Raw genomic sequence first — 57,459 nt, 5'->3', positions numbered from 1 at the left:
CCGGCTATATCCGTCTGGCGGGTGTTTCTGACAGTACCGGCGCGACCCACATTACCTACAACGGTAAAACCCTATATCGTTTCGAAGGTGATACTTCCTCTGCGACCACCAACGGTATTAATAATGGGTGGGTGCTCGCCAATATCTTTACTATCGTCGGCAGCTGTACTCTCGACACCCGTCAAAAAGCCCTGCTGGAACTTCACAATTTCGCACGCGCTGAATCCCGTTCCTGTGGCGGAGAGATGCTCCCGGCCGTTGGCGATCTGCGCTGGGACTGCCAGTTAGCCGATGCCGCCAGAACCCACTCCGCCGACATGGCCACCAACGACTTTTTCTCCCACGAGGGCTCCGATGGCAGCAACTTAGTCACCAGAGCGACCGCCGCGGGCTACATCAACTACCGTAATCTCGGTGAAAATATCTACGCTGGCACAAACAGCACCGCCGACGATGCCGTCAACGGATGGCTTGACAGCCCAGGGCACTGCGTCAACATGATGAACGCAGACTTCGAAGACATGGGCGGAGATGTCGTTGAAAACGCGGATCTTCTTCTCCATCGTTTCTGGACCGTCGACTTCGGTCGCCTGTTCTAACTGTCGGCCTGCACCCTAAGACGGATCATTGAGGGACTGGAGATACTGTCCAAGTATTGCCCTTTCCTCGTCGGTCATCTGAGTCTTGTTCATAAACGGCATATCGGTCGCAGTCACAGACCGAGCCAAAATACGCGGCGCCCACTGATTCATTTGTTCGATCGAATCAAACACCACACCACTAGGAGCAATCGTAAAAACATCGTCGGTCGGCTTAGAGCTATGACATGATGAACAGCGTTCAGTCACGATGTTGAACGCTTGCTCTTGGGTAACCTGAGACTCCCCGGTCGCCGTGGATCTCATACTTGGAGGAGCGATACACCAGGCCAAAACCGCCAGCGCTATCGCCGACGTCACCAAAATGTGCGGCTTAACGATTCCCTTATGACGCAAGTTGAAAAAATGGCGAGCCCAGGCTGCAATCAGCAATATGGCCATTAACACCAACCACGCATGTTCGTGACCATAGGTCATCGGATAGTGGTTGCTTATCATCAAAAAGAGAATGGGCAGCGTCAGGTAATTATTGTGAACAGACCGCAATTTACTGGCTTGAGCATACTTGGCATCGGGAATCTCTCCACGCTCAACAGACGCCACCATAGCTCTCTGGCCGGGCATAATAACCCGAAACACATTCGCCGCCATGCAGGTCCCAATCAACGCACCGACGTGTAAATAAGCCGCACGATCGCTGAACACCTGCCCCAGCCCCCAAGCCACCGCAGCCACAAAGCAAAGTAACAGTATTGCCAGAATCCAGGGATAAGATGCCAAAGGACTTTTACACAATAGGTCGTAAACGATCCAGCCACCGATCAATGTTCCCAGACTGATTCCAATGGCGACGGGAACAGACAGGGCAATTTTATTCGGATCAATCAGATAGGACTGAGCGCCGACATAAAACATCAGCGTAAGTAGAAAGAACCCGGTTATCCACGTTGAATAGGCTTCCCACTTGAACCAGTGTAAGTGCTCAGGCATGACCGAAGGCGCCAATTTATATTTGGCAACTTCGTAAAAACCTCCGGCATGAATGGATGACAACTGCCCGCCAATACCTCGCGCGTCATTCTCTTTAGATGGTTTTTCCAGCGAGTTGTCCAGCCAGACAAAATAGAACGACGAACCAATCCAGGCGATACCGGTTATCAAGTGCAGCCAGCGCAATAATAAATTCAGCCAGTCGATGACATACGCACTCATTCCGCTGCTCCCCTCTGGTAACCACACTCCCCCATTATGTAAGTCCGCGCCACGGCTCGGTCGTCACCCAGGGTATTTATAACAAACAGTAATTCTTCCAACGACTGACAGTAGCCTGTCCGCATTGCCATTAACGGCGTTGCCTGCAAATCCAACACAGAAAAATCCGCCTCTTTGCCCGGCAGGAAGTTTCCAATCTGGTCATCCAGGTCCAACGCCTTAGCGCCACCCAGCGTAGCCAGATACAACGCACTGAAAGGATCCAAGCGTACACCTTGCAACTGCTGAACCTTGTAGGCTTCATCCAAGGTACGCAGTAAGGAAAAGCTGGTTCCCGCACCAACATCCGTTCCAAGTCCGACAGAAACACCGCAACTGCGAGCCTTCTGCAAGTTGAACAGTCCAGAACCAAGAAACAGATTTGACGTTGGGCAGTGAGCGATTGAACTGCCACTCTCACCCAACCTTGACCACTCCTGATCACTGAGGTGAATGCCATGCGCCAAAACACTGCGGCGATTCAGTAAGCCACTGCGGTCGTATACATCCAGATAACCGGCGCTGTCAGGAAACAACGTTTTAACCCAGGCAACTTCGTCTCGATTCTCTGCAATATGGGTATGCATATAAACGTCGGAATGCTCGCGCAAAAGGCTACCGGCAATATCCAATTGCTCGCGACTGCTGGTCGCGGCGAATCGAGGTGTCACGGCGTAACTCAAGCGGTCAGTCTTGTGCCACCTACCAATAAGGGTTGTCGATTCATCGTAGCTCTGCTGAACACAGTCACACAAACCCGGCGGCGCATTGCGATCCATAAGCACTTTACCGGCAATCATTCTCAGATTGCGCTGTTGCGCCGCGCGAAAAAACGCATCAACTGAAGCCGGGTGAACTGTGCAAAACACGAGTGCGGTCGTCGTACCATTGCGCAGCAATTCAGATAGGAAAAAATTTGCGATGCGTTCACTGTGCCCAGAATCAGAAAACTTCTGTTCAACAGGAAATGTATAGTTATTTAACCAGCTCAACAGCTGCTCGCCATATGCAGCAATCATTTCCGTTTGTGGATAGTGAACGTGGGTATCCACAAACCCAGGAATAATTAAATGCTCCGGAAAATGCTCGATAACATCGTCAGAAGTAACAATGGATTGCAGTTGATCATATTCACCCACCTGCTGAACATAACCATCCTCAACCACGAGCAGGCCATCTTCGAAAAACTCCCAGGCAGATTCACTGACGGATGGATCTGCCAGAAAATGCAGAATACGAGATCGAAATAACGAACGAGGCATAATAGAAATCAACTACCTCTGTAGGTTGAGTACCCAAACGGACTCAACAACAGTGGAATGTGATAGTGAGCATCCGCCTCAGCAATATTGAAAACGATATCTGCCCAAGGATAAAAAACTGGCGCCCCGCGAGCTTCCTGATACGCCTGGACATCAAAATGGATACGATAGGTCGCTGAGTACAACGAAACGTCAGGTCCGATCAGTTCTGGAGCTCGACCATCATCATTGGTCACGCCAGACGCCAGCTTCTCCCATTTTCCGTTTTCCAGACGGAATAACGCCAACGACATTCCTGCGCCGGGAAGTCCCAACGCCGTATCGAGGACATGCACGGATAGGCTGCTCATGGTTGCCCCCTGCTATTCAGCAATTTATGTAATCGTATATTGGTAATTTTACGCTGCTCTTCTGCGGCGATAAGAAGCTCTTCCTCTCGCCGGTTTGGCAATCTTTCCACCAGTAAGCTCAGCATCTGTTCCGCAGTTTTTCCCGTGGCACAAACAATAAAAATGAATCCAAACTTTTCAAGATATGCAGCATTCTTTTCAGCCAAATCCTGCAATATATGTTCATCGGCCTCGTTAACGGCGGACTGCTCTCCCGACGCCAGCGCTTTGGTGGCAGCGTACTTTTCTCTCAACGTCTCCACATTGCCAATCTGGGGATGGGCACTGAACGCTTCTAAAAGATTAGCCTCATCGATATCTCGCCAGATGGCGTCAGACTCTGCCAGCAGCCCTGCCATACCAGCAAAAGGTGGCGCCGCAGCGAGACGCCTAATCCAATCAGGAGCGGCACAGCATTGCTGCAGCTGTTCACAACGCTGTTCTTCATTCAGCGCATTAAACTCATCAAGAGTCATCAGGACCTTTCCTTTGCGTGATGGCTCGTTCGCAGCAGCGTCACAGAACCATGAGAATTTTGTGCTCCAGCATCCGCACCTTCACGAACAGCCAACTGCCGCTGATAGAAATCGATAACATCCGCGGAAATGGATACGGCAACTTCCATAGGTCGCTTGCCGCGAATGTGAGGAGAGCCCGTAGGACACTGCATCCGCGTAATGAGAGCATCCTCAAAGCCCCGATGCTGCAACCGCTTGCGAAAGCGATTCGCTTTCGATTCAGAACCGATGACCCCAAGATGTCCTTGAAAATCCATTTCCAACAACGTTTGCACCAACTCAAAATCGAGACGATGATTGTGGGTCATAATGAGCACCATGGATGCCGTCGACTTTTTTTCCAGCATCTCCACCGGGTCATCCGTGATCCACGCTGTAACATTCGCCGGCAACTCAGAGGGGAACTCTGCCTCTCTCGAATCGACCCAGTGCACACGCACGGGCAGCTCTGCAAGAATGGTCACTAAAGCACGAGCAACGTGACCTGCGCCGAAAAGTAATAATTCAACTTTTGCCGGTCGAAAGGCTTCAAACAACAATTTGACTCTGCCGCCACAACACTGCCCCAACCTCGCCCCAAGGGGATAGTCTTCGATCTCCAGAGCGTCTTCGCGACCCGCAGAGTTTTCCAGCATGGCTCGGGCTTTTTGAATGGCCTGAAACTCCAGATGACCACCACCAATGGTGGCAGTACTCGCGACCTCAGTAACCAACATCTTTGTACCGGCCTCTCTGGGAACGGATCCGTGGACATCCAGAACCGTGACCAAGACATAATCTTGCCCAACCCCCTCACACCAGGCCGCAGCTTCGGCCCAATGCTTAGGCAGCTGCGTGAGATCCAACGACGACGAAAACTTTTTCATAACACACAATTCCAATTAGCCGTGCCAGAGTTCTCCGCCCCAACCTCACACCACAATAACCTGTCCATATGGTCAACCTTTAAAATCAATTAGCAATATATTTGCCACAACGCGTTATCTTACGAATTTAACAAGCTCTGGCATGGAGCCCTTCATTTTTTCCAAAATTTCCAGGACGCGCTCAAAAAGCCACGATTTATCGCCAAAAATTATGCATCAATGACGAACACCTATGAACACATTGCACAATATAGGCGCACTCAATCCTCCACAATTGAACGTTAGACGCCTTTAAATTCCTAAGACCTCTCCCACCTCCGAACTGACCATAAAGTCAGGTTTTTTAAAAAGTTCTAAGAAGTCAGCGACTGAGACTGGAAATTGGGGGACGCTGTCAGCAATTGCTGGTAAGGTCTACGGCAACGATTAAGTCTCACGGTCATCGATCACACCGCTTTCGACGAACACAGGTTTGGCTATGCACACCCTCTGGATAAAACACCCTCTCGCCGTACTGTCTGAAAAGGACGCTGGAAATGGTATCGTGACCGAGAATGGCCGAATCGTCGAGTTGGTGCCAGCAAAAGCGGAACCATCACACCCTTACGACCAAACCTTCGATGCCCGTGAGCATGTGCTTCTTCCCGGACTGATCAATTGCCACCATCACTTTTACCAAACCCTGACTCGAGCCTTACCAGCGGCATTGAATAAAGAACTCTTCGCCTGGTTACAGTCACTTTATCCCGTTTGGGCAGGATTGACGCGCCAGATGGTAAGCACAGCGTCAGAACTCGCCCTAGCGGAGTTAATGCGCTCCGGCTGCACACTGGCCGCAGACCATCACTACTTGTTTCCCGATGGACTGGAAGACGCCATCGACCTGCAGGTTGCCGCTGTCAAAAAGATCGGACTTCGCGCCGTTCTGACTCGCGGATCAATGAGTCTTGGTACAGACAGCGGAGGACTGCCCCCCCAAGCGGTAGTGCAATCTGAAACGCACATCCTGGATGACTCCGAACGCTTAATTCAGTCGTACCACCAGTCCGGCCGTGGTGCTATGGTGCAAATTGCCCTGGCCCCCTGCTCCCCCTTTTCGGTTACACGGGAACTCATGCAGGCCACGGCAGAACTGGCAGCGAAGCAAAAAGTGCGTCTGCATACCCATCTCGCGGAAACGCAGGATGAAGAAGCTTTTTGTGAGAAAATGTTTGGCTTGCGAACAGTGGATTACCTCGAATCTGTGGGCTGGCTCGGATCACACACTTGGCTTGCCCACGGCATTCATTTCAATGCCGAAGAAATATTGCGACTTGGCCAGGCGGGAGTCGGCATTTGCCACTGCCCTTCATCGAACATGGTCCTCGCGTCAGGTATTTGCCTGACCAAAGACCTCGAAGCCGCAGGCAGCCCTATAGGCATCGGTGTTGACGGCTCTGCCTCTAACGACGGCTCTAACCTCGCGCTCGAAATGCGTCAGGCGCTCCTACTGCAACGACTGAGATACGGTTCATCGGCCATCAGCCACTTGGATATTTTACGCTGGGCGACTCGAGGCGGCGCGGCAGTACTCGGGCGCGCCGACGTCGGCACCATTGATATCGGACAGCAGGCTGACCTAGCCCTATTCAAACTTGATGAAATACAATTTAGTGGCAGTCACGACCCATTGGCCGCGCTGCTGTTATGCGGTACGAACAAAGCTGACCGAGTTATGGTTAACGGCGACTGGACCCTGATTGATGGAGACATACCCCATATTGATCTGGAAAAATTACAAGCCGATCATCGACAGTGCGCGCGGCAACTGGCAAACGCCCATTAACGAACGGTAACGTCGACTTCCAGCTCGTAAAAGCTATCGGTTAGACTTTCTAGCTTTGTTTCCATCAGAGTGCGGGCGTCTTCAAGCGCTTTATTGTAGTAGGCTGGCGCCACTTCACGCGTAAAAAAATCCAACAAAAAGCCGGCATCGAACAGCCCAATATCTACTGACAGCTCATCCCGGCACCAAGCCTGCAGACGAGCGGCGATGGCTTCCCGCTCTTCATAACTGAACTCAATCATTCTTCCTCCGTGGGTATAACTTGCAGACAAAACCAAACACCACTCTAATAGCAACTCGTTTCACGTTAAAGGATAAACAGAATGCGCTGGAAAAGCGGACGTCGCAGCAGCAATGTTGAAGATCGACGAGGCAGCTCACCCATAGCTGCATCCGGAGCAGGCGGAGGTCTACTGCTGCGTTTGCTGCCATTGTTACTCAGAGGCCGCAGCCTGAAAACGCTGATCGTCGTTGGCGTCCTTGCCGTTATTGCTCATTTTCTAGGCATCATCAACCTACCTGCTCTGCTAAGCGGGACCAGCTCAATTTCACCTCAAAGCGACCAACAGCCAGCCAATCCTGAGGAAGACCAACTGGCTGACTTTGTCTCCGTTGTGCTTGCTGACACAGAGGAAACCTGGACCAACCTGTTTCAACAACAGGGAATGCAATACCGGGAACCAACATTGGTGCTGTTTAGCGGTGCGGTACAATCGGCCTGCGGACTTCAACAGGCCGCGGTGGGCCCCTTCTATTGTCCACCCGACCAAAAAGTGTATATCGATCTCTCCTTCTACGAAGCGCTGCGACAACAACACGGTGCGCCAGGCGACTTTGCTCAAGCCTATGTTATTGCTCACGAGATTGGTCATCACGTCCAAAATCTCCTCGGCACATCCAACAAGGTTCACCAAGCTCGTCAAAGCCAAAGCGAGTCTGAAGCGAATCAAATGTCCGTTCGACTTGAGCTGCAAGCAGACTGCTATGCTGGCGTCTGGGGAAATAAAGCAGATCGCGACAGAGGGCTCATAGAAGCAGGCGATCTGGACGAAGCCCTCAACGCCGCGGAAGCCATCGGTGATGATCGCTTACAAAAACAATCCAGAGGTTATGTCGTGCCGGAGAGTTTTACGCATGGAACATCGGAACAACGTCACCACTGGTTTAAAGTCGGCTTTGAGAGTGGCGATCCAGATGCATGCGATACTTTTGCCGCGGGGATATGATAGGCGATGCTGAGATTTTCCTCGAAAACCTTGCATCGCATAGCAAAACGCCTACGACCAGTTACGGCATGGCTCATTGCGGGATTGATCGTCACGGCAGTGATGACCGCTTACGTATTCTTGTCCGGCACGTCGGCCATTTCTTCCGACGCGCAACTCGGCTGCATCGCCCTATTACTTTGGTGGCTATCGCTTCTGGTGGCCATAGCACTTTTTGCAGAACCATTGCCTGAAGTTCCGGAAGATGTCAGCAGAATCAAACGATGGTTGATCAGAGGGAAAAGACTGTTCTTTCACTTAGCAGCCTGGCTGCTGATGGGGACGAACGTCGCGACGATTTACCTCACAACGAAAGCCATTGGCTTCATGATGGCATGACAGGAAATGAATAAAAAAATAGGGCAGTAAACTGCCCTCAAGGGCTCACTTATTCCTAAAATCTTCTCGACGACTGTCCAAAGAGCCCGTTCGAACAACCCATCCCACAGCTACTGTTAGCCAGTCGCGCTGAATATTGGGTCGCGATTGCGCCCCATAAGGCATTCATTGTGTCGGCTACGTCTCGTTATTTGCACCAAAATCAACCAACATCCAAGTTAATGATAATATTAGCTTCCTTTAAGGAGACCGACAAAATCGAAAGTGAAAAAAGCGACATGTGTCACAAATTTGAAATTGGCGCGCAAAACAACACTAAAAACGGCCAGATAAACGCAAAGTTGTCTCTTCAATTAACGACATTGAAGCCGCATATAGAAGATCAAGGACGTGGCTAACTAACAGCAGAGATATTCTTGGCTGGATGCAGGTGGGCCGGCAACAAATTCCTGTTGCTCAAGAAAACCGTTGGCGTTTACATCCATTAGGGAAAATGTACTCAACACATCATAGGCTTTACGAGCCATTTTAGATTCACCGAATTCCTGGTAAGACAGCATCAAATCCTTATCGGCATCCAGCGCTAGAAACTCTTCCTGCAAAGCCTCTGGCTGTTGAGCGGATGAGGCGCAGGCCGCTAGGACAAGGCATACAACACTTAGAATCAATACTCGCACGATCAGTTTTCCTCTCATGGCAACTGTGTGCCCCCTATAGACGTCAGCCCTTCGGAATTTATCCCTCAAAAAGCCCGACTCCGTACAGAACCGTCAAATTCCAAACAATCTTTGATGCGAACTTGATGATGTTCCCGTAATGCCAAAGGGTCAAACCATCGCCAGTCGCTATGCTCTTTTGAGAGCTGTATGTCGCTGACATCAATAGCGTCGCAACGAAAAATAAATGTCTGCGATTCATGTTGGGCGTGGTAGTACACACCACTGAGATAACGAATTGTTAATGAGACGCCCAACTCTTCCCGGCACTCCCTCAAAAGAGCCTGATGAACAGTCTCCCCCGGCTCCAGACCGCCACCGGGAAGCCCCCACGCACATTCGCCATAGGTCGCCTTCAGCAGCAACACCTGCCCTTGATGATTACTAATAACAGCGTGACTGCTTAATCGAAATCTATGCTGATAGCCCATGTTAATCGCGTGCGTTTCAGGAAGATGCCGCAGGCTCGTCCATCAAAATGGCCGACTGGGCTAATAATGCATCGCAAAGTACTTGCAATGCCAATGCGACATCGCCGTCCAGCACATCCTCTTTAGGATGGTGACTGATTCCGCCGGGACTTCGAATAAACAACATGCCGATCTCTGTTAACCCAGCCAAAGCCATAGCATCGTGTCCGGCGCCGGACGGCAGATGTAACACGGGTACATCAAGCTGCTCTATGGCTTTCGCGAAGAGCCCCTGAATGTGTTCGCAGCAATGAACTGCAGGTGCAGCGTGACGCCACTCCCACCCGACGGCAACATCCCTGGCTAGCGCGATTCCCTCACCCGCCATTACAATCTGATCAACTAACGCATCTCGCTTGGCATCGTCTTGTGAACGAACATCTAAGGTAACGCTGGCATAGCCCGCAATCACATTTTCTGCGCCTGGGCGAACCTGCAAATTGCCCACTGTTGCGACACACTCTCCTTCGGTTGCGCGGGCCAACTTCTCAACCATCAACACAAATTCAGAGGCCGCCGTCAGAGCATCTTTACGCAATTCCATCGGAGTGGTGCCAGCATGCCCCGCCTGCCCAGTGAAGCTCGCATGAAAACGCCGCGCGCCAGCGATACCGGTCACCACTCCAACCGGTAAGCCTTGCGCTTCCAAGACCGGCCCTTGCTCAATATGGACTTCCCAGTACGCCAACGGATTTTCATTCTGCAAACTCGCTTCGGAGAACCGCTGCGGCTCAAGCCCAAAATCAACCATGGCTTCGGACATTGAAATACCCGATTTATCCCGCAATTGCAGCCAGTGCTCCTCAAAATTCCCCGCCAGCGCACGCGAACCGATCAAGGTCGTTGGAAAGCGGGTTCCCTCTTCGTCAGCAAAGCCCACAACGTCTAAGTGAAAAGGAAGCGTTTTCTGGTTCTGGTTCAGCTTTGCAGCCGCCTGAACGGCGAGCAACACTCCCAGAATGCCATCGTAAGCGCCAGCATTGGGAACCGTATCAAGGTGTGACCCCAAAATGAGCCTCGGAGCATCAGGTTGCGAAGACGCGAGCCTTCCCCACTGATTTCCAACAGCATCCTGCCATGTGGTCATGCCTGCTTCCCGCATCCAAACGGCCACCTGCTGATTGCATAGCTTGTGCTCATTCGTAAGGTACTGGCGCAAAATACCCAGCTCCATTTCCGAGATAGAGGCGAGCGTCGCGCATCGCTCGAGTACAACTTTTGCGTCAACCGTCATGGCAGATGGACTCTCCATTTCAGGACTCCTGGGCGTAGAACCGCAACGCCTCAATGGTGGCTTCGCCTTTCGGCCCGCGATATCCATTTGCTTGTAAACAGGCATCCAAGCAAGCCAAGGTCGTGAGCACAGCGTCTTTACGAGCGTTGTATCCCATAGTCCCAATTCGCCAGATTTTTCCGTGCAGAGGGCCAAAAGACGTGCCGATTTCAATACTGAAGTCATTGAGCATTTGAGTGCGAACGGCATCACCGTCAACACTGTCGGGAATATAAACCCCGACGACATTGTTCATTTTATAGCGCAGGTCGCCATAGGGTTTTAAACCCATTGCCTGCAATCCGCACAACATGGCATCCCCATGCAATTTATGACGGGCAACAGCGTTTCCAACGCCTTCTTGAATAAGTAAACGCGCGCACTCAGCAGCACAATACAGCATACTGGTCGCTTCCGTGTGGTGGTTTAGACGCTCTTCACCCCAGTAATCAAGAATCATCGGGATATCAAAATAATTCGACGCAATGACAGGCTCACGCCCTTCATCATGATCTTGAGTGCGAATACCTGCCTCAATATGACGGCGCTTACGAACCCACTCCACATAACGTGGACCGAGCGTAACCGGAGCGGACCCAGAGGGTCCTCCGAGACACTTTTGCAAGCCTACAGAGACTGCATCGAGTTGCCATTCGTCCGCAAGTAATTCGTTACCGCCAATGGAAGCGGTAGCATCACAATAGAATAAAACATCGTGACGGCGACAAATGTCACCCAGGTCTGCCAACGGTTGATTCATTGTGGTCGACGTGTCGCCCTGAACCGTCGCCAGCATACGTGGCTGAACCCGCTTAATCGCTTCTTCAATTCGCTCGGGCGGACAGACTTCCCCCCAGGGGATATCGATCGTATGAACTTCAGCTCTCGCCCGCTGGGCAATCTCTGCCAGAAGATGTCCAAATCGGCCCATCACCGGAATCAGTACTTTGTCACCTGGGCGTAATGCTGAAATCAGAACGGCTTCTATGCCTGCTCGGGATGTGCCGTCGATTAACAGCGTCCAGTCGTTTTGCGTTTGAAAGACTTCGCGGTAGCGCGCCATCGTCTGATTCATAAACCCCGTCATCGCGGGGTCATATTGACCGATAAGCTGAGCGGACATGGCCCGAAGTACTCGTGGATCGGCATTAATCGGACCCGGCCCCATCAACAACCTCTGAGGAGGATTTAACGTGTTGATATCAATTTTCTCTTGCATCAGAACATCCTCAAATTACGTGGACAATGTTTGCAGCAACATCCGTGTGCCTGTCACAAACAGAACTGCAGCAAAGGCTTTTTTCAGTTGCTTCTGATCGAGCATTGCGCCAATTTTTGCGCCGATTGGGGCAAAAATAACCGTCAGGGGTACGATGGCGATAAAGGCAGGCAAATTCACAAGTCCCCATGTACCAACCGGCGCATCTGCGGGGCTTTCACCAAACAACAACAGCGTGATGACCCCAGGCAGGGCGATGGTCAGTCCAAACGCGGCCGCAGTGCCGACGGCTCGGTGTGCAGCAACATTGAATGCCGTCAAGAGAGGAACACCCAGCGTCCCTCCGCCGATACCAATCATGACGGATAAACCTCCAACAGCGATGGCCATAATACTCTGGCCTAATGTTCCCGGAAGTCCTTCCACCATTGCCGGAGCCCCGGCTCGAAACAGCATGTTCAAACTGACCATTACGGCAATGACACCGAACATAATCGTAAGAATATCGCCATGGATATTACTTGCCAGCAAGCTGCCCGCAATGGAAGCCACCAGAATAAAGCCCGTCCACAGTCGCAAAATGGACATGTCCAGATTGCCTTTGCGATAGTGAGCGGTAATGGAAGAAATCGATGTGGGAACAATCGTCGCAAGGGATGTTGCAGTGGCAATTGCCATCGCGCTTTCCGGACTGACATTAAACGACTGCAACAGAAAGTAGAGTACGGGCACAATGACAATGCCGCCGCCCACTCCCAACAATCCCGCCAAAATCCCCGCACACACACCAGTAATTGCCAGCGCCAGAAAAATTGGCCAGGCTTCAATCAATTCAGACATCAATAGGGTATCTCTTAAAAATGTTAAAGAATGCTGGCTGCGCCATCTGACCGTGGATCAGTGGCAGCTTCCAACACATGTGTTGTATCACAAACAATGGCTCCTGCGTGGCCCATTAGCTCTGTACAGGCGGGAACTTCGACCCACTCGTGTCCCAATGCCGTCAATGAATCTCCAATTTCCCCGGCGAGATCCGCTTCAACCTTGAGGTTGTTGGAAACATCTCCCCAGGTACGGCCAAGCAACCAACGCCCGGCGGCAATCGAGTCTGCCAGTGACAGCCCCCGCCACGCATAACGAGAAAAAACCGCGGCTTGAGTCTGAGGCTGTCCCTCCCCCCCCATAGTGCCGTAGGTCAAACGGCGACCATCATTAAATTGCGCGTACGCGGGGTTGAGGGTATGAAAAGGCTTTTTGGATGGCGCAATGGCATTGATGTGAGACGGGTCGGCAGAAAAGCCAGCGCCGCGATTGTTCCAGACAAAGCCTCCATCTTCGATAACGATGCCCGCGCCAAATTCCCAGTAGATACTCTGAATAAAACTGACCATTTGTCCCTTGGCGTCTCGGGCACCCATCCAGATCGTATCACCGTGCCTGGCGTCTTGAGGCCAGTCAGCGGCTTTTGCTAAATTGATGACGCCAGCCTCTCGCTCGATCTGAGTGTTGGAGAGCAATTCTGTATAGCTATCAGGCACAGACGCAGGGTCGGTAATGTTGGCATCTCGCAACAAAAATGCGCGTTTCGTAGACTCCACCAACAGATGCACCCAATCAGCTTCTTTTTTCACCTGCTTGCGCAAACGATCGGCGATAGCCAAGATCAGTAGCGATGCAGTACCCTGCGTTGGCGCCGGCATATTGTATAAGGTCGCCCCCTCGATTGAGACTTGCTGAGGCGTAACCCAGATCGCCTGAGTAGCCGCCAAATCTTGCATAGACAGCGGGCTGCCTTGTGCCTGAAGCGTTGCAAAGATTCGGCGAGCTAATTCTCCGGTATAGAAATCATCAATTCCCCGCTCACCGAGTTGATGGAAGGTCTGCGCCAGATCAGGGTTACGAAACAATGTGCCTGCCGACAACGGCAACTGCTGAGGCTCATAAAGTTGACGAAAGTGATCGTTACGGGCATCAACGGAAAACAGCTTTTCACACGCCGCCTGCATACTCTCGGTCACGGTAAACCCCGAGCTTGCAACAGAAATAGCTGGCTGAAGCAGTTCGGACAGACTGAATTTACGGTCGGGCTCTGCGTCCAACGCTGCCTGCCACCCCCTCAGCGTGCCCGCTTGATTGATCGCACTGATACCGCCTCGCGTTGGCAATGCGTCGCCGTGAAAATAGTGCTCAGGCAGTGATGAGGCACTGCGCCCACAGGCATCCAACGCTCTCGGCACAGTGTCTGAATCATCGGAAATCAGCCAGAAACTGTCACCGCCAATCGCATTCATGTGTGGGTAGACGACTGTGATCATCGCCGCTGCGGCGACCATAGCCTCAACCGCGGAGCCACCTTTGCGGAGGATATCGAGCCCCGCTTCTGTCGCCAGGTAATGCGGCGCGGTAAAGGCCAGTGTATTGTCTTTTTTCATCATTATTTCTGTAACACCTTATTATTCATTAAAAACAGAATCGAGCTCATTCACTAACTTCAACAACTGTCGATCACAACCCGGGCGCATCATCACCGAAAAACCCGACGGTTTTTCATGACTCATCTCACCGTCGCTTTCAGATAGTGTGAAGGCAGGCAGGTGACATTGTGGCGCCCCCCAAAGGCCCGCCACGGATGTCAACTGCAGTAATCTTCCTCGCAATGCCGATTGATCTGCACCCATCGCCGGTGCGGTAGTTGCAGTGCTCGGTAACAACAGTACACAGTCGCGATCAGCAAGCCACGCTTGTAACTCTCCCTGCCAGCGCAATCGCACCTCTTGTGCGGCATCGATTTCAGCATCCTGTAAATCCAATGCCATATGAATTCGCTGTGCAATCGCGGGCTCAAAGTGTTCCACATTCTTCCTTAGCCAGTCACCGTGGGTGCTCGCAATGGCCGCCCCCTGCAAAACGCGAAAACTCTCGCCCAACTGATCTAACATAGAAGCCTCGGGAATAGGCAGATCTTCGACGCTGGAAAAATGAGAGTGCAAAACCGGTAGCACCTTCTCAAAAAACGTAGATTGAATCTGAAGGTCCGCAAACGCCCATAGCGGACGACATAAAACGGCCGTTCGAGGCGAGTCAAAGTCATCATCAGGTGGCAAAAGTCGCTCACCAATGGTTTGCAAGAGAGGCACATTGCGAGTGAACCACCCCACTGTATCAAAGGGGGGCGCCAATGGAATCAAACCTTCCGACGACACGACCCCGTGAGTTGGTCGCATGCCGAACAGGCCGCAATAGGATGCCGGTACTCTGACCGAGCCTCCGGTGTCTGTGCCCAAAGCCGCATCAGCAAGACCTGCAGCAACAGCCGCGGCAGATCCCATGCTGGAACCGCCACAGACATGGCCGGGGACCCTAGGATTTTCAGCAGTACCGTAATGAAAATTGCTCCCTTGTAGGGCATAGGCAAGCTCATCCGTATGGGTGAATCCCACGAATTCCGCACCGGCATCCAGCAGTTTTTGCAGCGCAAGAGCGGTTGTTTCGGCGGGCCCGTGACTCTCCCACCAGGCTGGATTACCTGCAGTATTCCGTTCACCGCGCAGATGGAACAAGTCTTTCACCGCGAGCGATATTCCCTGCAAGGGTCCAATTTCAGTGAGTCGCAAAGCTCGAGGACCATGGGAACAAAAGACGCCCGGAGGCAGAACTGACGCTGTCATCACAGATTCCTTGGTTGCAGCAGAGAATACCTCCCGAGCCAATCCTGTATCGACAGATACTATTGAGTCAGGTGGATCTGGAAATTAAGAATGGCGAGGTAAATGCCCCAAACATTAAAAGGAGCAAGAACTTCGCCACTATCTCTCTGAGCAGAACACAGGAGGCTGTCTGAACAACCACCCATAGGGAAATCATGATAAAACAGATCACTGAATATCGCGGTAATACAACGATTCAGAGATAGGTTGGGCGATGTGGATTTGGCGCGCTACGTGGCAACGCCTATTTATCTGACCAATTGGTCAAGAATACTATCGGAAGCACAGGGGTTGGTCAAGCATCATACAGTTATCCGACGAAGCTTCTCCGGAGAGTATGGAAAACTGAAAAACACTGAGTGAATTTAAGAGCGCCACTCGACAGACGGCTTAGCAGTCAGCCCACTGCCGTAATAGGTTGTGATATATGCCTGAAAGGCGGGTCACCTCAGCATCATCTGAGCCTCGCTCGAGAGTGAGCTGCTGAATACTTGAGTCCAGGTCGAAGAGTAAGGTTCTCTGATCGGGCTCTCTCACCATGCTTTGAATCCAGAAAAAAGCGCAAATCCGTTCGCCCCGTGTCACCGGAGTCACCTGATGCAAGCTGCTCGAGGGATAAAGCACCATGTCACCCGCTTCTAATTTTACCTCCTGTACCCCAAACGCCGTTTCGATCGTCAGTACGCCACCATCGTAAGATTCCGGCGCCGTAAGAAACAGCGTCGCGGACAAATCTGTCCGCATATAATGGCCCGAGGAAGGGAGCCCCATTACAGACCCATCAACATGCACACCATAAGTGCCACCATTGCGGTAGCAGTTAAACTTGGGAGGATAAATCGTTTTCGGCAGCGCCGCCGAGATAAATTGAGGATGCTGCCCCAATCGGGACAATATCTGGTTACGCAACTCTTCGGCAATCGGCTGCCGATCATCAAGCTGTTCGTTGGATTTAACCTTTGACGCAACGGCGCCCGCTGACAGTCGCCCAGCTTGCCACTGAGCGCTCGCGAGCTTCGCCAAATACAGTTTTACCTCTTCTGGCGACAGCAGGCGTTCGATCGTTATCAACATGGATGTTCCGCTCTTAAAACTCTTTCAGGACTTATTTCAGTGAGCTTAGGCGTACCGGCAAGACTCATAACCACATGCAACTCTTCAACCAGCGTTCGCAGTAAATGCGCCACACCCAAAGCACCGGCCACCGATAAAGCATACACTTGCGGACGCCCTAACATGACGGCATTGGCTCCTAGTGCCAGCGCTTTAAACGCATCGGAACCGCTGCGAATACCACTATCGCACAACAGAGTAAATTCCCTACCCACGGCGCTTCTGATGGCGGGTAGACAGTCCAATGCAGCCGGGTAGTCATCCAAAGCGCGCCCACCGTGGTTAGAAACTACGACCCCATCAATGCCTATTGATTTCGCTTTGATGGCGTCTTCCGGATGCAAGATGCCTTTTATCAGCAGCGGCAATCTTGTTTCATCACGCAGGCGGGCGATGGTTTCCCAAGTTGGAGCCCCAGCCATAACTCCCTGAAAAACTGGACTTGAATCCTCAGGAAGATTCGAAACTGACGACGGCGAGAAGGACGACAAATTGGCGGCAACCACGCCTTTCGGTAAAGCAAATCCCGAACGTTGAATGCTATAGCGCATTGCCTGCACAGGCACATCTACCGTCACAACAATCGCCTGACAGCCCGCGGCTTCGGCCCGCGCCAGTAACGAGATTGTATCCTGCCACTGAGGCTGGCAATAGAGTTGAAACCAGGTGCGATCAGCTGCGGAGACAATGGATTCCAGAGCAATGCCCGACAGCGTACTGATGGTCATACAGGCATCGAGTGCAGCAGCACCTTGTGCGGTCGCTACCTCGCCTGCGGGATGAACCAGTGTTTGATAAGCCAACGGGCCGAGAATAAACGGATGCGAATACCCTTGCCCAAACAGAGTTAAATCGCTGGAGGCAGAGGACATATCCACCAACACTCGGGGCTGAATCTGCCAGCGTTGCAACGCCTTACGGTTACGCGAAACCCCCAGATCGGCGCCAGAGCCACCCGTGATATACGCCCATATCGGCTCAGGCAGAAACTGCTGAGCAACCCGCTCATAATCCTGTGCAGACAGAATTTCCCGGGGAATATGATCAAGCTTGGCTGGATAGCCGTGTAGATGAGTCGGCGCAGAACCAGACATATAGGGCAGTATTTCCGATAATTACAATGGCGGTTCCCGTCATGACACCCGCAGGCGCCAGGACGGGAACCGCTTGACCTCTGTAAACCTATCAGAACTCGTAGCTGAGACTCAACTGGGCATTACGACGATCGCCAATATAGGCAAATGAACCACTGCGGTAGGCTGTAAGGTAGTAATCCTTATCGGTGACATTACCAACGTTTAACCGAGCGCTGAATTTGGGCGTAAAGTCATAGGTCGCGAAGAAATCGTACACCGTATAACTTGGAACACTCAAATCTTCGTTCGCAGCGGAATCTGGCTGGCCAACGTAAACCTCACTGGAATAAGTCGCAGTCGCACCAAAAGCAAACGCTGACGATAACTGATAACGCAGCTGCCAATAAAGGCTTTTATCCGCAAAATTCGCCAGAGTACGGCCACGAACATCTTCGGTAACCGAGACATTACCAGCGTTGTCGGTCGTCGTATTTGTACCGTTATCGAAAGAATCGAGGATTTCCGCGTTCATCAGTGACGCGCCAAATTGAGTACTTAAACTATCGGTGATATTACCAACCAAAGATACTTCAACACCTTTAACACGATTCTTACCCGTATTCAGAGTACCGGTCGTCTCATAGTCAGCGCCTTCCATTACATCATCTTTGGTAATCTGGAACACTGCCGCAGTCGCCAACAGCTTGTCGTCGAACAACTCCCACTTGGTACCCAGTTCAATGTTTTCAGTTTTTTCCGGCTTGCTGTTCCCAACCAGGGTCTCATCACCACAAATACCACCATAGCCGCATGTTCCACCGACATCAGACTCGCCACCATTAATATTGGCAGATGTGCTGTAGGTAAAATAAACGTTGGCGCCGTCGCTTATGTTAAAGACAAGTCCAGCATGACCATTCCAAAGCGTATCGGAATAACTAAAATTCGTTGGGACATCGGCACCTCGTTGATAGACATCATTGCTGTAGTCAAAATCATCCGCACGAAGACCTAAAAAAACGCTCCACTGATCATTGAGGTCGATGGTATCCATAACAGATAGCGACCAAGTTTCAATAGAGTAATCAGAATCCCAAGCGCCTTTCGAAATACTCCGCCCCATCAGCGAATCGATATTCGCCACCTCATTGCCATTAGCATCAATAATACAGTAGTTAGGGCTTTCACCGCCGCGACCACTGGTAACACAGTTTGTTGCTCCCACGTTTTCAACGTCATAGGCGCCATTCAACACATCGTGTTTGGTAAATTCCGCACTGAAAACAAACTGATTTTCCATGCCACCCAATTCGGTATCGAAGTACACGTTGGTCTGATTGGCAAAGTATTCAACTTCCTGCCAGCCTTGATGAGTACTTAGCGAAATTGTTGGTGTGTTGGTTAAAAGATCTGTGGTGCCGCTCGCGCCAGTCACCACATAACCATTATCGGTTGTTCCGTAACGAGAGGCGTTTGACAGACTCAGCAGCTCAGAAAACTCATAGTCAACGCGGAAGGTATAGGTCTCAACGTCGGAATCGAGAAAATCCTGCTTTTGAACGTAGACAGGAATGTCGGCATTAGCATGCCCGGTATCCCGATCGATGTAGCTGCCCAAATCTGGATTATCTTCTGCTTTAAGATAGTAGTAATCGGCAATTAATTTGAGCTTGTCGGAAGCATCAAAGGCACCGGAAAGCGCAATTCCGTTACGCTCGCGATCGGCGGGACCGCGATCAGGCACTTCTTCATACGCGTGCAGTAAATTGACACGTACAGCAGCGGAATCTGTTAATCGGTAATTGCTATCCACGGTGATACGGCGATATTCGTCAGTGCCCAATCCGCCTTCTGCTTTGTTGAAGTTATAGTCTGTACTCGCCTGTTTGGTGATGCTGTTTACCGCTCCGCCGGTTGAACCTCGGCCGGCAAACGTAGAACTTGGCCCTTTGGTAATTTCCACCTGTTCTACCGCAAAACTCTCCCGCGTTGTCATACCAGGATCACGCAATCCATCAACAAACACATCACTGCGAGCTTCGTGACCTCGAATAACGTAACGATCGCCGAACGCGTTGCCGTTTTCCCCCGTACCCAACGTAATGCCAGGCTGCGCAGCGAGAACATCCTTCAAATCGGTCTTACCAGAGTCCTTAATCTCTTCCTGAGTTAAAACACTAATGGTTTGTGGCGTATCTGCCAGCTTTTTAACGTGACGACTATCACCAGAGACTTCCGCTTTGTAGGGAGCTCCAGGAGTCGCATAAGGATTGGTGTCGAGAGTACGATCTTCAATACTCATCGTATCGAGCATAATCGTCTCTTCCTCGTCTTGAGCATAAAGATGACCGCTGCCGATAACCGTTGAAATTCCCAGAGCCAACGCACTACTTGTTAGGACCGGGGATTTCTTTCGCATGCCATGTCTAAGACTCGTAGGCTTAAGAACAACTCGTGATGTATTTTGGCTTTCATTTTTCATGGGCTTACTCTCCACTTAATTTATTCCGTTCGTAATGAATATTCCACGGGAATGGCCAGAGTCAGTCGCTCTCGCTTCATTTTTTTGGGTATTGCAGGCACGGGATCAGCGGCTGCTAACATCTTTCGCGCGGCATCATCGAGCTGAGGATAGCCAGAGCTCTTCTGGATACCTGAGGACAGCACCCTGCCATCTTGATCAATGGTAAATTTAATAACGACAGTCCCCTGAATCTTTTGCTTCTTCAACTCGCCCGGGTAATCCTTGAAACGATTCAACCAAGCCATCAATTCAGAGTAATATCCCTGGACATTCCCTGAACGACCACCACTGCTATTATCACGACTTGATCCAGAAGCTTTACGCATTGCCTGTGAAGAGGTCGACTGACTCTCTTGCTTGGGCTTGGGTGTATCCTGGTGAGATTTTTCATCAACCTTTGCCACGACGGCTTTTGGCTTTGGTGGCGCGACAGCCTCTTGCTTTTCTTCCTTGGGCAGAACGAGATTTGGCTTCAGCTGAGTCAGGACCGGCGTTGGCAACTCCTCGAGAGCCACCTTTGGCTTTTCTACTGGAGCCTCTTTTACAGGCTCAGGCTTTATATCAGGTTCTACAGCGACTTCAGGAATGGATTCTGGCTCCGGCTGCGGATCCTCTGCGGCGACCGGCACGGGTACAGGCTCCTCAACCAGAGTCTCTTCGGCGTCCCGCCCAGTTTGCTCCGCAGCATCAGCGAAAGAGCCAACCATTCCGAGCCCGACCGTCAATCCGCCCTCTCCGGCACCTTGGGCACCATCGATCTCTCGTTCGCTATAAAAGAGCGCGAAAGCTGCTGCACCATGCAATAAACAGGCGCCAATAAAACTGACAAACCACAATCCTGGACGACTCATAACTACCCTTCAGCTGACGCTTCAACGACCAAAGTCACTTGCTGAATATTTGCTTCTTTGAGCGCCAGAAGGAGAGGATCTAATACCGATGCTGGCAAACCTGCGTCGACCTTCAACAAGACGTGCGGCTGAACCCTTTCATTTTGAATGCTTCCGGGATCGCCATCCAAATTCAGTTCGCTTGAAAAACGACTGAGAAGATCAGAACCCGTTACCGATTCCACCAACTCGCCGTCGATGCGAAGCTGTCGGTTCGCGGTTAAAGCGATAACGTGACTTTCATCTTCAATCAGTTTCTCGGAATGGCTGTCTGGCGCATCAAAGTCGATACCATCCTGACTGGCAACCTTGCCGGCGACCATAAAGAACACCAGCATTAAAAATACAATGTTGATCAAAGGAATCATGCTGTCATCGTCACTCGATGACTTACGTCCACTTGCCAACCATGGCGAGCTCCCCGAAAACATCAACTTGCAGGCTCCCCACCAAAAGATTCCAATAAATTAACAGAGGCAACGCCACGGGATGCCAATTCGTCCATCACGGTAATAACATCTTGAACACTGACGGTCGCTTCTGGGCGCACGAGAAGAGAACGTTGATCCTTAAGCCAGATTTGCAGCATTTCAGAAAAGCGCAAACTGTCTCGAGGAAACTCGTCCCCCTCGGCGCGAAGAATGCCATTTGGCAGAACCTCAAGCACCAGCGGCTCGACATCCTGAGCCACTGAACTCGACTCAGCAGCAACCGCAGCAGAGAGTTCTTGAGCAAAATAGCGCGAGAAGGTCGACGTCAGCATAAAAAACAATAACAGTATAAAAACCACATCGATCAACGGTGTAAGGCTTATGACAGCTCTACGCCTACTGCCGGCCGCTGCCAGCATGCTACCCGAAGGATTCATGTCGCCAACCTAAGAAATTGCTCTGGGGCGAGGGTATTCCAAAACTTTCTGCGTCTCAGAGTCTGCAGCGACTAACGCCATGAACTGAGCCAGATGATCGGCCATCGCCAAGCCACATACCTCTGCCTTCCGATCAAACCAGTTGAACAATAGGTTTGCAGGGATAGCCACGACAAGCCCCACGGCCGTCGTTAACAGCGCCTGCCAGATGCCGCCCGACAAAACCGAGGGATCGACTTGCTTACCCGCAGATTCCATCGCCTGAAAGGCTGCGATCATTCCAAGCACAGTCCCCAGTAAGCCAATCAATGGGGCCAAAGAGGCAATCACTTCCAAGGGCCGCAAACCACTTCTCAAATCAGCCAACAGCACCATGCCATAGCGATTGACGTCGTCGACTAATGACTGACCATGCAACTGGTTTTCACCGACCCTTTGAGCCGCATAATACTGGAGACGAGAAACAGGATGCTGTCCATCCTCCAAATAGTGAGTCGCTTCCTCACGCTTGCCCGATTTCCATGCCTGAATAAACTTTTCGCTCGCGCGCAGATATCGCTGACCAAATAAACCGCACGCAAAAAAAGTCCAGAGCTTGTAAAACGCGCAAGTCACAACACCCAACGACAAAAACAACAGCAGATAAACAATTGGTCCACCCGCTGAAAGAATATTTTCTACCGCTTCCATTTGCTGCTAACAACTCCAACAAAGACACATCAAATACTAATGATAGTAATTCTCAGATAGAATAACATTCCGTTATAAACTTTCAACAAATATTTATCACTAGCACACTATTTTTTGGCGCACGAAACATCAGCGCACAAAATCAATAGGCGCAAGCCTGGGAATCAAAAAGCGATTGGTCTTGGCAAAAATATGAGCCGACAAAACTGCCACCGGTAGCAGTCAGAAATAATTGTTTTTTTACAGTTTAAGGGGAGGCAGTTCAAAGCAGCCCGCATGCTTGGAGGTTACATACACAAACGGGCGGCTTACACTTATGAGAAGGGAAATGAATAATCCGATGTTCACAGAGGATATCGGACGTTAATTGGAACTCTTTGAGCGATAACTTTTCATCAACTCGGCCACTTCCGGCTTGTGAAGAGCGATCTCTTCCTCCGTCAGGCCATCAATCTCATGGGGAAAAACCAGCCACTGATCGGTTTCATAAAGATAGTAATCTGGCAGGGTATCGGTTTTGTTGTTGCCGGGCTTATACCATGGCGTTGCCGAACGGATGACACCCGGAGTATTGTCCCCAAGTCGCTCGTGCAACGTGCGAATAATGGCATTAATACTCAGTCCCGAATCGAATACGTCGTCGACAATCAACAAACTATGCTCTGAGCGCAGCCGCTCTAAAAGATAATCCAGGCCATGAACCTCGACCTCTTTCGTTCTCTTGCCGATGCCAATGTAAGAGGCGGTTCGAATTGCAATATGGTCCGCTGTAATGCCACACACTTCCATAATTTCTTGCACGGCGATTCCCACCGGCGTGCCTCCACGCCAGACGCCCACAATAAAATCGGGGCGGAATCCACTATGCAGGATTTTCATGCCCAATTTGAATGAATCGTCCAATAGTTCATTGGCGGATATGTAATACTTCTCCATTAGTGTCCCGTTGGTGAGGTGGCTTCTCTCTGATACGTTAAAATACAATTTTACGCCGGATATTCAGGGAAAATTGCTGTCAATAGCCCATAATACCCGAGTCAGTGTCGTTTTTGTTCGTCAAACTGCTACCCAAGCTATGAAACCGGTAAAAACAAAGGAAGAAATTCGCCAGGAATTAGATGCCCAAATCGGCCTCTATCTGTCTAAGGGTGGCAGGGTAAGTCAACATGCGCCAGGAGAAAGTGGTCGGAGCCGTAACGAGCCTCTCAACAAGCCCCCGTTCATTGAGCGAAGTGGAGACCAAAATCGCACTCAAGTTATGACGGAGATCCAGGCAATTGAAGAACGTCGGCAGCAACTGCGGCGCACGAAGAAGCCAGCTAAACGACGCCCCAAACCACGCCGAACGTTACTTAAGGACGATTTTGGGGAACCTTTGCGCTGGATAACCGATTGATAAAGGCAGCGGACGCTATACGGCCCCGTGCTGGCGAGCAACCAGGTAACTGACGCCACTCATCACAATCAATACCAACCAGATTACCCCCAACAATCCCCACAAACGAACGGGCCGGCGCTCCGTCGCGTTAACGCCAGAATGAGTGACCTTGTCGACACGGGCCTGATCGTCGGGATACATCTGTGGTTGATCGACAGACATAGAGAAGACTCCGCAGTTGTAGGAATCTCCAACAGTACAGCACTCCGCTCTTAGGTAACACCCTACTCAGGCAAGCAGATCCAACAGGCCGCCAACAGGCGTGGCTGGAGCCACGGCGCCAGTTTCGATCAGTCGTTGCAACAGATTGATATTAATGGGATTCATCGACAACTCCGGCTGTTCATAGCCCTCTTTTTGAAAATCATCGATTCCCGCGAAACTGTTCTCCTCCTCCATCGTGTCGGTATCGATACCCGAAGAAGATGCTACTGAATCCTGCTCTTCAGACGGCAACGCCTCCTCAGATTCTTCGCTTCTGATGTCAGAGGATTGTGACGCAATTTCCTGCAGAGCCTCCCTCTCAATAATCGCTGCCTGGGCGGCGACTTGGCGATCCTGAGGTGACGGATCCGCAGGTGCCAAAGCCGCCATCTGTACTCGACGGGCATTTTGCAAAGTTGCCTCGGGATCACCCGCGACCTTGGCAAATGCGATTGCTACCTCTCCGGAAACTGCATAGCTGACACCATCGGGGCCGCGCTCATATTGGTAGGATGGCGATCCCGTCAGCTGTCCACCTGCTGCAGCATGGGCTTGCTCATGGGCTCTGACCTCTCGGTCGCGCGCCACCAGCTGATCGATCACCGCTCGCTCTTGTTCCAGTTCTCTGGTATCAACCGCCCCGAGACCAACCATTCCACCAGCACTGCCAACGGAATCTGACCCACCTGATGAGGCCACACGACTCTCGGCAACATTTGCGCTCACCTCGGCAGCGCCTGAGCCCTGCCCCATGATCACACCAGATGAAGATAAATCCACGACCGCTGCAGGTTGGGATGTTTGCGGAGCCACAACTCCAGACGCTGCCACAGAGAGAGAAGATTGACCTAACGACTGAGAAACAGCTGAAGGATAAGGCGCACTAGACACCGACGCCTGTGCGGCAGAAGAAGAAACCGAAGATGATGCAGAAACCGGTGCCGAGATCGAAGCTGTCACCGGGGAATGCATTGACGAAATCATAATGCCGTCTGGGAGTACGCCTAAGCTCGAGTATCGAGAAGCGCTCCCAAAGCCTCGTCTGCGACAGAAACCACTTTTGCAGAGGCGTCAAAAACATGCTGTTGCTGCTTGAGTTCAAGCATCGGCTCCACATGATCGCGAACACTCTGCTGTTCATTGGGCGCCGTGGATGCACTGGCATTTGCCGTCTCGACACTGAGATGTGCAATCTCACTGGCAGCCTTGGTCATTCTCTGCTGGCTGTGCAGCATTCCCTGCAGGCCAGTGGACGCTACGGAATCAATAGCCATAACGATTTTCCTGACGTGTTTAAGTTGAGCTTATTGTAAAAAAATATTGTCTACTTTTCAGTCAATTCCGACGGAGAATACAGGGACTTTAATACCGTTTTTGCGCAAAAAACAATCTGATATAGCCGAACCCCATCATTGCGTCAAAAGCTGGTAACCGCGCCTGCCAGCCCGAATCAACCGAGCAATTTCGTCAAATTTATGCAGCCCGCAGCTTGGCTTAAGCGACGATCTGCTTCCTGCTCACCCAGCCAGGGTATAACTCCGAGACAAGGACTTTTTAGCGACCGCTCCAACATAAGAATATTTTCGTCGACGCGAGACATATCGCCATCAATCTGATTTGCAACCCAGCCAGCGATGGTAACGCCCTGACGCTCAATACTTTCAGCCGTCAATAGGGCATGGCTGATGCATCCTAATTTGACGCCGACCACCAGAATAACCGGAACGCGTAATTCTGCAGCCAAGTCACCGATCGTCTCCCTCTGATTGAGCGGCACCCGCCAGCCGCCCGCACCTTCGATCACCAATAAATCCGCTTTGGATAACATCACCCCCTGACAAAAGCCGGCCAGTCGACTCACCGAGAGGCGCCTGGACTCTTCTTCGGCAGCAATATGAGGTGCGATCGGTGATCGTAACGCAATTGGGTTCACCTGCTCGTAGCTCAGATCCGCCGTCATCGCCGACATCAGCTGTTGTGCATCTTCGTTGCGCAGTCCGTCTGCGGTCTCGTCGCATCCAGCAGCCAGAGGCTTCATTGCCAGCGTTATCATCCCTTGGTTCGCGGCTGCCGTAAGTAGTGCACAGGATACAAATGTCTTACCACAATCTGTGTCTGTCCCAGTCACAAAAAAAGTCTGTTTTGCCATGGTATACCCAAAAAGAAACATCAAAAGCCTGAGTCCGCTCAGCCTTGCCGAAGCCGGCAATTAGAGCGTGACTGTAAGGAGGTGCCATCAAACCAATGGGCGTGTCACGGAAAGATAATAAACACGATAGGTTGCCGGTAGCCAACCCTCGTCGTTACGGAAGCCTTCGTAAGCGTGAATGAATTTTCGCAGACGCTCACGTCCACCTAACCCCGGATTCTGGTCAGCATTCATATTATGCGCACCGAGCGCTTTGAGCTCATGGGTGAGCTGTTGCACTTTTTCATAGTGCAACTCAATTGTTTCCTCTTCCCAGCGAGTAACGGCTAAATCCGATGCCTGGGCCGCCATACGTAGGTGCTCTCCGGGAACAAAATGATTTACATGCCGATAGTCATCGACAGTAGACCAGGCGTGGCGTAATTCACTTAGCGTTTCAGGACCGAGTGTCGCAAACAAAGCGCGACCACCGGGGCGCAACACCCGCGCCACTTCCCTAAACAGCTTGTGCAGATCAGAACACCACTGAATCGCCAGAGACGAAAATATCAGATCCATCGACTCTGAAGCCAACGGCAATTGCTCGGCATCAGCGCATATCCAGTGAGAGTGTTCCGGCATTTTACTGCGGGCAAAATCCAACATGCCGTACGCCAAGTCCATCCCCAGGACGTCATCGGTACGAGCCTGCAACATCGGCAGACAATACCCAGTGCCCACCCCTAAATCCAGCCAAGGCCCCTCACCAAACGCCGGCAGCTGCTGACAGAGTTTGTCCGCGACCTGTCGCTGCAATTGAGCCACACTGTCATAAGTAGACGCCGCTCGACCAAACGATTTCGCGACAGAACGCTTGTCGACACGATATCTTTGAAGCAGCATCTCGCGGACAGCTTTACAGACGTCCTGGGCGGCAGTCCAAGGAAGCAAGTGCCCCACCCCCACCAGGGTACGCACTTGCTGTGAAGGATTCAGCGCTTGTATGGCTGGCGTAGCGGTCACGGGAACAAGACGGTCTTCGCGTCCAAAAAGATGTACGCCGTCGCAACCTATGCGCGCAAAATCCTCTTGCACATTGAAACCTCGTAACCAGCCCAACGTTTCTCGCCAATCGCCAGAACGCTGTTGATAGGATTCCCGCGACAAACGCTTAAAACCCGAAAGGCATTGTCGATGCTGGCCATCCCCCTGCAAATTTAACCCTGCGAATCGGGACAGTGTTGCCTCTGGGGACTGCACAAAGCCATGAGTAAATTGCTCGAAAACTTCGGCATTCATTGCCTCTGGCCAGTCACAATCGGCAACGAATCGAAGGTTAGCGGCCAGCGTAACAATCCCTTTTACCCGCGACGGAAAGCGCCCCGCCAGCCGCATCGCCAACATACCGCCGAGAGACCATCCCAGCACATAGAATTGCTCTGGCAATTCACTGAGCACAGACTCGAGAAAACCATCCACACTGAGGGCAGGCTGCCTCCCCCCAAAACCTGGAAGGTCGATGGTAATCACCCTGACCGATGCCCCCAACTCCTGTAAAACGGGCTCCCAAACAGAGGAGTCACTCCCCCAGCCGTGAAGCAAGACCAAAGTATCCAAAGCAGCAGCGCCATCGCCGCACGAGATAAAAGATTGTGCAGAAGTCATTGGCAACACACCGCCTCGAGAGCCGACAGCAAACGGTCGATATGATCCACATGGTGTTGAGCCGAAAACGTTACTCTTAAGCGAGCCGAGCCAGCAGGTACCGTCGGAGATCGCACCGGAGCAACCCAGAGCCCCCGTTTTTCGAGTTCCGCAGAGTAGGTTAGACTGAGGTCTGCATCCCCCACCAACACAGGTTGTATTGGTGTCGTAGAAGGCAGCAACGCCAAGCCGATACGCTCAGCCTCATGCCGAAAATAGCGAATGTGCTCCTGCAGACGTTGACGTCGCCAATGCTCTTCACGAATGATGCGCAAGCTCGCTCTCGTCGCTGCGGCCACTGCCGGCGGCATTGCCGTTGTATAGATATAAGGGCGAGCAAATTGAATGAGAGACTCGATCAAGATCTCGTCGCCGGCCACGAAAGCGCCAAAGCTCCCAGCGGCTTTGCCCAAGGTCCCCATATAGATTGGCACTTGCGCTGAAGAAAGCCCCAGTGCGTCGGGGGTTCCACGCCCCCCCTTTCCCAGCACGCCAAAACCATGAGCATCATCAACCATCAGCCACGCCTGCTGCTGTTGGGCAATTGCCGCAAGATCTTTCAAGGGGGCAGTGTCACCATCCATGCTGAAGACACCATCAGTGACCAGCAAACGCCTACGTAGAGAGCTTGCACTGACCAAGCGCTGTTCGGCATCACGGACATCACCATGACGATAGCGCTGAAATTTCGCGCCAGAACTGATTCCGCCATCGAGTAGCGACGCGTGATTAAGGCGATCTTCCAAGATCAGATCGCCACGTTTGACCAACGCGGAGATAACACCCACATTAGCCATATATCCCGTTGAAAACAGCAGTGCACGTTCGCGGCCAGTAAAGACTGCCAGCTCATCTTCCAGCTCGTGATGTTCCTGGTTGTGACCACCTAACAGGTGGGATGCGCCACTGCCGACACCAACCGTTGATATGGCGGTGCGCATCGCGTCGCCAAGCCGCGGATCCCCCGCCAACCCAAGGTAATCGTTGCTGCAGAAATTGAGCAGCCGCTCACCATCCACGGTAATCTGTACACCTTGAGCACCACCGACCGTGCGACGGCGCCGATAAAGTGCTTGTTCACGCCGCGCTAGCAACTCTGCGCTCAACTGCTCAGCAATGGTCATTGGGGTGAGTCTGCCTGAAAGAAACGATCAGAATGTCGCTACCGAAGCGTCGTAAAATAGCTCGTCATTGCGCGCGGCTGCCAACATAGCTTCTGCTGCGTTGAGGTCGGCTTCCGAATGCTCCATTTTCGGCGCATTGATACCCAGACGATGGAACAACTGTCGATCATGATCGGCCTCAGGATTGGCCGTTGTCAGCAGTTTTTCCCCGTAGAAAATCGAATTGGCTCCCGCGAGAAATGCCAGTGCCTGCATCTGATCATTCATTTCTTCACGACCGGCAGAGAGGCGCACATAAGACTTCGGCATCAGTATGCGTGCGACAGCTATGGTTCGAATAAAGTCAAACGGATCTAGGTCATCCTGCTCAGCAAGCGGCGTTCCTTCTATTCGTACCAGCATATTGATAGGAACGGATTCCGGGTGCTGAGGCATATTGGCAAGTTGCTGTAAAAGACCGGCACGGTCATCCTGAGTCTCCCCCATCCCAACGATGCCACCACTGCAGACTTTCATGCCAGCCGCGCGGACATTGGCCAGCGTATTTAAGCGATCCTGATAAGTGCGGGTGGTGATGATGTCGCCGTAATATTCTGGCGATGTATCGAGATTGTGGTTGTAGTAATCCAACCCAGCGCTCGCCAGTGATTGAGCCTGTTCATCTTCGAGCATCCCCAAAGTCATACAGGTTTCAAGGCCCAGCGCTTTAACCTGGCGGACCATATCCAAGACATAGGGCATGTCCCGCTCTCGTGGTGAACGCCAGGCAGCCCCCATGCAAAATCGACTGGCCCCTTTTTCCTTGGCTTGACGAGCCTCAGCAACGACTTGCTCGACTTTCATCAATTTTTCTTTTTCCAGCCCTGTGTCGTATCGACCACTCTGAGGACAATACTTACAATCTTCCGGACAGGCACCGGTCTTGATCGAACACAGTGTACTGACCTGCACTGTGTTTGCATCGAAATAACGACGGTGAATCGTCTGAGCTTCAAACAACAGATCATTAAACGGCAAGTCAAATAGCGCCAGGATGTCTTTTCGAGTCCAATCATTGCGTACTTCGGGGGTTTTCATCCAAGGTGACCTCGCAGAATTGATGTCCGTAACATGGGTAATTGGCAGATCAGGTGGCCGCTGAAACCACTCAAAGCGTGATAAATAGTAAATCAGCGCACCCGCTTGTCAACCAAAAATAGGTTTTATGGTTAACAACTTGTTGGTTAGTGCCAAATTACTGAGTCAGTGGTTACTTGAAAAAGCAGCTGCGGAGTGCCAGCTTTGCGGCTGTTTTCAACCCAAGGCTAGGCTATGCCACAACTGCCAGGCCCTACTCGATGCCCGCCAATACCAGCGCTGCATCCGTTGCGCGGTACTCCTTCCTACGGAAACGCCCGACTTAGAATGCGGAGCCTGCTTACGCTCACCACCGCCATTCCATCGAACACTGGTTTGCGGAGACTACGTCTACCCCTGGTCTATTTGGATCAAGCGCTTTAAAAGCGACCGAGATCTAACACTGGGTACACTGCTGGCAGAACGGCTCTGCGACAAAATTCGCCTCGAATACGAAGAAGGATGCTTGCCTGATCTCCTGGTCCCTGTGCCATTGCATCAATGGCGCCTATTTCAACGGGGCTTCAACCAGGCGGAATGGCTGGCCAGGCAATTAAACTCGCAACTCGAATGCAGGACATTACTGGCTCTGCGAAAGACACGAGCCACCACCAAACAACAGGGAAGCAATCGCAAAACCCGGCATCACAATGTTAAAGGCGCTTTTGAGGTAGATCCCACCTTGCGCCAGCAACTGAATAACGCCAATCACATCGCCTTGATCGACGATGTTGTTACCACGCAGACAACGGCTCGAGAGGCCGCCAAAACACTTCTCGCAGCGGGAGTCAAAAGGGTCGACCTCTGGTGTATCGCTCGAACACCTTCACCATCGGACCCGGTATATCCCGGACCTATGTTTCACACCTAAGCCCTGTCGACCGCTATCATTGCTTGAGGCACAATGGTTGAACTTTCACATGAGCGGAGCGACGATATGACAGCCCCCCACCCATACAGTGCCCTGACACCAGATGTTGTTTTAGATGCGGTGGAGTCTCTGAACATGCTCTGTGACGGTCGAATCCTGGCGCTTAACAGCTATGAAAACCGCGTTTATCAGGTTGGAATCGAAGATAAAACGCCGATCATCGCTAAATTTTATCGCCCGGACCGCTGGAGCGACGCGCAAATTCTGGAAGAACATTCGTTCACTCAAGAATTGGCTGACGCCGAGCTGCCAGTCGTTCCGCCAATGACCAACGAGTCCGGCGACACCTTATTTACCTTCAAGAATTTTCGCTTCAGTCTGTTTGAACGGCGCGGCGGCCACGCGCCAGACCTGGATAGCGAAACCAATCTGGAAGTCATGGGGCGCTTTCTTGGGCGAATGCACTCTGTGGGCAAACTGCGCCGCTTTGAGGATCGACCGGGCATCAGTATTGCCTCTTACGCTGAGGATAATATTCGCTTCCTCATTGAAAATGACTTTATTCCGTTCGAGTTATTAGCCAGTTATCGCAGCCTAACGGAGGACCTGCTCACGCACTTGCAAAGAGCCTATACCCAACAGCACCATACGTTTCGGCTTCATGGCGACTGCCATCCCGGTAATATTTTGTGGCGCAACGAGGTCCCTAACTTTGTCGACTTTGATGATGCCCGCAATGGTCCCGCCGTACAGGATTTGTGGATGCTGCTGTCAGGACCACAGGAACAACAAAGACATCAATTTGACAAAGTATTAACAGGCTACTGCCGGTTTTGTGATTTTGACCATAGCGAGATCAGCTTAATTGAACCCTTACGAACGCTGCGCATGATCAATTACAGTGGCTGGTTGGCTCAACGCTGGGAAGACCCCGCATTTCCCCATAATTTTCCGTGGTTTAATACCACCCGCTACTGGTCGGAACATATTCTAAGTTTGCGAGAGCAACTGGCCGTACTTCAGGAAGTGGATTCCTTCGGAAATTGTTAGGGTCTGTTAACGCGAGACGACTTTATATCCAACCTCATTATACTCAGCGCCAATTCGTTTAAGGCTCAACAAGGGTTACCAATGTCTTCAGAACATCCTAATATATGGCAAGAGATTCAATCCGAAGCGCAAGCTGAGGCAGCAGCAGAGCCGCTGCTCGCAAGCTTCTTTCACGCCACCATTATTAATCACGATAACCTGGAAGATTCTCTTAGCTTTCACCTGGCGAACAAACTCAGTACTGCCGCCGCCTCGGCGATGCAGGTGCGCGAGATCATACAGGAGGCTCTGACATCAGATCCCAGTATTGGCGATGCCCTGCGCTGTGATCTGGTTGCATTCAACGAGCGGGATTCCGCCTGCCCGAATCTTTCGACACCGTTTTTGTTCTACAAGGGATTTCACGCGCTACAAAGTCATCGTGTCGCGCACTGGCTCTGGAATAACGACCGCCGGCAACTGGCGCTGTTTCTCCAAAATCGGATATCTGTTGCCTTCGGCGTCGATATCCACCCTGCATCTCGCGTTGGCCGCGGCATCTTCTTTGACCACGCCACTGCGATTGTTATTGGTGAGACAGCTACCGTCGCGGACAATGTTTCTATCATGCAGTCGGTCACCCTCGGCGGTACGGGTAAGGAGAGCGGCGACCGCCATCCGAAAATTGGTGCCGGAGTATTGATTGGCCCTGGCGCTACGATTCTGGGCAATATTCCCGTTGGAACCGGCGCGAAAATCTGCGGTGGCAGTGTCGTTTTAAAACCTGTGGAAGAATTTACCGTGGTCGCCGGAGTACCCGCCAAGAAAGTTGGGGATGTGAGTGCTGACATGCCGGCGATGGCGATGATTCAATGTATATGACAGGGTGAAAACGCGCTTAACGCGAAGGAAATGGCATAACCTCGCCAATATCCTGCACCTGCATCAAGGCCATTAACAGACGATCAACACCCAACGCGACACCGGCGCAGTCTGGCAAACCAGCCGCCATCGCATCGACAAAGGCCCGATCTAAAGGCATCTGCGGTTTGCCCATCTGCTGCCGCAGCTCATTATCTCTTTGGAAACGCTGCACGTATTCTTCGGCGTTGCAAAGCTCCCAGTAACCGTTGGCGAGCTCTACCCCATCTAGATAGGCCTCGAAACGCCGTGCCACCGGAGTTCCATCACTGTCTTCACCGAGTCGAGCCAAGGCAGCCTGGCTGGCGGGGAAGTCCGTGATAAACACCAACCCCGAATCCAGCTTCGGCTCGATTAAATGGCTCATCAGAAGATGTAACCACACATCGGATTCACGATCATCCCAGGCAATATCCAGGTGGGCGTGAGCCAGTGCTTTCAATTCTTCGAGCGATGCCAGGACGGGATCGATGTGGAGATACTTCTGAAAGAGCTCCCGATAGGAAAAGCAGGTCACGGGTGCATCGATACCACATTGATGGATGAGGTCTGCAACCTCTCTCATCAATTGACGATCGTCCCAACCGACTCGATACCATTCGAGCATGGTAAATTCGCAATTGTGACGCCGGCCACTCGGCTCATCGCGATAGACGGGTGCAAGGCTATAGAGATCTTTCTTTGCATCAGCGAGCAGCCTCTTGAGAAAAAACTCCGGCGAGGTTTGCAAAAAACCCGGGGCGACGTCGCTTGCGACCTTAAAGCTATCCAGATGCGGATCAGAGACGGTACTGCGGGACAGCGCAGGAACCACGACCTCCGTGACAGAGCGGGACAAAAAGAATTCGCGAATTTCGCGATTAAGTTGGCTGCGGCGCTCTACCGCAGCCCAAGAGCACGACGGACGCCAGGAAGGTTTATCCACAACAGAATCTCTCTGGCGTCGTTATACTCGAGCCAATCAGTCTTTGGCTCGACTCAGATACTCACCGGTGCGAGTGTCAACGCGAATAACTTCGCCGATGGTCAAGAACAGAGGTACTTTGACGACTGCGCCAGTCGATAAAGTCGCAGGCTTGGTGCCACCTTGAGCCGTGTCCCCTTTGAGGCCGGGATCAGTTTCAATAATTTCCAGCTCAACATGATTGGGAGGTGTCACCGCCAGCGGTGCGCCATTAAATAAAGTAACGACAACTTTATCTTGCTCCTTCAACCACTTAGCAGCGTCGCCCACGGCTTTTTCGTCCGCTTGGTGCTGTTCGAAAGTGTTTGGCTCCATAAAATGCCAAAACTCACCATCGCTGTAGAGGTACTCCATATCCTGGTCCATAACGTCGGCAGCATCCAGACTTTCGCCGGATTTGAAAGTTCGCTCCCACACGCGACCGGAACTTAAATTACGCAGACGTACGCGGTTGAATGCCTGCCCCTTACCCGGTTTTACAATCTCGTTCTCCAGGATGGCGCAGGGGTCGCCGTCCAGCATAACTTTCAACCCATTGCGAAACTCGTTAGTGGAATAACTGGCCATCAGGTCTCTCTTACACGTTTGTTCGGTAGTAAATAGTTGACGCCGACGCCTGTGCCGGCAGGGCGCGTAGTATAACGCAGATTAACGGAGCTTTGCCCAGCTTCTCCCCCAATGGGTTATCATTCGCCCCCAACCCAATGGAAAATCATTCACCATGTCCAAACGTTTGCCAACCATCAATGCGCTCTCCTGGCAGGAAGAGATGATGCAAATTATTCGAGATCCAGGTGAACTGTTTGAACGACTGCAACTGCCGCAATCACTGTTGCCGGCAGCACGAGCCGCCTGCGAGCTTTTTCCTCTCAAGGTTCCGCACCCTTATCTACGCCGCATGCGTCCCGGAGATTTGGATGACCCGCTGCTACGCCAAGTTTTGCCTTTGTCCGCAGAGCTCGATCCACAACCCGGTTTTACCCATGATCCTCTGCAGGAATTCGAGTCTGCGGAAGACCCCTCGGTTCTCAACAAGTATGAGGGGCGGACACTCGTCATTACTTCCCCCAACTGCGCCATACACTGCCGCTACTGTTTTCGCCGCAACTTTCCTTACAGTGATAATCGTATCAGTCGAGCAGACTGGCAGAGAATATTCACAGAACTGACCCAACGCCCGGATATTGAAGAAGTTATCCTCAGTGGTGGAGATCCACTCAGCCTCAGCGATCGGCAACTCGCCTGGATTATGAGTCAGCTGGCCGCCATTTCTCATATCAGAAGAGTAAGGCTGCATACCCGCTTGCCAGTGACGATTCCCGCGCGACTGTGCGCAGAAGCCGAAGACTGGCTAACCTCAACTCGGCTTCAGGTCATTGTGGTACTACATATCAATCACGCTCAAGAGATCGATGCGGAGCTCGCCAGCACCCTGGCGCGTATGCAGCAGCTGGGGATTTTGCTTTTAAATCAAGCGGTACTTTTACGTGGTATCAACGATAGCCTTCCTGCACAAACGGCCCTTAGTGATGCGTTAATCAACGCCAAAGTGATTCCCTATTATCTGCATGTATTGGATAAAGTTTCTGGTGCAGCGCACTTTCTCATCGACGATGACACTGCCCTACAGCTGCACCATCAGATGCTATCCACCATGTCTGGATATATGGTGCCACGCTTGGTAAGAGAAAACCCAGGCGCCACAAGCAAAACACCTCTTTTCTAGACAAAATCGGGCCGAGGCGCCGCCAAAAAAGCAAATACCGAGAACTTTATCACAAAAATCACGAATACAAGCAACCAAGCTGTCCGCAACACTAATCGTCGACAGTCCTTAACGCTTGGCACCAGATTTAGCTGCTAGACTCAGAAAGACACCGTCAGGTTTTCCGCAAAATGATGTGGACACGCACGAAATATGCGTGCCACGATAAATGATGTTTAGAAGGGCCTATGCTACCTGATTCTGATTTGCATTGGTCTATGACCAGTTTACAACTCCCCCGCCCGGAACAGCCCAAGCTGAATTTCTGTAACAGCAAGCGACCCGCAGCGGCTAAAAAATGGTTGGGAAAGCTACCCCTCACCCGGGTTAGTTCGACGAGCAGCGCGCTCTATTCAGCATTACCAGAACTCGCCACACTCAAAGCCAGCCCATCGAACAGAATGGAAATTGCCGAGCTTTTTCGGCCTGTAGTTCACCAGAATATCGATGGTTTGGCACGAATCTATACCTCCCAGAGCGTTAATCTGTCAGAAGAGTCTCATAAAATTGGCGTGATTTCCCAGTCACTTCAGCGCCATCTTACGCAAGCTTACTGTCAGGTTGTTGCCGACCTTATTCGCGAAAAACCACAGGGAACCTTCAAAAGCTCAGAACGGGCATTAGCCACCAAAGCCGTGCATCGAGCGATCAGCGGCCTTGGTCGCCAATTTATTCGTTGCGCACAAACCTACAACCAGGTTTCCCACTATTTCTGGAGTCAACTTAACGCACTTTTCCGGATTGCCCTGCAGCTTCAAGTCGCCGACGAACGGATCGAAGATCCTCTCAGACCGAAAGCGCGCCATAACAGCATTGAAGAGGAATATCGGCGCATATTGGTGATGTCGCTGGCCAAGCTAAATCAATTACGTCAGCTGGATATTGCCGCTGTCTACGAACAGCTTGAAGCCTGGAGCGACAAAGTCCGTCTTATCGAAAGCTCTGCCATCAATCATGCGACATTTATCGTCTACCTCGACAGTAATGAAGGACCACACTTTATTGATCCCGAAAAAGACGACGAAATACATTCGCTGAGCATCGGCTTATCGGTAGAGGGCTTACTGGATGAACTTAAGCGAGAGCAACACAAGATCGACAATGGCGAACCGACATCGTTACTCGCCCACACCATCACACACCTACAGCAGTCTTTGAGTGAAAGACAATTTCGGGGCAGTCGCCGCGAAAGTTGCTCACGAACCGTAAAAGTGGGTATTGGCTTGATCAGCGCGCATTTTTATCTGTCTGGTGAATCACTGTTTCCGGAATTCTGCCGCAACCTTCGCCCCTCTTCCCGTTTTAGCGCTCAGGATAGCTATGATGACTGGGACAGTCAGGGAGACCAATCTCCGGCAACACAAAAGAACAGTCCCTATCCGCTATTTGCCTTGAATGTTGTGGATATGAGTGCCGAAGGACTGTGCTTGCACTGGCCGAATGACCTCCCTGTCAGTTTGAAATCCGGAGAAGTCGTTTTTCTTGCCAGCGGAATATCTTCTGGCCAACTCGGCGTTATCCGCTGGATAAAGCGCTTTGAGAGCTACTCACATTTGGGAATTCAGATACTTGCTCGCAACCCCACGCCTGCGGCGATAGCACGCGACGGTGATGATGACTTAGTAGACAGTCTGCCGGTGTACATGCGCGCTTTTACTTGGAGCCCAATGGGCGTTCAGTCGAACAGTGCCAACCCAGATCTTCTTACCGCCACACTCCCATTTAAGAGTGAAGATAAAATCCTATTTATGGACAGGCGCAGAACCGGCAAGATGGTTCTGACCTCGATCAAATTATCGACCTGTTGCATCAACGTTTTTGCGACACGCTTCACCGGCAACGGCAAGCAAGGCGAGGATAATAGCGAGACACCGGTGGCAAACCACCAACCAATTCACAGAGAATTTACTGACGACTGGTAGTTGGCGTTAAAACATCTATCCTTTCAGTAAGAGAAAAGGATGATTGTTCCTGTTACCCGGAAGCCAAAATACGATTTGGCCTCCTCTTTAGCAGACGCATATTAAAACACAGCTCAGCACCAACGAACATCTGCCACGAGCGGATCTGGTCGCACTAGCATTTCCGATGTCTATGAACGTAAAAGAAGCTATTCGCTTACTGGTTCTCAACAACACCCGTTCAGAAGTTGAACGCTTGGTGAGCATGTTGAATAACGCGGGCTATCCCAATCGAGCCCAACATGCAGAGACCGAAGAATCCCTGGTTCAATTGTTACAGGACCAAAATTGGGATCTTCTTATTGCCAGTGAATCCAGCAGCGCCGTCACGCCTCTTTATGCCGTGCGCCAGATCCAGCGCCTCAACAAAGATATTCCTGTCATTGTCATCAGCGATGAAGACGAAACACAGCGAGTTGTCGAAGGCATGAAAACCGGCGCCCGAGATGTAGTTGCACTGGATCAAGACCAACACCTCTTACTGGTCATTGATCGCGAACTGGAAAACCGCGACCACCGTTACAAACGTCGCCTTGCAGATCGCAAACTGCTGGCAGCAGAAAAGCGAGCGCACTCGTTATTAGACAGCTCCCGAAATGGCATCGCTTTTATCCAGGATGGCATCTTCATATACTGCAACCAGTCATTCGCTGAAGCCTTTGGTCACGAAGACGGCGATGACATCGAATGTATGCCCCTTATTGACATGATCGCTGACGATGATCAGGATCGAGTCAAGCAGTTCTTTAAGGACATGGGCATTCCCGATGACGAAGATACGACGGAGACCTTGAGCTTTACCGGTGTCGATGCCAACGGCGGCCCTTGCGAGATCGAAGCCGATGTCTGTCGCGGCACCTATGATGAGGAAACCTGCCTACAGTTGCGATTGACGACAACCGGCTCGGCCAACGATGCCGGAGTTGCCAAAGAACTCAAAAAAGTACGCGACAAAGACGAACTAACCGGCTTGTATAATCGCCACTATTTTAACGAGAAGCTGGAAAAAGAGCTGTCTTCCAACCTAAACAGTCAGAGCGCCAGCATTCTGTACTTCATTGAGATAGACAGTCTCTTCGACACCTTGCAACCAAAGCTCGGGCTGCGTCGCGCCGATCGAGTCGTCACCAAAGTTGGTGAGTTTTTGCGGCAGCGTTGCGGCGACGGAGAAACGCTTGCGCATTTCTCCGATAATACATTTACGATGATCAGCCCGGAACCGAAAGCTGATGTTGCGCTTGAGCGTTCATCCAAGCTTTGTCAGGAGTTGGAAAAACACATCATCGATATCGACAGCCAATCGGTTCAGGTAACGGCCTCTATCGGCCTCGTCGTCATCAATGAAACCGCAGGGTCCGCCGACGAAATACTCGATCATGCAAAAGAGGCCGTGGTTGCCTTGCGGGAGTCGAAGTCCGGTGGCAACGGCTGCAAGCTGTTTGAACCCAAGCTGCCCGAGGACGAAGCTCAACGTCAAAAAACTCGCCAACTGATCGAAAACGCGCTGGAAAAAGATCGGTTTCAACTGCTTTTTCAACCCATTATCAGTCTGCGAGGTTCTGAAGACGAGCACTATGAAATCCTTCTGCGCCTGCTCGACGACAATGATCACCTACTCGCCCCCGGTCAATTCATGGATTGCGCCGAAGAAATTGAAGCCCTGTGTAAAATTGACCGCTGGGTTATTCTAAATACCATCAAAACTGTTGCCGAACACAATAAAACAGGCAATCAATCGCGAGTATTAATTAATTTAAGCGAGCAATCTGTCTGCGACGAATCCCTAGTGGGATGGGTCAAAGTAGCTCTTGAAGCGGCAGACGTAAAACCTGAAACGCTAATTTTCCAAGTTGACGAGCTTAGTATTTCGAACCAGCTGCTTGCGGCGCAAAAATTCTTTCAAAGCATTGGAGAAGTTGGCTGTCAGACCTCGATTTGCAACTTCGGCTGCTCACTCAATCCGTTTTTGAATTTCAACCATGTCTCTCCGACTTACGTCAAAATTCATGGCTCATTTACGCTTGATATTCAGAACAATAACGAAAGTCCGGAAGTACTCACCAACATCATCAAACAGCTGTTGGAAGAAAATAAGATTACCATTGTGCCATTTGTGGAAAATGCCAGTGTCCTTTCTTCCCTCTGGCAAACAGGTGTTCACTATATTCAAGGACATTATCTGCAAGCACCAACCGAATCCATGAGCTACGATTTCAATATGGAAGGATAAGCTCGGGCGCAGACTCTTTCGACAATCTCCGCTTCTGCCCCGGTAGAGTGAGAGTGGACAATGCGCTGCAACACCGCCAGTCTAGCCTCTCGTCGCAAGGCGATATTGATCACCGCCACCATTATGGGCTGGGTGGCGGTTGTGCGCGCCACATTCTGGTGGCTCCATTGGCAGCATTTAAAACCGTTCCTCGACCAAGCCGCTCTGTTCAACGGCGAAGACTTTTCCGCCGAATTGCAGTCCGCCATCACAAGCCTAGAGGATAGTTCAGGGCAACCTATTACTCTGATCCACTTTTGGCAACCTGACTGCCCCTGCAATCAATTTAACTGGCCCCATCTGCAGGAGATCTATACTCACTACAAAGCATCTGGAGTCCGATTTATGGCCCTTAGCTTTGGAGATGCGGCCAACTTCCCTATTCCAGAATTTGCACAACTTGCCGCCAACCATATTACCAGGGTTCCAGCGACCCCTGCTGTCGCCGTACTCAACAGCGATGGTGAACTCGCTTATTTTGGTCCCTACGCAACCGGACTGCTCTGCAGTTTGGGGGAAGGATTTGCAGAAAGGGTGATCGATGAATTACAGAAGGGATTTTCGCCTGTAAACATCAATACAACTGGTGTGGGTTGCTTTTGCCAAACACCACACTCAGCGTCCTTGTAGCCGAGGAAGACACTATGTCAAATCATTCGCTGGCTCAGTCGTACAACAGCAAAGCGGACAACTTGATGATCGTGATCATGAGCGGTCTCTTTGTTTACAGCCTGGCGTTAGCAACCATGTATCAAACCTGGATGATGGCAATCATCATCGGTGGAGCGAGCCTGGCTGCAACAATCGCCATCTGCAAGATGGCTCCGGGAACACTCGTGAGCCGCTGCGTTGTCGCCGCCGCATTTATGATCATGTGCGCCCTACACATCGACCAAACCCGGGGCATGATCGAAGCACACTTTGGCATATTCGCCCTCTTGGCGATGTTGCTTTACTATCGCGACTGGCGCCCCATTATCGTCGCCGCCGCCGTCATCGCCGTTCACCATTTGCTCTTTTTTTCTTTGCAAAATTCCGGCAGCAATGTCTGGGTAATCGGCAATACTGAACGGGGTTGGGGCATCATTTTTATGCATGCTGGCTATGTCATAGCCGAGACTGCAGCCCTCGTTCTCATTGCCATGAATTTAGCCATGAATGCTCGTCAGTCTGAAGAGCTGCAGGAAACTGTCAGCCGGCTCGTCGACGGTAATCGAGTGCACCTGGATGTACGTTGCAAAGATACAACAGGAAAAGCGACACAAGCGTTTAATCAGTTTCTGGAAGTGATCGAAAACCTTGTTACACAAGTCACTGATACCAGTCAGAACCTGCAAAGCAATAATTCGAAAATGAGCTCAGCTACGGGTGCTGTTAATACCGATATTCAAAAGCAGCAAGCGGAAATCCAAGCCATGGCGTCGGCGTTTGTACAATTAACAGCCGCGACAGAAGAAATCGCCCGACACACTTCCGCAACGGCCAGCAATGCCAGCAGTGCGACGGATAGCGCTCGCGAAGGTCGCGACTGTAGCCAAACGACCCGTCACGGCATTCAACAACTGGCCGAACAACTGACCGAAACATCAAACGCAGTTGGGCAACTCGCTCAGGAAACGGATAGTATTGGCTCCGTCCTTGAGGTCATTCGAGGGATCGCCGAACAGACCAATCTTCTCGCCTTGAATGCAGCCATCGAGGCTGCCCGAGCCGGAGAACAAGGGCGCGGCTTTGCCGTCGTCGCCGACGAGGTTCGCACACTGGCCTCTCGTACCCAGAATTCCACCCAGGAAATTCAGGCTATGATTGAGCGCTTGCAACAAGGCAGTAATCGCACCGTTAGCGCTATGCAGGTGAGCCAGGAAACCGTCCAAACCTGCATTGAAAACACCAATCGCACGTCTGACTTGCTGGAAGGAATCGTTGCAGCCGTCTCTACAATCGCTGATACCAGTCAATCTATCGCCAGCAGCACCACGGAACAACATGCGACTGTGGAAGAAGTCAGTCGCAACAGTAGCCGCATCAAAGAACTGGGCGACGCAAATGTCAGACAATTGCAGCTAGCAATGCAGGCGGTTAAAGCCCTGAGCGACTCCGCAGGAAATCTGCAAAGTCAACTCAGTAGAATACAAACAGGAGGTTATTAACGGGGCGGGTTATTCCGTTTCCGTTGCGAAATCCGAGTCAGAAAATCCAAGCAAATAGAGAACGGCATCCAGGCCGAGCGTAGAAATTGAAAATCGCGCCGATTCGCGGACGATAGGCTTGGCCTTAAACGCTACCCCTACCCCTGCCAATCCGAGCATTGGCAGATCGTTGGCACCGTCACCAACCGCCACAACCTGCTCCAACGTCAGTCCGTAGCGCTCCGCCAGCATTTGTAAAAGTGCTGCCTTTCTCGAGCCGTCAACAACATCACCAACGACTCGGCCAGTAACCTGTCCATCGACGATTTCAAGCTCATTGGCATAGACCTCGTCGATGCCTAATTTCGCTTGCAGAATACGGGCAAAATAATTAAATCCGCCGGAAAGAATAGCGGTTTTGTAACCGTGCTGGCGGAGTGTACGGATTAAGATAGCGGCCCCCTCCGTCAGGGGTATTCGTTCAGCAATACCGGCCAATACAGATTCATCTAGACCTTGCAATAGCGCCATACGCTTGGCGAAACTCTGCTTAAAATCCAACTCACCACGCATGGCGGCCTCAGTGATCGCCACCACTTGGTCACCAACCCCAGCCGCCTTGGCAAGCTCATCAATGACTTCCACTTGAATCAACGTAGAGTCCATATCAAAGCATACAAGTCGTCGACTGGTGCGCAGAGCATCATTTTTCTGGACGGCAATATCACAATGATGTTGCTGCGCTAATACCAAACACTCTTTACGTAAGCTATCGAGATCAGCGACCACACCATGAATTTGGATCTGGACAGCACCTCGCTGGCAGCTTGCTGACGGCAGTGAGGAAAGCTGTCGAGTCGTGACAATATTAAGTCCCTTGGATTCAACAAGATCTATAACGGCAGCGAGTTGCTCAGTACCAACCTGCGGTGCCATCACCGTCATCAAATAAGAGGTCTCCAATCGCTCCTGAGCTTTCCACTCCTCATAGTCGGCGGCGGCTACCGGCTGACTATGAATCACCAATTGACAGTCAGGCATGGATTCGCGCAAGGCTCTTTGTAATTCGTGGTCATTGAGCGGAGCTCTGCAACCCGCCAGCAGCGTCAGTGAGGTATGTTGATGCCGATCAGATTGAGAAATATCCAATACGCGGGCATCAACTTTCGCCAAATGACGACAGATGTTCGCCATAACCCCCGGACGAGACTCCCCTGCGACCTTGATCAGAACAAAATCCATCACGACTCCTATAAATTGCAGATCCGTATATCGATAAGGAGGCGGAAGATACCACAAACCACACTTCAGCCCCAGCGCCTGCCACCGACGGCACTTTGCCACCAGTGAATAATTCATTTACTCTGACGGTGAGAATTGTCATATCCCACTGGTTATGTCTGTCACGTTGATCTGTACTCTGTCTCTCTCAGCTAACTCTGCACGACATTGGTCTGCAAGTGCCTTACAGGGTTATCGCCGTAATGACTAAAACAGCGCCAGACGAAAAGCGAGACCCGCCCGAAGACCGGCTCATCACAAAGCCACTGTTTCTCATCAGCTTGACCGCCTCCCTGGTACTCACCATAAGCGCCCTACTGTTTGTCACTCAACATAGATCCCTGGTTTCACAGCTTTATCAACTTTACGGAGATGCTCTAGCCAAAATTGCAGCACATCAGGCCAGAGACGCCACACTAAACCATGATTTGGTTAGCCTTCAGCTCACCGTCAGAGACGCCACGAACAATCCCGCGGTAAGTGGCGCAGCGATCTACGATGTAACCAATCAACTGTTAGTCCAAGCCGGAGACATTAAAAACAGGAGCGCCTCTCAGAGAAGCTCGATTCGGCGCTACCGCGCCGCTATCGTCTGGCAGGAAAGTACTGCCGGGTACGTCGAAGTTCTGCTCGATACACAAGGGAGCTGGCAAATCACACCCGAGAGATGGCTATTGTGGCCGCTCGGAGGATTTGGGGTACTGCTCATTTTCAGCATTGTATCCCATCGTTTTCAACGCTCTCGCCGAAAAGCTGCAGCATTATCGGAAGCACCAACTGATAATGCTGAAATCACAGTGAGTGATCATTGCATCACCGTTGTATTGACGCTATTCAACCAAACAGCAACGCAACAGAGCTCCGACTCGAACTGGCAGGGACAATTGCAAAGTTTAGAAATGCACCTTCAAGAAATAAATGCGATCTACGCCGGCAGGGTGCTTCGAACAAACGATACTCACATCCACCTCCGCATAGAATCAAACAATGGTGAAACCGACGATTCTCTGATTGAAAGGGCTTTGTGCTCAGCCCGACTACTGCAGCTACTGCTGAGTTCAACATCCAGCGATCATCATTTACAGGTTTCTGCTGGCTTGCTCTATCACGCCAGACCAAAACGACTGGAGGAATTTAGGCAGCATGAGAATCAGACGGCTGACATTGCTGACTGGCTATTAAAGAAAGCAGACGAAATAATCATGTTTGCGCCGGGGACATTAGACCGCCAAATGATTTCCAGCAAATGCAAATTCGCTCTTTCACAGGATTCTGAGGACTGGTTAGCCATCAACGAACTTTCATTTAACTTAGAAAAACTTCTGGCGTCCCAAGTTCGCCAAATCATAGATATTGAGCAATAACCTACGTTAAGACGACACACCAATATATCGCTGGCGCTTGTTATCCTTCATCAACGTCAGGTCGGCGAGAAACAAGCCATCCAAACAATCTGAAAAGTCTGGATCCACACTGAATGCCAACAGCTGAAATCCACCCGGTTTAAATAGTGCAGCATACTGTCTAAACAGAACCGGAACTCGCTCATCAGCCCCATTAAATACTTGCTGCAGTTGATTGAAGGCTTCATCTGAGGAAAGGCCCTGATAAATCGCCTCCAGATATTCAAGTCGATCTTGCGGAATCAGGTAAGCATTTCGTGCAGTTGCCAACCGTTCCTTTGCACCATAATACTGTTTGTAAAAATACACTAAATGCTCAGTCAAAGAGCGATCCAATCTGGCGCTGATTGTAACTGGCCCTAAAAGATAGCGAATGTGTGACTGTTGGCGCAGCAAAGAACCAATGCCCTGCCACAGATAATCCAAACTGTTGCGGCCCATATATTCAGCAGCGACAAAACTGCGCCCAAGCTCAAGACACTGGCTCAACAAGGGTGTCATAGCGCTTTCAAAATGAAACAGCGTACGCGTATATATCTCTGCCGGGCCGACATAACCAGACTTCTGTAGTGCGGCAATATCCCCTAGCCGATAAGCACCGGCAAGACTCAGAGCTGACTGATCCCACAGTAATAAATGCTGATAATGCTGATCAAAACGATCCAAATCTCGGCGCGCGCCAGTCCCCTCTCCAACTTTGCGAAAGGTTACTTCACGGAGACGCCCGATCTCTCTCAATGTTGAGGGGCTTTGGTGATAATCGGTCAACAATATCCGTTTACCGTCACGAGTCTCTCCCAAGCTGTGCATCTTCGGCAATTCCTGCAAAAGATCTCTACGGTCTTCAGGATGCGCGATGGTTTTTTCGGTTTCGAAGAAGGGCCGTGCCTGCTTACCCGCCAATTTATACAGGTGTTTACGTATACGTTTGATCAGTGCACGATCCGTCAGCGACGGCGTCACTAAAGAACTGACAGGGATAGGTGCGCCAACATGAAAGCGAATTGTTGCCGAGCGCTTGTTAAACATTTCCTTTGCCAACAGAGCCGTCCCCAATGGCTTGTACAACATTGACGCGCTGTAAAACCAAAGCGAGTTCTTCGCTCGAATAAAAACCGGTAATGTCGGCGCACCAGCCCGACGCGCCAACTTGAGAAATCCTGGACGCCAACGGGTATCTTTTACACCGGAAGGTCTAGCCCTTGAAACCTCTCCAGCAGGAAAGATGATCAAGGCGCGCTCCTGCTCTAGATCATCCAGTGCATTTCGGAATGTTCGCACACTGCCCGATTGCCCCATATTGTCTGCGGCGACGAACAATGGCCGCAATTCACTGAAGTTCATCAACATATCGTTGGCGACAATTTTTACATCCCGCCGAACTTCATACACCATGCGCAGAATTGCCAGTCCGTCTAAGGAGCCGATGGGGTGATTCGCGATGATGACCACCCTGCCCTGCGACGGAATATTTTCTTTATCTCGTTTGGAAACGATATAGCTGAAATTGAAATAGTCGAAAACAGAATCAATAAACGCTACGGGATCCAGCCCGCGATGTTCCTCGAGAAAGCAATTTATTTCTCTTTCATGAATCAACTTTCGCAGAAAGGAAAACGTGGGCTTTTGAATAATTTGGGGCTGTTGGCGCAATGCGGGAAATTTCTCGCAAACGGCTTGCTCTATATTAATCATGACAATGACCGCAGTATGAACTCTCGCAAAAGTACGATAGCCAGATGACAGCGGGGTGAAGAAACGATGGCAGCTTGATGACAGAATGACACGTAACGCATTGTTATACAGATGATAATCTATCGCATTCCCATAGCCAGTTTGGTAGGATCCTGCGTAAATAATTGTTCGTCAAATACCCTGAGGATAACGAGGCATGAAAAAGATTCTGTCATCTGTTGCGCTTGTACCAGCACTGTTTCTGGGCAATCTGGCTTGGGCTGGAGCCGACTGCCCTAAAGCGCCTAAGGAAGAGTGGATGCATGTGCTTGAAATGCAAAAAAAGATTATCAACGAATATGGATTTGCCATTAAAAAGTTTCAGACAGACGGCAATTGCTATGAAATTTACGGCTGGGGTTTAAACGAAGATAAAACTGAATTTAAAAAAATCGAGGTTTATTTCAATCCTGTTACCGGTGAAATTGTAAAACAGAAATACGACTAAGCAGCGTGATTTGGGATGGTTACATACGACTTTTCCACTGGAGCCTTGCAGCCAGTTTTCTAGCGAACTACTGGTGGCTGGAAGATGGCGACACGGCTCACGAATGGACTGGATATTTCATTCTCGCTTTGTTGAGCAGCAGGATTCTATGGGGATTTATCGGATCGCCAACAGCACGTTTCAGCCATTTTTTCCCCACCCCAAAGCGCTTGCATATGGGTGTCACAGAATTCGGCCGATTCTATACGCCGCACAAGGGACACAGCCCCCTGGGCGGACTGATGGTGATATTTTTAATTACTATGATATTGGTTACAGGGATATCGGGCTGGATGCAGGAATTAGATCGCTTTTGGGGAGAGGACTGGGTTCAACAGCTGCACGAATGGAGCGCACATATCGTTATGGCTGCCGTTGTAGTTCATGTCGCTGCAGTATTTATTATCCAGAGACGTTACCAAGTTCCTCTCATTCGCGCGATGATAAAAGGTAAGTAGAAACAGCAAAGGCGCGGCGAAATTTATACCCCTGTCGCCGCACGATTTTCTATGGTTAAACCACCATCACGCCAACGCTTAAAGTCCTCTATGTCTTTCCCAACCAAATCAATAACCAGCTTGAAGATAAACGCATCATCCAGATAACCGGAAACTGGAATAAAATCAGGCAGTGCATCAAGAGGCGCGATGAAATATAACAAGGCTCCGCAGATAGCAGCCATTGATCGCCAGGGCACCTCCCGATAGGAACCTGTCGAATAACAAACTGCCATACTGATCAGCGCACGTATATCATCCCAAAAGTCGACTAAGGATCCAGGTATATGGGACTTGAAACGCTCAATTTTATATAGCGCCTGCCGAACCAGCGCCTCCATGTCCTGACGCTGAAAGCCGATACGAAATGCATAGTAGCGCTGCTTTGCCGAAGTCTTTGCTGATTCACCAAACCCCATAACAGCTCTCGCAACCTCGCCTAGTGATAAAAGTTTCGTAATAGAACAATAACAGGATGCCTGCCTTGTCGGACTGAATTCAGACAAGGCAGGCATAGACCCTAGATGGCAACGGACTCTTCTTTTGCCACTTTGTCCACGTGCACATCCATTTGCGGGAAAGGTATTTCAATTCCCAGCTCGTCAAAGCGCAATTTGATCTTTTCGGTCAGATCACATTTAACCGGCCACCAGTTCGCCGCGTCAACCCAAGCGCGAAAAATGAAGTTTACGGAAGAATCCGCCAATTCAGACACTACGACCGCAACTTCTGGATCTTTAAGAACACGCTCATCCGCTTCAGCCAGTTCGAACAAGGTTTTCTTCACCAACGCGAGATCGGCGCTGTAACTAACTCCCACGACCAGATCTACCCGACGGGTTGGGTAGGCGTTGTAATTGACAATATTCCCGCTCCACACGGCATTGTTCGCGACTATGACCTGTTTATTATCTCCAGTCGCCAGGATAGTTGTGAAAATCGAGATTTCTTTGACAATGCCAGATGTTCCACCAGCCTCAATGAAATCGCCCGCCTTAAAGGGACGAAAGAGAATAAGTAAAACCCCAGCAGCGAAGTTTGCCAAAGCCCCTTGTAAAGCGAGGCCAATCGCCAAACCGGCAGCACCGACAACGGCCACAAATGACGCTGTTTGAACCCCTAGCTGTCCCAAAGCAGCGATGATAACAACGGTGAGTAACGCGTAGAAAACGATATTGCGGGTAAATCGAGCAACCGTCGAATCCACCTGGCGAGCCGACATTGCTTTTTCGAAGCCGTTAGCTATCGCTCGAGCGATCCACTTCCCCACATAAAAAACGAGGATGGCAAGGACAATCTTTACACCGTAGGTAATCGCCAGCTCGGGAGCCTTATCCATGATTTCCTGAATATTGAAATCCATTATTTCCCCTTAGTCATCGTGAATGTATCGTCATTAGTCATTCTGCGCCCCTGATCCCGACACGGGTTACACAGGCGATTCAGTTTAGTAAATCACGGAACAAATGCCAGTATATTGACGCCAATGATGTAAACGACAAAGGTATACGAGGAAATGGCCTATTAGGAACGTTTCTGATGGCGCTCTAAATTTTCCTGTCGCTTTTTAAGGCTTTTTTTCATTAAAAGATACGTTGCACCACTGCCGCCGTGATGACGCTGTGCAGAGTGAAACGCCAAGACCTCATCGAGTAACGGCAACCAGGAAGCCAAACAACTTTTGATAACCGCGGGATTTTTGCGGCCAGCGCCCGTGCCGTGGGTAATTAGCGCGCAGCGAATGTCCATGGCGAGACAATCCCGAATAAACCCCGTCAAAGCACTACGTGCCTGGCTTACCGTATGATTGTGTAAGTCTAAGCGTGCATCTAATGAGTACTTGCCCAAACGTAGGTTGCGATAAACGCCATTCTGCACCCCCGGCCTTTTATATTCTAAAATCGCGTCCGGAGCGACAGATTCGATGTGGTTCTCCGAAAAGGGGCTTTTCTCAACCAAAACCTCATCGACGGCGAATCGGCGGCGAGCTTCATGGTTGATCTCGCTGGAAGGGGCTGTTTTTAAAGCAGCACGCAAACCCGGCTTATGAGGGATAACATCTCCCATTGCTGCACGGAAATCTTCATCGAGACCTAACTCTCTGTCGATCATTCTAGACGCTCCTATCTCGCTGACCTAGAGCCTGTTGACTCTAATACACCATTCCACTGAGTCAAGTGCCACCCTGACATGCGGGATACGTATATAGGTTATAACGACATTCGATATACGCCAACTGCTCGAAATGTGGCTCCTGCACCTGCCAGCAATAAAAAGGCCGAAAGAGCTAGCTCTTTCGGCCTTTTTAGACGGTGGTGACTGGCTGAATCTTACTTATTCAAACGATTGCCAATCAAATCATCCACAACGGCGGGATCAGACAAGGTAGACGTATCTCCCAAGCTGTCCAATTCATTGGCTGCCACCTTACGTAGAATGCGGCGCATGATTTTACCTGAACGTGTTTTCGGTAAGCCCGGCGCCCACTGAATCCAATCAGGCTTGGCAATTGGACCAATTTCCTGCACGCAGAGATCAATGAGTTCTTTGCGTAATTTCTCGGAATCCTCCACGCCCTCCATTGGGGAAATGTAGGCATAAATGCCTTGACCTTTGATGTCGTGAGGAGCGCCAACGACTGCAGCCTCTGCAATATCCGGATGCAATACCAAGGCACTTTCAATTTCCGCGGTACCCATTCTGTGACCACTGACATTCAAGACGTCATCAACGCGACCGGTAATCCAGTAGTATCCATCTTCATCGCGACGCGCCCCGTCGCCGGTAAAATAGTAACCAGGATACGTCGAATAATAGGTATCAACACAGCGCTTGTGGTCCCCATAAACGCTACGTATCTGGCTCGGCCAGGATGCTTTGATGGCCAAAGACCCTTCACACGCCCCTTCCAGCTCTTTGCCTTCCGCATCCAAAATGACTGGCTGTACGCCGAAAAATGGCAAGGTCGCCGAACCTGGCTTCAACTCTGTCGCGCCTGGCATTGGGGTTAGCATGTGAGCTCCCGTCTCCGTCTGCCACCAGGTATCAACGATAGGGCAGCGGGCCTCACCGACAACTCGGTGATACCACTCCCAGGCTTCCGGATTAATAGGCTCTCCAACGGTCCCCAGAAGGCGCAGAGAAGTACGATCGTAATCCTGCACGTGCTTATCACCAGCCCCCATAAGAGCCCGAATCACTGTTGGAGCGGTATAAAAAATATTAACTTGGTGCTTATCGACAATGTCCCAACAACGTGAAGGGCTCGGATAGCTGGGAACACCTTCAAACATTAATGAGATAGCACCGTTACAAAGGGGTCCATAGACAATGTAACTATGACCGGTAACCCACCCCACGTCAGCAGTACACCAGTAGACTTCGCCATCTTTATAATCGAAGACGTATTTGTGCGACATAGCGGCCTGCAGTAAATAGCCGGCAGTCGTATGCAGCACACCTTTTGGTTTACCCGTAGATCCAGAGGTGTAGAGAATAAACAGAGGATCTTCTGCGCCCATACTTTCCGGCTCGCAGTGACCATCCATCGCACCAATTTCTTTGTGATACCAAATATCACGCCCCTCTTCCCAATCAACTTGTCCACCAGTACGGCGAACGACCAGGCAGGTGTGAACATCAGGGCATTTCTCCAGCGCGATATCAGCGTTTTTCTTCAGAGGAATGGATTTACCTGAACGAACACCATAATCTGTGGTAATTACGACTTTACAGTCCGAGTCCAAAATCCGACCCTGCAAAGCTTCTGGGGAAAAGCCGCCGAAAACGACAGAATGAACAGCCCCAATGCGAGCACATGCAAGCATTGCGTAGGTCGTTTCAGGGATCATCGGCATGTAGATACAAACTCGATCGCCCTTTTTTACGCCCCTGGCACGCAACAAGTTCGCAAACTTGCAGACCTCAGTATAAAGCTGTGAGTAGGTGATGTTTTTATGGTGATAGAGGTCATCTGCCTCCCAAATTAACGCCGTTTGGTCTCCGCGGGTTTCCAGATGACGATCGATACAATTGACTGCGACGTTAAGCTCGCCACCTTCAAACCATTTGGCCGTTCCCTCATGGAAGTCAAAGTCTTGAACTTTGTCCCAGGGTTTGCTCCAGGTTAAAAATGCCTCAGCTTGCTCTGCCCAAAATTCATCCGGACTTTCGACAGATTTCCGGTACATCTCATCGTACTTGGCTTTATTGATCCAGGCACTGTCTTCCAGTCCTTGAGGGATACCGTAAACGTGGTCTTCGGAATGGACTTTTGCTTCCAGATGAACGTCAGTCATGTGAACTCCAAAAATGGTGGTTATTCTTAATTTTCACCATGATACGTCAGCCAAAGACCGGGAAAGTATCCGACTTTGGTCGGGGCAAATTGGTCCTTGCAGTCATGAATGATCTTCGACCGCAGTAGCCACGCCCCGTTAGGAAATACCAACGGCAAGCTTCCGCGGGCCAGACTGGCGACGGAATCAAGTTTTATGGCTAGAGGTTAACGCCGAAATGCAGATGTGAGCAACCCTGCGTTGGTAGGATGGCGAACGGTGTATATGATGAAATTTCAGGTACTTTTAATAGCTCACGCCATTAGATGATTTCGCGATATAAGCCAACCCAAGTTGAAAGGGTTATGCCAAAATCACGCTGACGTTATCGATCAAACGCGTTTTTGCAGTCAACATTGCCCCGAGCAAGGTTAATCGTGCGTCTTCTGGAGCTGCGGGCAAAAGCGTATCGCTGTTCATTATTTGAAAATAATCCGCTTGAAACCCCGCTTGCGCCAAGGCGTCCGCACCTTCACTCTCCAACTGCCGATAGTCGCGATTTCCTGCTGTAATCGCATCTGCAATAGCCGTCAATGTGCGATACAAAACCGTAACCCGACCCCGCTCATCTGACTCGATGAAGCTGTTGCGAGAACTCACCGCCAGTCCGTCTGCATCCCTCCAGGTAGGTGCCGCGAGGATTTGCACAGGCATACAAAGATCTCGAGCCATTCGACGAATCACAGCGAGCTGCTGAAAATCTTTCTCGCCAAATACGGCGATATCCGGCTGAACAATATTGAATAATTTTGTAACAACCGTAGTCACGCCTTCAAAATGCCCAGGGCGAGAGCCACCGCAGAGAACGTCCGTCATTGTCGGACAGATGACTCGCGTTTGATCCGCCATGCCATCGGGGTAGATTTCAGCATCGGTGGGGTGGAACACCAGATCACACCCGGCTTCTGCCAATAACTCACAATCTTTCTGTAGCGTTCTCGGATAACGATCCAAGTCCTCATTTTGACCAAACTGCAGGCCATTAACGAAGATCGAACAAAGTACACGATCAGCCGACGCTTTAGCCTTTGCGATCAGACTTAAATGGCCATTATGGAGATTCCCCATCGTTGGCACAAAAGCAACAACGTCTCCTGCCATCCGGGCTGAGTTAACAAAAGAGCGGACTTGGGTGATGGTTTCACAGCGTTCCATTGAATCTCCTAAACATGGCGCTTAAAAATCGTTCTGAGAAAAATACTCAGGAGCGAGGTTTTCAAATCGCGTAAATTTCCCTACGAAGGCGGCTTTTGTTGTACCCACCTCACCATTCCTCTGCTTGCCGACAATAATCTCGGCGACCCCCTTATCCGGACTCTCTTCGTTGTAGTACTCGTCCCGGTATATGAACAAAATGACGTCCGCATCCTGCTCAATGGCCCCGGATTCACGAAGATCCGAATTCATAGGGCGTTTATTTGGTCGCTGCTCAACCCCACGATTTAACTGTGACAAAGCGACAACCGGACATTCGTATTCTTTTGCCAGAGCTTTTAGCGAACGAGAAATTTCGGAAATTTCCTGGGTTCTGCCTTCACTTTTCCCGGCAACCTGCATGAGCTGAAGATAATCAAGCATGATGATGGCCGGCATTGATTCACTCTCCGCTTCCTCCAAAGACAGATCCGGTTTTTTTTGCTGAAGCTCAGCCTGGCGGCGCCGAACAACTCGCTTCACCCTAGCCCTCACCTCCTGGGGGGTTAAACCTGGTGTGTCGTCAATATACAAAGGCCGATCTTTCATCTTGGCAACAGCCGCCGACAATTTTGGCCAGTCCTCTTCGGTCAGAGAACCGTTGCGCAATTTATTGGAATCAATTCGGCCGACCGACGACAGCATCCGCATGACCAGCGAGTCCGAGGGCATTTCCATACTGAATACCAGCGCCGGCCGAGATTGAGTCATAATCGCCGCTTCAATAAAATTCAGTGCCAACGCTGTTTTTCCCATAGATGGGCGAGCAGCCAAGATAATGAGTTCGCCCGGCTGCCAACCTGACGTCTGTCCATCGAGATCGTTGAGCCCTGTGGACAACCCGGTAAGGTCGGTTCCGGAACGAAACCGCTCGTCAATTTTCTGCACAGACACCTTGAGCAGCGCATTGACATCAAGAAAACCATCATTTTTCGGCCGGTCTTCAGCGATCTGAGCGACCCGCTTCTCTGCCATTTGCAGCAGATCTTCTGCGGTCAAACCGGCGGGATTATGGCTGCTGCGGCTAATTTCGTTCGCCGCCTTAATCAATTGACGCAGTGTTGAGCGCTCGCGCACGATCGCCGCATAAGCAGAAATGTTTGCTGCGCTTGGGGTGTGACTCGCCAGATCCGAAAGATAACCAAGCCCGCCCACTCTCTCCAACAGCTCGCGGCCATGGAGCTCCTCGGAAAGAGTGATGATATCCAGCGGCTTGCCTTGTGCAGCCAATCCGCTCATAACCTCGTAAATCTGTCGATGGCTATCACTGAAGAAATCCTCCACTGACAGTGCTTCCGCGACGACATCGAAACGTTGATTGTCGAGCATAACGCCGCCAAGGACGGCTTGCTCTGCTTCTATCGAGTGAGGTTGCTGTGTGCTTTTTACAGCGTCATCCACTGCTGCTTCCTTCCCGGAGTGCATAGGAGAGTCAGACATGTTTGGGCAAATTTGATCCAGACTGAAGGGAAAAGGCGACGAAAACTTGTCGTCACTGAGTCTATGGAGAATACACCATAAACTTAATGCAGGAAGGATAAATGGGGAAACTGAACAGGTAAAGCACTCACGGATACAAGACGTACCGGTGAGATAATTCTGTCGCAGGTCGAAGACGCCCTGCGACAGGCTCCGCAACCGACTCTACATCGATTGCGGAAAAGTAGTGAACTTACTCAGCAACAATAACCAACTTAATTGGCTGAGTAACTTCTGCGTGCAGCTGAATATCGATATCGTATTCACCAACTTCACGCAAAGTGCCTTCTGGCAACTTCACCTCAGACTTCTCGACGGAGATCCCGCCAGAAGAAATTGCTTCCGCAATGTCGCGAGCACCCAGTGAACCGAACAACTTACCCTCGTCACCTGCATTTGCAGTAATGGTAACCGTCAAATCTGCCAGCTGCTGAGCGCGAGCTTCAGCTTGAGATTTTTTCTCAGCCGCAGCGGCTTCCAGCTCAGCACGACGAGTTTCAAATTCAGCGACGTTAGCCTCAGTTGCAGGAACTGCTTTGCCCTGAGGGATCAGGTAATTGCGGCCAAAGCCTGCTTTAACAGCAACCTTGTCGCCAATGTTGCCCAGCTTACCAACTCTATCAAGAAGAATAACTTCCATCGTTCAAACCCTTCATTTAAATCTGCGGTTTTCAACCGCCAAATTTCAAATTTATCCAATAACCTGGCAGCTATTGGTCGCTTCGATTTTCAGTTTCCGACACCTTTGGCAACCCGAGCCAGCGCTTGCGAAGATCAAACTTCAAATCCACGACGGCTAACATCGCCAACAAAATAATGAGCGCATTTATCAGCAGTAGAGAGACATAAAAAATAACTAACCAGCCTCTATTAAGCTTTTGCCCTTTAACGGCGCAATGGACGATAGCAATACCAACGATTAACAGCGGCATGCTGAACACATTCGCCCATATCTGGTAATCACCACCCCGATATACGCAGTAAAACAACGCAGCGGCACACACCATCGCCATTGGCAAAGGCAGTTTCAAACGGTGAAACTCGTGCTGCAAACCGCCAGGGTTGTACAACATTGCTTGCCACCAACGCCCGACCAGCAAGCTCAACAGAGAACTGAACGTTAGTACGTACGCACATATACCCAGTACAAACACAGGGCTCGGGCCTGAGACTTGCCCACCTTCTACAGGCTGAATATCCTGCATCATTTCGCCCAGCGCATCGGCAACAGATCGCACAGGATCTGGTACCGCCCAGCCAAGCACCAAGGCCGCCAAGGTGCTTAACCCTGCAAGCATCAGCAGGACCACCTCCCAAGCGCCATTGCGCAATGCAAAAGCCGCGCAATACGTGACCAGCAGTCCTGCGATGGTAACCAGTGGCATCAAAGCGCCAACATCGCTGATATACAAGGCGACTAAACCTGGCAACATGGCCCACAAAAATATCAGAAAGCCATCTGCCGCGCCGCGCCGCAATGTTACCAGTGCTACAGTTGCGGGACTGATCAGAGGAAACCAACTACCGATCAGAGCGACCACAGCCGCCTGTACACGGCCACGCATAATAAATTCAGCGAGGACGCGCACAATACGTTTTATTCGTGACCGTCAGTATAAGGCAACAAAGCCAGGTAACGGGCGCGCTTGACCGCAGTGGCCAACTGGCGCTGGTACTTAGCTTTAGTTCCGGTAATACGGCTGGGAACAATCTTGCCAGTTTCAGAAACATAGGCTTTCAATGTTTCCAGGTCTTTATAGTCAATTTGCTTTACGCCTTCGGCAGTAAAACGACAAAATTTACGACGACGGAAAAAACGTGCCATGATCGATTACTCCTCTTCTTCAGTCGTTGCAGCGGCTCTTTCTGAGTCACCACGCTCGGATGAGCCGCGCGACTGTTCTGAAGAGTCATCACGACGCTCTTGACGGTTGGATTTACGCTCGCGGCTTTCTTTTTCCGCTTTCATGATTGGAGACTCTTCCGTAACCGCCTCATCAGCGTTGATCACCATGCTGCGAAGAACAGCATCGTTATAGCGGAAGTTAGTCGTCAACTCTTCAAGAGCTTCTTGACCGCACTCAATGTTCATCAGAACGTAGTGGGCTTTGTGAATTTTATTGATGGAGTATGCCAGCTGGCGGCGCCCCCAATCTTCCAGACGGTGGACGTTGCCACCACTGGTTTTAACGGCCGAGGTATAACGCTCGATCATACCGGGCACTTGTTCGCTCTGGTCCGGATGAACCAGAAATACAACTTCATAATGGCGCATTTTAGCTCCTTACGGGTTATAGCCTCCCGAAAGTCCATTTGACGGCCCTTTCGATGAAGCAAGGAGAGCTGTGCTATTAGCAACAGCTATTTCAGGGCCGCGTATTCTATTGGGGAGAAGAAAGCAATGCAAGATTTTGTCGAATATTCGATCAATTTCGTCCCGCTGAACCATTCAGGCCCGCCCCTCCCCCTATGCACGAGTCTCCACCAACTTGACCCAGGGCGCGAAAATGTTCAGTTGTGCTGAAGCCAGCTTCAAGCAAACGAGAAGAGGCACAGCCAAGAGC

General features: G+C 51.0%; 59 protein-coding genes (2 of these 59 running past the window's edge). 16 read left to right on the top strand and 43 right to left on the bottom strand.

Features of this window, described 5'->3' with window-relative positions; genetic code table 11:
- On the top strand, positions 1–599 hold the 3' portion of the coding sequence (locus tag ACXAFR_RS19075; RefSeq protein ID WP_475179702.1) for a CAP domain-containing protein. 322 nt of this gene lie to the left of the window's left edge; 599 of the gene's 921 nt are visible here — the last part of the coding sequence; its start codon lies off the left edge, out of view; its stop codon occupies positions 597–599.
- A 15-nt stretch (positions 600–614) separates the two neighbouring features.
- Here the strand turns inward: ACXAFR_RS19075 and ACXAFR_RS19070 are convergent, their stop codons facing one another.
- The 5 genes from ACXAFR_RS19070 to xdhC are packed head-to-tail and all read right to left on the bottom strand — an operon-like array spanning position 615 to position 4,885.
- Positions 615–1,811 carry a urate hydroxylase PuuD gene (locus ACXAFR_RS19070; RefSeq protein ID WP_475179699.1) on the bottom strand — a complete coding sequence of 399 codons (1,197 nt, stop codon included), beginning with the start codon at positions 1,809–1,811 and terminating at the stop codon, positions 615–617.
- Entirely contained in the window at positions 1,808–3,112 is a 1,305-nt protein-coding gene (gene guaD, locus ACXAFR_RS19065) for a guanine deaminase (protein ID WP_475179695.1), read from the bottom strand. Before guaD ends, ACXAFR_RS19070 begins: the two co-directional genes overlap by 4 nt.
- 8 nt (positions 3,113–3,120) lie before the next feature.
- Positions 3,121–3,462 (bottom strand): hydroxyisourate hydrolase, encoded by a 342-nt coding sequence (gene uraH / locus ACXAFR_RS19060; RefSeq protein ID WP_475179692.1) that lies wholly within the window; start codon positions 3,460–3,462, stop codon positions 3,121–3,123.
- Positions 3,459–3,977: a 2-oxo-4-hydroxy-4-carboxy-5-ureidoimidazoline decarboxylase gene (uraD, locus tag ACXAFR_RS19055; protein ID WP_475179691.1), complete on the bottom strand. Its 519-nt coding sequence runs from the start codon at positions 3,975–3,977 to the stop codon at positions 3,459–3,461. The genes uraH and uraD overlap by 4 nt, the downstream gene beginning before the upstream one ends.
- Positions 3,977–4,885 carry a xanthine dehydrogenase accessory protein XdhC gene (gene xdhC, locus ACXAFR_RS19050; protein ID WP_475179688.1) on the bottom strand — a complete coding sequence of 303 codons (909 nt, stop codon included), beginning with the start codon at positions 4,883–4,885 and terminating at the stop codon, positions 3,977–3,979. The genes uraD and xdhC overlap by 1 nt, the downstream gene beginning before the upstream one ends.
- 478 nt (positions 4,886–5,363) lie before the next feature.
- Between xdhC and ACXAFR_RS19045 the strand changes: the two genes are divergently transcribed.
- Positions 5,364–6,710: an 8-oxoguanine deaminase gene (locus ACXAFR_RS19045; RefSeq protein WP_475179684.1), complete on the top strand. Its 1,347-nt coding sequence runs from the start codon at positions 5,364–5,366 to the stop codon at positions 6,708–6,710.
- Here ACXAFR_RS19045 and ACXAFR_RS19040 read toward each other — a convergent pair.
- Complete coding sequence (locus ACXAFR_RS19040; RefSeq protein ID WP_475179681.1) at positions 6,707–6,952, bottom strand: DUF2164 domain-containing protein; 246 nt, start codon at positions 6,950–6,952, stop codon at positions 6,707–6,709. The two genes, ACXAFR_RS19045 and ACXAFR_RS19040, sit on opposite strands and share 4 nt — an antisense overlap.
- Before the next feature lie 81 nt (positions 6,953–7,033).
- Here ACXAFR_RS19040 and ypfJ point away from each other — a divergent pair, with 81 nt between their 5' ends.
- Both ypfJ and ACXAFR_RS19030 read left to right on the top strand, forming a co-directional pair.
- Entirely contained in the window at positions 7,034–7,936 is a 903-nt protein-coding gene (ypfJ, locus tag ACXAFR_RS19035; protein WP_475179678.1) for a KPN_02809 family neutral zinc metallopeptidase, read from the top strand.
- 6 nt (positions 7,937–7,942) lie between these two features.
- The gene (locus tag ACXAFR_RS19030; RefSeq protein WP_475179675.1) at positions 7,943–8,314 is read left to right on the top strand and encodes a hypothetical protein; all 372 of its coding nucleotides are present in this window, start codon (positions 7,943–7,945) and stop codon (positions 8,312–8,314) included.
- 398 nt (positions 8,315–8,712) lie between these two features.
- Here the strand turns inward: ACXAFR_RS19030 and ACXAFR_RS19025 are convergent, their stop codons facing one another.
- The 15 genes from ACXAFR_RS19025 to ACXAFR_RS18955 form a co-directional block, all read right to left on the bottom strand.
- On the bottom strand, positions 8,713–8,991 hold the full coding sequence (locus ACXAFR_RS19025; protein WP_475179672.1) for an EF-hand domain-containing protein: 279 nt from the start codon (positions 8,989–8,991) through the stop codon (positions 8,713–8,715).
- Positions 8,992–9,056: 65 nt separating this feature from the next.
- Positions 9,057–9,461 carry an NUDIX hydrolase gene (locus ACXAFR_RS19020; RefSeq protein ID WP_475179670.1) on the bottom strand — a complete coding sequence of 135 codons (405 nt, stop codon included), beginning with the start codon at positions 9,459–9,461 and terminating at the stop codon, positions 9,057–9,059.
- Between the two features lie 16 nt (positions 9,462–9,477).
- Positions 9,478–10,752, bottom strand: a complete 1,275-nt coding sequence (locus tag ACXAFR_RS19015) for an allantoate amidohydrolase (protein ID WP_475179667.1) — start codon at positions 10,750–10,752, stop codon at positions 9,478–9,480.
- Between the two features lies 1 nt (position 10,753).
- Positions 10,754–11,992 (bottom strand): pyridoxal-phosphate-dependent aminotransferase family protein, encoded by a 1,239-nt coding sequence (locus ACXAFR_RS19010; protein WP_475179664.1) that lies wholly within the window; start codon positions 11,990–11,992, stop codon positions 10,754–10,756.
- Positions 11,993–12,007: 15 nt separating this feature from the next.
- Complete coding sequence (locus tag ACXAFR_RS19005; protein ID WP_475179661.1) at positions 12,008–12,832, bottom strand: sulfite exporter TauE/SafE family protein; 825 nt, start codon at positions 12,830–12,832, stop codon at positions 12,008–12,010.
- A gap of 23 nt (positions 12,833–12,855) precedes the next feature.
- The gene (locus ACXAFR_RS19000; protein ID WP_475179659.1) at positions 12,856–14,427 is read right to left on the bottom strand and encodes a gamma-glutamyltransferase family protein; all 1,572 of its coding nucleotides are present in this window, start codon (positions 14,425–14,427) and stop codon (positions 12,856–12,858) included.
- 18 nt (positions 14,428–14,445) lie between these two features.
- Positions 14,446–15,660 carry an amidase family protein gene (locus ACXAFR_RS18995; protein ID WP_475179657.1) on the bottom strand — a complete coding sequence of 405 codons (1,215 nt, stop codon included), beginning with the start codon at positions 15,658–15,660 and terminating at the stop codon, positions 14,446–14,448.
- 429 nt (positions 15,661–16,089) lie between these two features.
- Positions 16,090–16,773, bottom strand: coding sequence for a Fe2+-dependent dioxygenase (locus ACXAFR_RS18990; protein WP_475179655.1), 684 nt, complete (start codon positions 16,771–16,773; stop codon positions 16,090–16,092).
- Entirely contained in the window at positions 16,767–17,906 is a 1,140-nt protein-coding gene (locus tag ACXAFR_RS18985; protein ID WP_475179653.1) for an alpha-hydroxy acid oxidase, read from the bottom strand. Before ACXAFR_RS18985 ends, ACXAFR_RS18990 begins: the two co-directional genes overlap by 7 nt.
- Positions 17,907–17,997: 91 nt before the next feature.
- Positions 17,998–20,307, bottom strand: coding sequence for a TonB-dependent receptor (locus tag ACXAFR_RS18980; protein WP_475179652.1), 2,310 nt, complete (start codon positions 20,305–20,307; stop codon positions 17,998–18,000).
- A gap of 83 nt (positions 20,308–20,390) precedes the next feature.
- Positions 20,391–21,263: a TonB family protein gene (locus ACXAFR_RS18975; RefSeq protein ID WP_475179650.1), complete on the bottom strand. Its 873-nt coding sequence runs from the start codon at positions 21,261–21,263 to the stop codon at positions 20,391–20,393.
- Between the two features lie 2 nt (positions 21,264–21,265).
- Positions 21,266–21,733, bottom strand: coding sequence for an ExbD/TolR family protein (locus tag ACXAFR_RS18970; RefSeq protein WP_475179648.1), 468 nt, complete (start codon positions 21,731–21,733; stop codon positions 21,266–21,268).
- Positions 21,733–22,170: an ExbD/TolR family protein gene (locus ACXAFR_RS18965; RefSeq protein WP_475179647.1), complete on the bottom strand. Its 438-nt coding sequence runs from the start codon at positions 22,168–22,170 to the stop codon at positions 21,733–21,735. Before ACXAFR_RS18965 ends, ACXAFR_RS18970 begins: the two co-directional genes overlap by 1 nt.
- Positions 22,171–22,179: 9 nt before the next feature.
- Entirely contained in the window at positions 22,180–22,860 is a 681-nt protein-coding gene (locus ACXAFR_RS18960) for a MotA/TolQ/ExbB proton channel family protein (protein ID WP_475179645.1), read from the bottom strand.
- Between the two features lie 363 nt (positions 22,861–23,223).
- Positions 23,224–23,796, bottom strand: coding sequence for a phosphoribosyltransferase (locus ACXAFR_RS18955; protein WP_475179644.1), 573 nt, complete (start codon positions 23,794–23,796; stop codon positions 23,224–23,226).
- A 13-nt stretch (positions 23,797–23,809) separates the two neighbouring features.
- Here ACXAFR_RS18955 and ACXAFR_RS18950 point away from each other — a divergent pair, with 13 nt between their 5' ends.
- Entirely contained in the window at positions 23,810–24,256 is a 447-nt protein-coding gene (locus ACXAFR_RS18950) for a hypothetical protein (RefSeq protein WP_475179642.1), read from the top strand.
- A 15-nt stretch (positions 24,257–24,271) separates the two neighbouring features.
- Here ACXAFR_RS18950 and ACXAFR_RS18945 read toward each other — a convergent pair whose 3' ends face one another.
- The 7 genes from ACXAFR_RS18945 to bioB all read right to left on the bottom strand — a co-directional run bounded on the left by ACXAFR_RS18945 (position 24,272) and on the right by bioB (position 30,535).
- Positions 24,272–24,460: a DUF3094 family protein gene (locus ACXAFR_RS18945; protein ID WP_475179640.1), complete on the bottom strand. Its 189-nt coding sequence runs from the start codon at positions 24,458–24,460 to the stop codon at positions 24,272–24,274.
- Between the two features lie 66 nt (positions 24,461–24,526).
- On the bottom strand, positions 24,527–25,462 hold the full coding sequence (locus ACXAFR_RS18940) for a putative metalloprotease CJM1_0395 family protein (protein ID WP_475179639.1): 936 nt from the start codon (positions 25,460–25,462) through the stop codon (positions 24,527–24,529).
- 44 nt (positions 25,463–25,506) lie between these two features.
- Complete coding sequence (locus ACXAFR_RS18935; protein ID WP_475179637.1) at positions 25,507–25,776, bottom strand: hypothetical protein; 270 nt, start codon at positions 25,774–25,776, stop codon at positions 25,507–25,509.
- A gap of 176 nt (positions 25,777–25,952) precedes the next feature.
- Positions 25,953–26,651 carry a dethiobiotin synthase gene (gene bioD / locus ACXAFR_RS18930; protein ID WP_475179633.1) on the bottom strand — a complete coding sequence of 233 codons (699 nt, stop codon included), beginning with the start codon at positions 26,649–26,651 and terminating at the stop codon, positions 25,953–25,955.
- Positions 26,652–26,738: 87 nt separating this feature from the next.
- On the bottom strand, positions 26,739–28,295 hold the full coding sequence (gene bioC / locus ACXAFR_RS18925) for a malonyl-ACP O-methyltransferase BioC (RefSeq protein ID WP_475179632.1): 1,557 nt from the start codon (positions 28,293–28,295) through the stop codon (positions 26,739–26,741).
- A complete protein-coding gene (gene bioF / locus ACXAFR_RS18920; RefSeq protein ID WP_475179630.1) occupies positions 28,292–29,458 on the bottom strand; it encodes an 8-amino-7-oxononanoate synthase in 1,167 nt (388 codons plus the stop codon). Before bioF ends, bioC begins: the two co-directional genes overlap by 4 nt.
- Positions 29,459–29,485: 27 nt before the next feature.
- Complete coding sequence (gene bioB / locus ACXAFR_RS18915) at positions 29,486–30,535, bottom strand: biotin synthase BioB (RefSeq protein ID WP_475179629.1); 1,050 nt, start codon at positions 30,533–30,535, stop codon at positions 29,486–29,488.
- 127 nt (positions 30,536–30,662) lie between these two features.
- On the opposite strand from bioB, the gene ACXAFR_RS18910 reads away from it, so the two are divergent.
- From ACXAFR_RS18910 to cysE, 3 genes are all read left to right on the top strand, one after another.
- Complete coding sequence (locus ACXAFR_RS18910) at positions 30,663–31,445, top strand: ComF family protein (protein ID WP_475179626.1); 783 nt, start codon at positions 30,663–30,665, stop codon at positions 31,443–31,445.
- 66 nt (positions 31,446–31,511) lie between these two features.
- Positions 31,512–32,495, top strand: a complete 984-nt coding sequence (locus ACXAFR_RS18905; protein ID WP_475179621.1) for a serine/threonine protein kinase — start codon at positions 31,512–31,514, stop codon at positions 32,493–32,495.
- 81 nt (positions 32,496–32,576) lie between these two features.
- On the top strand, positions 32,577–33,356 hold the full coding sequence (gene cysE, locus ACXAFR_RS18900) for a serine O-acetyltransferase (protein ID WP_475179619.1): 780 nt from the start codon (positions 32,577–32,579) through the stop codon (positions 33,354–33,356).
- Positions 33,357–33,372: 16 nt separating this feature from the next.
- Here cysE and epmA read toward each other — a convergent pair whose 3' ends face one another.
- Positions 33,373–34,320 carry an EF-P lysine aminoacylase EpmA gene (epmA, locus tag ACXAFR_RS18895; protein ID WP_475179617.1) on the bottom strand — a complete coding sequence of 316 codons (948 nt, stop codon included), beginning with the start codon at positions 34,318–34,320 and terminating at the stop codon, positions 33,373–33,375.
- A gap of 36 nt (positions 34,321–34,356) precedes the next feature.
- Positions 34,357–34,926: an elongation factor P gene (gene efp, locus ACXAFR_RS18890; RefSeq protein WP_475179616.1), complete on the bottom strand. Its 570-nt coding sequence runs from the start codon at positions 34,924–34,926 to the stop codon at positions 34,357–34,359.
- Between the two features lie 154 nt (positions 34,927–35,080).
- On the opposite strand from efp, the gene epmB reads away from it, so the two are divergent.
- The 5 genes from epmB (at position 35,081) to ACXAFR_RS18865 (ending at position 42,504) form a co-directional block, all read left to right on the top strand.
- Entirely contained in the window at positions 35,081–36,085 is a 1,005-nt protein-coding gene (gene epmB / locus ACXAFR_RS18885; protein ID WP_475179614.1) for an EF-P beta-lysylation protein EpmB, read from the top strand.
- A 227-nt stretch (positions 36,086–36,312) separates the two neighbouring features.
- The gene (locus ACXAFR_RS18880; RefSeq protein WP_475179611.1) at positions 36,313–38,046 is read left to right on the top strand and encodes a hypothetical protein; all 1,734 of its coding nucleotides are present in this window, start codon (positions 36,313–36,315) and stop codon (positions 38,044–38,046) included.
- A gap of 166 nt (positions 38,047–38,212) precedes the next feature.
- Complete coding sequence (locus tag ACXAFR_RS18875; RefSeq protein ID WP_475179609.1) at positions 38,213–40,315, top strand: sensor domain-containing phosphodiesterase; 2,103 nt, start codon at positions 38,213–38,215, stop codon at positions 40,313–40,315.
- A 60-nt stretch (positions 40,316–40,375) separates the two neighbouring features.
- Positions 40,376–40,984: a DUF6436 domain-containing protein gene (locus ACXAFR_RS18870; protein ID WP_475179607.1), complete on the top strand. Its 609-nt coding sequence runs from the start codon at positions 40,376–40,378 to the stop codon at positions 40,982–40,984.
- Between the two features lie 14 nt (positions 40,985–40,998).
- Positions 40,999–42,504 (top strand): methyl-accepting chemotaxis protein, encoded by a 1,506-nt coding sequence (locus ACXAFR_RS18865; protein WP_475179604.1) that lies wholly within the window; start codon positions 40,999–41,001, stop codon positions 42,502–42,504.
- A 9-nt stretch (positions 42,505–42,513) separates the two neighbouring features.
- Here ACXAFR_RS18865 and serB read toward each other — a convergent pair whose 3' ends face one another.
- Positions 42,514–43,725 carry a phosphoserine phosphatase SerB gene (serB, locus tag ACXAFR_RS18860; RefSeq protein ID WP_475179603.1) on the bottom strand — a complete coding sequence of 404 codons (1,212 nt, stop codon included), beginning with the start codon at positions 43,723–43,725 and terminating at the stop codon, positions 42,514–42,516.
- Positions 43,726–43,967: 242 nt separating this feature from the next.
- Between serB and ACXAFR_RS18855 the strand changes: the two genes are divergently transcribed.
- Positions 43,968–45,128, top strand: coding sequence for a hypothetical protein (locus ACXAFR_RS18855; protein WP_475179602.1), 1,161 nt, complete (start codon positions 43,968–43,970; stop codon positions 45,126–45,128).
- Between the two features lie 6 nt (positions 45,129–45,134).
- Here the strand turns inward: ACXAFR_RS18855 and olsF are convergent, their stop codons facing one another.
- A complete protein-coding gene (olsF, locus tag ACXAFR_RS18850) occupies positions 45,135–46,862 on the bottom strand; it encodes a bifunctional ornithine lipid synthase OlsF (RefSeq protein WP_475179600.1) in 1,728 nt (575 codons plus the stop codon).
- 196 nt (positions 46,863–47,058) lie between these two features.
- Here olsF and ACXAFR_RS18845 point away from each other — a divergent pair, with 196 nt between their 5' ends.
- Entirely contained in the window at positions 47,059–47,349 is a 291-nt protein-coding gene (locus tag ACXAFR_RS18845; protein ID WP_475179598.1) for a PepSY domain-containing protein, read from the top strand.
- Between the two features lie 5 nt (positions 47,350–47,354).
- Positions 47,355–47,846: a cytochrome b/b6 domain-containing protein gene (locus tag ACXAFR_RS18840; protein WP_475179595.1), complete on the top strand. Its 492-nt coding sequence runs from the start codon at positions 47,355–47,357 to the stop codon at positions 47,844–47,846.
- Positions 47,847–47,869: 23 nt separating this feature from the next.
- Here ACXAFR_RS18840 and ACXAFR_RS18835 read toward each other — a convergent pair whose 3' ends face one another.
- The 11 genes from ACXAFR_RS18835 to ACXAFR_RS18785 form a co-directional block, all read right to left on the bottom strand.
- Positions 47,870–48,304, bottom strand: a complete 435-nt coding sequence (locus ACXAFR_RS18835) for a YkvA family protein (RefSeq protein WP_475179593.1) — start codon at positions 48,302–48,304, stop codon at positions 47,870–47,872.
- 101 nt (positions 48,305–48,405) lie between these two features.
- Positions 48,406–49,248, bottom strand: a complete 843-nt coding sequence (locus tag ACXAFR_RS18830; protein WP_475179591.1) for a mechanosensitive ion channel family protein — start codon at positions 49,246–49,248, stop codon at positions 48,406–48,408.
- A gap of 161 nt (positions 49,249–49,409) precedes the next feature.
- Positions 49,410–49,997, bottom strand: a complete 588-nt coding sequence (gene smrA, locus ACXAFR_RS18825; protein WP_475179590.1) for a DNA endonuclease SmrA — start codon at positions 49,995–49,997, stop codon at positions 49,410–49,412.
- Positions 49,998–50,215: 218 nt separating this feature from the next.
- A complete protein-coding gene (gene acs / locus ACXAFR_RS18820; RefSeq protein ID WP_475179587.1) occupies positions 50,216–52,183 on the bottom strand; it encodes an acetate--CoA ligase in 1,968 nt (655 codons plus the stop codon).
- 342 nt (positions 52,184–52,525) lie between these two features.
- The gene (panC, locus tag ACXAFR_RS18815; protein WP_475179584.1) at positions 52,526–53,377 is read right to left on the bottom strand and encodes a pantoate--beta-alanine ligase; all 852 of its coding nucleotides are present in this window, start codon (positions 53,375–53,377) and stop codon (positions 52,526–52,528) included.
- A gap of 21 nt (positions 53,378–53,398) precedes the next feature.
- Entirely contained in the window at positions 53,399–54,841 is a 1,443-nt protein-coding gene (gene dnaB, locus ACXAFR_RS18810) for a replicative DNA helicase (RefSeq protein WP_475179782.1), read from the bottom strand.
- A 247-nt stretch (positions 54,842–55,088) separates the two neighbouring features.
- The gene (rplI, locus tag ACXAFR_RS18805; RefSeq protein ID WP_475179583.1) at positions 55,089–55,535 is read right to left on the bottom strand and encodes a 50S ribosomal protein L9; all 447 of its coding nucleotides are present in this window, start codon (positions 55,533–55,535) and stop codon (positions 55,089–55,091) included.
- 70 nt (positions 55,536–55,605) lie between these two features.
- Entirely contained in the window at positions 55,606–56,460 is an 855-nt protein-coding gene (locus ACXAFR_RS18800) for a hypothetical protein (RefSeq protein WP_475179579.1), read from the bottom strand.
- Positions 56,461–56,492: 32 nt separating this feature from the next.
- Positions 56,493–56,720, bottom strand: a complete 228-nt coding sequence (rpsR, locus tag ACXAFR_RS18795; RefSeq protein ID WP_475179578.1) for a 30S ribosomal protein S18 — start codon at positions 56,718–56,720, stop codon at positions 56,493–56,495.
- 6 nt (positions 56,721–56,726) lie between these two features.
- Entirely contained in the window at positions 56,727–57,170 is a 444-nt protein-coding gene (gene rpsF, locus ACXAFR_RS18790; RefSeq protein WP_475179575.1) for a 30S ribosomal protein S6, read from the bottom strand.
- Positions 57,171–57,362: 192 nt separating this feature from the next.
- Positions 57,363–57,459, bottom strand: partial view of an AI-2E family transporter gene (locus tag ACXAFR_RS18785; RefSeq protein WP_475179573.1) — the 3' end only. 1,199 nt of this gene lie beyond the right edge of the window; 97 of the gene's 1,296 nt are visible here — the last part of the coding sequence; its start codon lies beyond the right edge, outside the window; it ends in the stop codon at positions 57,363–57,365.

Source organism: Pseudomaricurvus sp. ABR4_320 (assembly GCF_056159445.1).
This window is presented reverse-complemented; position numbering and strand designations above follow the sequence as displayed.

What these genes read in the sequence shown, in the direction of transcription:
- bioB (WP_475179629.1), bottom strand. Translation starts at nt 30,535, where the DNA reads ATGAAAACCCCCGAAGTACGCAATGATTGGACTCGAAAAGACATCCTG.
- ACXAFR_RS18830 (WP_475179591.1), bottom strand. Translation starts at nt 49,248, where the DNA reads ATGGATTTCAATATTCAGGAAATCATGGATAAGGCTCCCGAGCTGGCG.
- ACXAFR_RS19040 (WP_475179681.1), bottom strand. Translation starts at nt 6,952, where the DNA reads ATGATTGAGTTCAGTTATGAAGAGCGGGAAGCCATCGCCGCTCGTCTG.
- ACXAFR_RS18875 (WP_475179609.1), top strand. Translation starts at nt 38,213, where the DNA reads ATGTCTATGAACGTAAAAGAAGCTATTCGCTTACTGGTTCTCAACAAC.
- ACXAFR_RS19020 (WP_475179670.1), bottom strand. Translation starts at nt 9,461, where the DNA reads ATGGGCTATCAGCATAGATTTCGATTAAGCAGTCACGCTGTTATTAGT.
- ACXAFR_RS18800 (WP_475179579.1), bottom strand. Translation starts at nt 56,460, where the DNA reads ATGCGTGGCCGTGTACAGGCGGCTGTGGTCGCTCTGATCGGTAGTTGG.
- ACXAFR_RS18965 (WP_475179647.1), bottom strand. Translation starts at nt 22,170, where the DNA reads ATGAATCCTTCGGGTAGCATGCTGGCAGCGGCCGGCAGTAGGCGTAGA.
- ACXAFR_RS18845 (WP_475179598.1), top strand. Translation starts at nt 47,059, where the DNA reads ATGAAAAAGATTCTGTCATCTGTTGCGCTTGTACCAGCACTGTTTCTG.
- panC (WP_475179584.1), bottom strand. Translation starts at nt 53,377, where the DNA reads ATGGAACGCTGTGAAACCATCACCCAAGTCCGCTCTTTTGTTAACTCA.
- ACXAFR_RS18970 (WP_475179648.1), bottom strand. Translation starts at nt 21,733, where the DNA reads ATGTTTTCGGGGAGCTCGCCATGGTTGGCAAGTGGACGTAAGTCATCG.
- ACXAFR_RS18995 (WP_475179657.1), bottom strand. Translation starts at nt 15,660, where the DNA reads ATGACAGCGTCAGTTCTGCCTCCGGGCGTCTTTTGTTCCCATGGTCCT.
- guaD (WP_475179695.1), bottom strand. Translation starts at nt 3,112, where the DNA reads ATGCCTCGTTCGTTATTTCGATCTCGTATTCTGCATTTTCTGGCAGAT.
- ACXAFR_RS18855 (WP_475179602.1), top strand. Translation starts at nt 43,968, where the DNA reads ATGACTAAAACAGCGCCAGACGAAAAGCGAGACCCGCCCGAAGACCGG.
- ACXAFR_RS18870 (WP_475179607.1), top strand. Translation starts at nt 40,376, where the DNA reads ATGCGCTGCAACACCGCCAGTCTAGCCTCTCGTCGCAAGGCGATATTG.
- ACXAFR_RS19030 (WP_475179675.1), top strand. Translation starts at nt 7,943, where the DNA reads ATGCTGAGATTTTCCTCGAAAACCTTGCATCGCATAGCAAAACGCCTA.
- xdhC (WP_475179688.1), bottom strand. Translation starts at nt 4,885, where the DNA reads ATGAAAAAGTTTTCGTCGTCGTTGGATCTCACGCAGCTGCCTAAGCAT.
- ACXAFR_RS19010 (WP_475179664.1), bottom strand. Translation starts at nt 11,992, where the DNA reads ATGCAAGAGAAAATTGATATCAACACGTTAAATCCTCCTCAGAGGTTG.
- ACXAFR_RS18910 (WP_475179626.1), top strand. Translation starts at nt 30,663, where the DNA reads ATGGTTAACAACTTGTTGGTTAGTGCCAAATTACTGAGTCAGTGGTTA.
- ACXAFR_RS18945 (WP_475179640.1), bottom strand. Translation starts at nt 24,460, where the DNA reads ATGTCTGTCGATCAACCACAGATGTATCCCGACGATCAGGCCCGTGTC.
- bioF (WP_475179630.1), bottom strand. Translation starts at nt 29,458, where the DNA reads ATGACCATTGCTGAGCAGTTGAGCGCAGAGTTGCTAGCGCGGCGTGAA.
- ACXAFR_RS18880 (WP_475179611.1), top strand. Translation starts at nt 36,313, where the DNA reads ATGCTACCTGATTCTGATTTGCATTGGTCTATGACCAGTTTACAACTC.
- ACXAFR_RS18990 (WP_475179655.1), bottom strand. Translation starts at nt 16,773, where the DNA reads ATGTTGATAACGATCGAACGCCTGCTGTCGCCAGAAGAGGTAAAACTG.
- ACXAFR_RS19015 (WP_475179667.1), bottom strand. Translation starts at nt 10,752, where the DNA reads ATGGAGAGTCCATCTGCCATGACGGTTGACGCAAAAGTTGTACTCGAG.
- ACXAFR_RS19000 (WP_475179659.1), bottom strand. Translation starts at nt 14,427, where the DNA reads ATGATGAAAAAAGACAATACACTGGCCTTTACCGCGCCGCATTACCTG.
- ACXAFR_RS19005 (WP_475179661.1), bottom strand. Translation starts at nt 12,832, where the DNA reads ATGTCTGAATTGATTGAAGCCTGGCCAATTTTTCTGGCGCTGGCAATT.
- olsF (WP_475179600.1), bottom strand. Translation starts at nt 46,862, where the DNA reads ATGATTAATATAGAGCAAGCCGTTTGCGAGAAATTTCCCGCATTGCGC.
- uraD (WP_475179691.1), bottom strand. Translation starts at nt 3,977, where the DNA reads ATGACTCTTGATGAGTTTAATGCGCTGAATGAAGAACAGCGTTGTGAA.
- ACXAFR_RS18935 (WP_475179637.1), bottom strand. Translation starts at nt 25,776, where the DNA reads ATGGCTATTGATTCCGTAGCGTCCACTGGCCTGCAGGGAATGCTGCAC.
- uraH (WP_475179692.1), bottom strand. Translation starts at nt 3,462, where the DNA reads ATGAGCAGCCTATCCGTGCATGTCCTCGATACGGCGTTGGGACTTCCC.
- ACXAFR_RS18865 (WP_475179604.1), top strand. Translation starts at nt 40,999, where the DNA reads ATGTCAAATCATTCGCTGGCTCAGTCGTACAACAGCAAAGCGGACAAC.
- rpsR (WP_475179578.1), bottom strand. Translation starts at nt 56,720, where the DNA reads ATGGCACGTTTTTTCCGTCGTCGTAAATTTTGTCGTTTTACTGCCGAA.
- ypfJ (WP_475179678.1), top strand. Translation starts at nt 7,034, where the DNA reads ATGCGCTGGAAAAGCGGACGTCGCAGCAGCAATGTTGAAGATCGACGA.
- ACXAFR_RS19045 (WP_475179684.1), top strand. Translation starts at nt 5,364, where the DNA reads ATGCACACCCTCTGGATAAAACACCCTCTCGCCGTACTGTCTGAAAAG.
- ACXAFR_RS18960 (WP_475179645.1), bottom strand. Translation starts at nt 22,860, where the DNA reads ATGGAAGCGGTAGAAAATATTCTTTCAGCGGGTGGACCAATTGTTTAT.
- ACXAFR_RS18985 (WP_475179653.1), bottom strand. Translation starts at nt 17,906, where the DNA reads ATGTCTGGTTCTGCGCCGACTCATCTACACGGCTATCCAGCCAAGCTT.
- cysE (WP_475179619.1), top strand. Translation starts at nt 32,577, where the DNA reads ATGTCTTCAGAACATCCTAATATATGGCAAGAGATTCAATCCGAAGCG.
- rpsF (WP_475179575.1), bottom strand. Translation starts at nt 57,170, where the DNA reads ATGCGCCATTATGAAGTTGTATTTCTGGTTCATCCGGACCAGAGCGAA.
- ACXAFR_RS18835 (WP_475179593.1), bottom strand. Translation starts at nt 48,304, where the DNA reads ATGGGGTTTGGTGAATCAGCAAAGACTTCGGCAAAGCAGCGCTACTAT.
- epmB (WP_475179614.1), top strand. Translation starts at nt 35,081, where the DNA reads ATGTCCAAACGTTTGCCAACCATCAATGCGCTCTCCTGGCAGGAAGAG.
- smrA (WP_475179590.1), bottom strand. Translation starts at nt 49,997, where the DNA reads ATGATCGACAGAGAGTTAGGTCTCGATGAAGATTTCCGTGCAGCAATG.
- acs (WP_475179587.1), bottom strand. Translation starts at nt 52,183, where the DNA reads ATGACTGACGTTCATCTGGAAGCAAAAGTCCATTCCGAAGACCACGTT.
- ACXAFR_RS18955 (WP_475179644.1), bottom strand. Translation starts at nt 23,796, where the DNA reads ATGGAGAAGTATTACATATCCGCCAATGAACTATTGGACGATTCATTC.
- ACXAFR_RS19070 (WP_475179699.1), bottom strand. Translation starts at nt 1,811, where the DNA reads ATGAGTGCGTATGTCATCGACTGGCTGAATTTATTATTGCGCTGGCTG.
- dnaB (WP_475179782.1), bottom strand. Translation starts at nt 54,841, where the DNA reads ATGCACTCCGGGAAGGAAGCAGCAGTGGATGACGCTGTAAAAAGCACA.
- bioC (WP_475179632.1), bottom strand. Translation starts at nt 28,295, where the DNA reads ATGACTTCTGCACAATCTTTTATCTCGTGCGGCGATGGCGCTGCTGCT.
- ACXAFR_RS18980 (WP_475179652.1), bottom strand. Translation starts at nt 20,307, where the DNA reads ATGCGAAAGAAATCCCCGGTCCTAACAAGTAGTGCGTTGGCTCTGGGA.
- rplI (WP_475179583.1), bottom strand. Translation starts at nt 55,535, where the DNA reads ATGGAAGTTATTCTTCTTGATAGAGTTGGTAAGCTGGGCAACATTGGC.
- ACXAFR_RS18975 (WP_475179650.1), bottom strand. Translation starts at nt 21,263, where the DNA reads ATGAGTCGTCCAGGATTGTGGTTTGTCAGTTTTATTGGCGCCTGTTTA.
- ACXAFR_RS18905 (WP_475179621.1), top strand. Translation starts at nt 31,512, where the DNA reads ATGACAGCCCCCCACCCATACAGTGCCCTGACACCAGATGTTGTTTTA.
- serB (WP_475179603.1), bottom strand. Translation starts at nt 43,725, where the DNA reads ATGGATTTTGTTCTGATCAAGGTCGCAGGGGAGTCTCGTCCGGGGGTT.
- bioD (WP_475179633.1), bottom strand. Translation starts at nt 26,651, where the DNA reads ATGGCAAAACAGACTTTTTTTGTGACTGGGACAGACACAGATTGTGGT.
- efp (WP_475179616.1), bottom strand. Translation starts at nt 34,926, where the DNA reads ATGGCCAGTTATTCCACTAACGAGTTTCGCAATGGGTTGAAAGTTATG.